The 57,671-nt window shown below is 33.0% G+C and carries 51 protein-coding genes and 1 tRNA gene (2 of these 52 running past the window's edge); 33 read left to right on the forward strand and 19 right to left on the reverse strand.

Annotated elements, in window-relative coordinates:
• Nucleotides 1-734 carry the 5' portion of an XRE family transcriptional regulator gene (locus IEV77_RS07495; RefSeq protein WP_188463422.1) on the reverse strand. Its footprint begins 40 nt before the window's first position, so the window shows 734 of its 774 coding nt (coding positions 1-734); the start codon lies at nucleotides 732-734; the stop codon falls past the left edge of the window.
• Between the two features lie 52 nt (nucleotides 735-786).
• Here IEV77_RS07495 and IEV77_RS07500 point away from each other — a divergent pair, with 52 nt between their 5' ends.
• The 3 genes from IEV77_RS07500 to IEV77_RS07510 are packed head-to-tail and all read left to right on the forward strand — an operon-like array spanning nucleotide 787 to nucleotide 5,730.
• Nucleotides 787-2,001: a DNA polymerase Y family protein gene (locus IEV77_RS07500; RefSeq protein ID WP_188463424.1), complete on the forward strand. Its 1,215-nt coding sequence runs from the start codon at nucleotides 787-789 to the stop codon at nucleotides 1,999-2,001.
• On the forward strand, nucleotides 2,001-4,958 hold the full coding sequence (locus IEV77_RS07505; RefSeq protein WP_188463426.1) for a DNA polymerase III subunit alpha: 2,958 nt from the start codon (nucleotides 2,001-2,003) through the stop codon (nucleotides 4,956-4,958). The genes IEV77_RS07500 and IEV77_RS07505 overlap by 1 nt, the downstream gene beginning before the upstream one ends.
• Nucleotides 4,959-4,992: 34 nt before the next feature.
• Nucleotides 4,993-5,730, forward strand: a complete 738-nt coding sequence (locus tag IEV77_RS07510; RefSeq protein WP_188463428.1) for an SOS response-associated peptidase — start codon at nucleotides 4,993-4,995, stop codon at nucleotides 5,728-5,730.
• Between the two features lie 61 nt (nucleotides 5,731-5,791).
• On the opposite strand, the gene IEV77_RS07515 is transcribed toward IEV77_RS07510, so the two are convergent.
• Entirely contained in the window at nucleotides 5,792-6,199 is a 408-nt protein-coding gene (locus IEV77_RS07515; RefSeq protein ID WP_188463430.1) for a hypothetical protein, read from the reverse strand.
• 208 nt (nucleotides 6,200-6,407) lie between these two features.
• Here IEV77_RS07515 and IEV77_RS07520 point away from each other — a divergent pair, with 208 nt between their 5' ends.
• From IEV77_RS07520 to cysM, 3 genes are all read left to right on the forward strand, one after another.
• On the forward strand, nucleotides 6,408-6,800 hold the full coding sequence (locus IEV77_RS07520; protein WP_188463432.1) for a hypothetical protein: 393 nt from the start codon (nucleotides 6,408-6,410) through the stop codon (nucleotides 6,798-6,800).
• Nucleotides 6,801-7,016: 216 nt separating this feature from the next.
• Complete coding sequence (gene epsC / locus IEV77_RS07525; RefSeq protein WP_188463434.1) at nucleotides 7,017-7,817, forward strand: serine O-acetyltransferase EpsC; 801 nt, start codon at nucleotides 7,017-7,019, stop codon at nucleotides 7,815-7,817.
• Nucleotides 7,807-8,688: a cysteine synthase CysM gene (cysM, locus tag IEV77_RS07530; protein ID WP_188463436.1), complete on the forward strand. Its 882-nt coding sequence runs from the start codon at nucleotides 7,807-7,809 to the stop codon at nucleotides 8,686-8,688. The genes epsC and cysM overlap by 11 nt, the downstream gene beginning before the upstream one ends.
• A gap of 109 nt (nucleotides 8,689-8,797) precedes the next feature.
• Here the strand turns inward: cysM and IEV77_RS07535 are convergent, their stop codons facing one another.
• The 4 genes from IEV77_RS07535 to IEV77_RS07550 all read right to left on the reverse strand — a co-directional run bounded on the left by IEV77_RS07535 (nucleotide 8,798) and on the right by IEV77_RS07550 (nucleotide 11,558).
• On the reverse strand, nucleotides 8,798-9,202 hold the full coding sequence (locus tag IEV77_RS07535) for a hypothetical protein (protein WP_188463438.1): 405 nt from the start codon (nucleotides 9,200-9,202) through the stop codon (nucleotides 8,798-8,800).
• Nucleotides 9,203-9,576: 374 nt separating this feature from the next.
• Nucleotides 9,577-10,191 carry a DUF417 family protein gene (locus tag IEV77_RS07540; RefSeq protein ID WP_188463439.1) on the reverse strand — a complete coding sequence of 205 codons (615 nt, stop codon included), beginning with the start codon at nucleotides 10,189-10,191 and terminating at the stop codon, nucleotides 9,577-9,579.
• A 75-nt stretch (nucleotides 10,192-10,266) separates the two neighbouring features.
• The gene (locus tag IEV77_RS07545) at nucleotides 10,267-11,082 is read right to left on the reverse strand and encodes a helix-turn-helix domain-containing protein (protein WP_188463441.1); all 816 of its coding nucleotides are present in this window, start codon (nucleotides 11,080-11,082) and stop codon (nucleotides 10,267-10,269) included.
• A gap of 391 nt (nucleotides 11,083-11,473) precedes the next feature.
• Nucleotides 11,474-11,558, reverse strand: a tRNA-Ser gene (locus IEV77_RS07550).
• Between the two features lie 413 nt (nucleotides 11,559-11,971).
• On the opposite strand from IEV77_RS07550, the gene IEV77_RS07555 reads away from it, so the two are divergent.
• The 15 genes from IEV77_RS07555 to IEV77_RS07625 all read left to right on the forward strand — a co-directional run bounded on the left by IEV77_RS07555 (nucleotide 11,972) and on the right by IEV77_RS07625 (nucleotide 31,819).
• A complete protein-coding gene (locus IEV77_RS07555) occupies nucleotides 11,972-12,070 on the forward strand; it encodes a helix-turn-helix domain-containing protein (protein WP_229736655.1) in 99 nt (32 codons plus the stop codon).
• Between the two features lie 46 nt (nucleotides 12,071-12,116).
• Nucleotides 12,117-12,746: a nitroreductase family protein gene (locus tag IEV77_RS07560; RefSeq protein ID WP_188463443.1), complete on the forward strand. Its 630-nt coding sequence runs from the start codon at nucleotides 12,117-12,119 to the stop codon at nucleotides 12,744-12,746.
• Between the two features lie 26 nt (nucleotides 12,747-12,772).
• Entirely contained in the window at nucleotides 12,773-13,969 is a 1,197-nt protein-coding gene (locus tag IEV77_RS07565; RefSeq protein WP_188463445.1) for a DegT/DnrJ/EryC1/StrS family aminotransferase, read from the forward strand.
• Between the two features lie 47 nt (nucleotides 13,970-14,016).
• Nucleotides 14,017-17,892 (forward strand): response regulator, encoded by a 3,876-nt coding sequence (locus IEV77_RS07570; RefSeq protein ID WP_188463447.1) that lies wholly within the window; start codon nucleotides 14,017-14,019, stop codon nucleotides 17,890-17,892.
• A 111-nt stretch (nucleotides 17,893-18,003) separates the two neighbouring features.
• The gene (locus tag IEV77_RS07575) at nucleotides 18,004-18,144 is read left to right on the forward strand and encodes a hypothetical protein (protein ID WP_188463449.1); all 141 of its coding nucleotides are present in this window, start codon (nucleotides 18,004-18,006) and stop codon (nucleotides 18,142-18,144) included.
• Nucleotides 18,145-18,263: 119 nt separating this feature from the next.
• On the forward strand, nucleotides 18,264-19,436 hold the full coding sequence (locus tag IEV77_RS07580) for a hypothetical protein (protein WP_188463451.1): 1,173 nt from the start codon (nucleotides 18,264-18,266) through the stop codon (nucleotides 19,434-19,436).
• A 37-nt stretch (nucleotides 19,437-19,473) separates the two neighbouring features.
• On the forward strand, nucleotides 19,474-20,127 hold the full coding sequence (locus IEV77_RS07585) for a putative metal-binding motif-containing protein (protein ID WP_188463453.1): 654 nt from the start codon (nucleotides 19,474-19,476) through the stop codon (nucleotides 20,125-20,127).
• Nucleotides 20,128-20,646: 519 nt separating this feature from the next.
• The gene (locus IEV77_RS07590; RefSeq protein WP_188463455.1) at nucleotides 20,647-21,468 is read left to right on the forward strand and encodes a DUF4412 domain-containing protein; all 822 of its coding nucleotides are present in this window, start codon (nucleotides 20,647-20,649) and stop codon (nucleotides 21,466-21,468) included.
• A gap of 22 nt (nucleotides 21,469-21,490) precedes the next feature.
• Nucleotides 21,491-22,246, forward strand: coding sequence for a hypothetical protein (locus tag IEV77_RS07595; RefSeq protein WP_188463457.1), 756 nt, complete (start codon nucleotides 21,491-21,493; stop codon nucleotides 22,244-22,246).
• A gap of 130 nt (nucleotides 22,247-22,376) precedes the next feature.
• Nucleotides 22,377-23,228, forward strand: a complete 852-nt coding sequence (locus IEV77_RS07600; RefSeq protein ID WP_188463459.1) for a proprotein convertase P-domain-containing protein — start codon at nucleotides 22,377-22,379, stop codon at nucleotides 23,226-23,228.
• Nucleotides 23,229-23,440: 212 nt separating this feature from the next.
• Nucleotides 23,441-24,991 (forward strand): tail fiber domain-containing protein, encoded by a 1,551-nt coding sequence (locus IEV77_RS07605; RefSeq protein ID WP_188463461.1) that lies wholly within the window; start codon nucleotides 23,441-23,443, stop codon nucleotides 24,989-24,991.
• Nucleotides 24,992-25,260: 269 nt separating this feature from the next.
• Nucleotides 25,261-28,014 carry a tail fiber domain-containing protein gene (locus tag IEV77_RS07610; RefSeq protein WP_188463463.1) on the forward strand — a complete coding sequence of 918 codons (2,754 nt, stop codon included), beginning with the start codon at nucleotides 25,261-25,263 and terminating at the stop codon, nucleotides 28,012-28,014.
• Nucleotides 28,015-28,348: 334 nt separating this feature from the next.
• Nucleotides 28,349-30,007: a tail fiber domain-containing protein gene (locus tag IEV77_RS07615; protein WP_188463465.1), complete on the forward strand. Its 1,659-nt coding sequence runs from the start codon at nucleotides 28,349-28,351 to the stop codon at nucleotides 30,005-30,007.
• Between the two features lie 5 nt (nucleotides 30,008-30,012).
• Nucleotides 30,013-30,903, forward strand: coding sequence for a hemagglutinin protein (locus IEV77_RS07620; RefSeq protein WP_188463467.1), 891 nt, complete (start codon nucleotides 30,013-30,015; stop codon nucleotides 30,901-30,903).
• A 22-nt stretch (nucleotides 30,904-30,925) separates the two neighbouring features.
• Nucleotides 30,926-31,819, forward strand: a complete 894-nt coding sequence (locus IEV77_RS07625; protein WP_188463469.1) for a T9SS type A sorting domain-containing protein — start codon at nucleotides 30,926-30,928, stop codon at nucleotides 31,817-31,819.
• A gap of 77 nt (nucleotides 31,820-31,896) precedes the next feature.
• Here the strand turns inward: IEV77_RS07625 and ribB are convergent, their stop codons facing one another.
• The 6 genes from ribB to tpx form a co-directional block, all read right to left on the reverse strand.
• Complete coding sequence (ribB, locus tag IEV77_RS07630; RefSeq protein WP_188463471.1) at nucleotides 31,897-33,054, reverse strand: 3,4-dihydroxy-2-butanone-4-phosphate synthase; 1,158 nt, start codon at nucleotides 33,052-33,054, stop codon at nucleotides 31,897-31,899.
• Nucleotides 33,055-33,088: 34 nt separating this feature from the next.
• Entirely contained in the window at nucleotides 33,089-34,960 is a 1,872-nt protein-coding gene (locus tag IEV77_RS07635; protein WP_188463473.1) for an LptF/LptG family permease, read from the reverse strand.
• Nucleotides 34,961-34,967: 7 nt separating this feature from the next.
• The gene (gene lolA1, locus IEV77_RS07640; protein WP_188463475.1) at nucleotides 34,968-35,606 is read right to left on the reverse strand and encodes an outer membrane lipoprotein periplasmic chaperone LolA1; all 639 of its coding nucleotides are present in this window, start codon (nucleotides 35,604-35,606) and stop codon (nucleotides 34,968-34,970) included.
• A gap of 71 nt (nucleotides 35,607-35,677) precedes the next feature.
• On the reverse strand, nucleotides 35,678-38,050 hold the full coding sequence (locus IEV77_RS07645; protein ID WP_188463477.1) for a DNA translocase FtsK: 2,373 nt from the start codon (nucleotides 38,048-38,050) through the stop codon (nucleotides 35,678-35,680).
• Between the two features lie 108 nt (nucleotides 38,051-38,158).
• Nucleotides 38,159-38,527 (reverse strand): diacylglycerol kinase, encoded by a 369-nt coding sequence (locus tag IEV77_RS07650; RefSeq protein ID WP_188463478.1) that lies wholly within the window; start codon nucleotides 38,525-38,527, stop codon nucleotides 38,159-38,161.
• Nucleotides 38,520-39,026: a thiol peroxidase gene (gene tpx, locus IEV77_RS07655; RefSeq protein ID WP_188463479.1), complete on the reverse strand. Its 507-nt coding sequence runs from the start codon at nucleotides 39,024-39,026 to the stop codon at nucleotides 38,520-38,522. The genes IEV77_RS07650 and tpx overlap by 8 nt, the downstream gene beginning before the upstream one ends.
• A gap of 241 nt (nucleotides 39,027-39,267) precedes the next feature.
• Here tpx and IEV77_RS07660 point away from each other — a divergent pair, with 241 nt between their 5' ends.
• Nucleotides 39,268-39,540: a hypothetical protein gene (locus tag IEV77_RS07660; protein ID WP_188463480.1), complete on the forward strand. Its 273-nt coding sequence runs from the start codon at nucleotides 39,268-39,270 to the stop codon at nucleotides 39,538-39,540.
• A 73-nt stretch (nucleotides 39,541-39,613) separates the two neighbouring features.
• Here IEV77_RS07660 and IEV77_RS07665 read toward each other — a convergent pair whose 3' ends face one another.
• The 4 genes from IEV77_RS07665 to nhaC all read right to left on the reverse strand — a co-directional run bounded on the left by IEV77_RS07665 (nucleotide 39,614) and on the right by nhaC (nucleotide 42,498).
• Entirely contained in the window at nucleotides 39,614-39,871 is a 258-nt protein-coding gene (locus tag IEV77_RS07665; RefSeq protein WP_188463481.1) for a DUF6952 family protein, read from the reverse strand.
• Nucleotides 39,872-39,877: 6 nt separating this feature from the next.
• Nucleotides 39,878-40,186: a thioredoxin family protein gene (locus tag IEV77_RS07670; RefSeq protein ID WP_188463483.1), complete on the reverse strand. Its 309-nt coding sequence runs from the start codon at nucleotides 40,184-40,186 to the stop codon at nucleotides 39,878-39,880.
• A 66-nt stretch (nucleotides 40,187-40,252) separates the two neighbouring features.
• Entirely contained in the window at nucleotides 40,253-40,891 is a 639-nt protein-coding gene (locus tag IEV77_RS07675; RefSeq protein WP_188463485.1) for a peroxiredoxin, read from the reverse strand.
• 140 nt (nucleotides 40,892-41,031) lie between these two features.
• The gene (gene nhaC, locus IEV77_RS07680) at nucleotides 41,032-42,498 is read right to left on the reverse strand and encodes a Na+/H+ antiporter NhaC (protein WP_188463487.1); all 1,467 of its coding nucleotides are present in this window, start codon (nucleotides 42,496-42,498) and stop codon (nucleotides 41,032-41,034) included.
• 378 nt (nucleotides 42,499-42,876) lie between these two features.
• Between nhaC and IEV77_RS07685 the strand changes: the two genes are divergently transcribed.
• Entirely contained in the window at nucleotides 42,877-43,695 is an 819-nt protein-coding gene (locus tag IEV77_RS07685; protein WP_188463488.1) for a phage tail-like protein, read from the forward strand.
• Between the two features lie 101 nt (nucleotides 43,696-43,796).
• Here IEV77_RS07685 and IEV77_RS07690 read toward each other — a convergent pair whose 3' ends face one another.
• Nucleotides 43,797-44,996, reverse strand: a complete 1,200-nt coding sequence (locus tag IEV77_RS07690; protein WP_188463491.1) for an aminotransferase class I/II-fold pyridoxal phosphate-dependent enzyme — start codon at nucleotides 44,994-44,996, stop codon at nucleotides 43,797-43,799.
• Between the two features lie 166 nt (nucleotides 44,997-45,162).
• On the opposite strand from IEV77_RS07690, the gene IEV77_RS07695 reads away from it, so the two are divergent.
• From IEV77_RS07695 to lpdA, 3 genes are all read left to right on the forward strand, one after another.
• On the forward strand, nucleotides 45,163-45,621 hold the full coding sequence (locus IEV77_RS07695; RefSeq protein WP_188463493.1) for an Lrp/AsnC family transcriptional regulator: 459 nt from the start codon (nucleotides 45,163-45,165) through the stop codon (nucleotides 45,619-45,621).
• A gap of 34 nt (nucleotides 45,622-45,655) precedes the next feature.
• Complete coding sequence (locus IEV77_RS07700) at nucleotides 45,656-46,426, forward strand: LuxR C-terminal-related transcriptional regulator (protein ID WP_188463495.1); 771 nt, start codon at nucleotides 45,656-45,658, stop codon at nucleotides 46,424-46,426.
• Between the two features lie 303 nt (nucleotides 46,427-46,729).
• Nucleotides 46,730-48,130 (forward strand): dihydrolipoyl dehydrogenase, encoded by a 1,401-nt coding sequence (lpdA, locus tag IEV77_RS07705; RefSeq protein WP_188463497.1) that lies wholly within the window; start codon nucleotides 46,730-46,732, stop codon nucleotides 48,128-48,130.
• 146 nt (nucleotides 48,131-48,276) lie between these two features.
• Here lpdA and IEV77_RS07710 read toward each other — a convergent pair whose 3' ends face one another.
• Both IEV77_RS07710 and IEV77_RS07715 read right to left on the reverse strand, forming a co-directional pair.
• Nucleotides 48,277-48,477, reverse strand: a complete 201-nt coding sequence (locus IEV77_RS07710) for a hypothetical protein (RefSeq protein ID WP_188463499.1) — start codon at nucleotides 48,475-48,477, stop codon at nucleotides 48,277-48,279.
• 100 nt (nucleotides 48,478-48,577) lie between these two features.
• Complete coding sequence (locus IEV77_RS07715; RefSeq protein ID WP_188463501.1) at nucleotides 48,578-49,552, reverse strand: hypothetical protein; 975 nt, start codon at nucleotides 49,550-49,552, stop codon at nucleotides 48,578-48,580.
• A gap of 312 nt (nucleotides 49,553-49,864) precedes the next feature.
• Between IEV77_RS07715 and IEV77_RS07720 the strand changes: the two genes are divergently transcribed.
• From IEV77_RS07720 to IEV77_RS07750, 7 genes are all read left to right on the forward strand, one after another.
• Nucleotides 49,865-50,428 carry a TetR/AcrR family transcriptional regulator gene (locus tag IEV77_RS07720; protein WP_188463503.1) on the forward strand — a complete coding sequence of 188 codons (564 nt, stop codon included), beginning with the start codon at nucleotides 49,865-49,867 and terminating at the stop codon, nucleotides 50,426-50,428.
• Nucleotides 50,429-50,498: 70 nt separating this feature from the next.
• Nucleotides 50,499-51,062 (forward strand): carboxymuconolactone decarboxylase family protein, encoded by a 564-nt coding sequence (locus tag IEV77_RS07725; protein ID WP_188463505.1) that lies wholly within the window; start codon nucleotides 50,499-50,501, stop codon nucleotides 51,060-51,062.
• Nucleotides 51,063-51,142: 80 nt separating this feature from the next.
• Entirely contained in the window at nucleotides 51,143-51,457 is a 315-nt protein-coding gene (locus tag IEV77_RS07730; RefSeq protein WP_188463507.1) for an EthD family reductase, read from the forward strand.
• A gap of 3 nt (nucleotides 51,458-51,460) precedes the next feature.
• Nucleotides 51,461-52,102 carry a DsbA family oxidoreductase gene (locus IEV77_RS07735; protein ID WP_188463509.1) on the forward strand — a complete coding sequence of 214 codons (642 nt, stop codon included), beginning with the start codon at nucleotides 51,461-51,463 and terminating at the stop codon, nucleotides 52,100-52,102.
• A 17-nt stretch (nucleotides 52,103-52,119) separates the two neighbouring features.
• Nucleotides 52,120-52,773 carry a peroxiredoxin-like family protein gene (locus tag IEV77_RS07740; RefSeq protein WP_188463511.1) on the forward strand — a complete coding sequence of 218 codons (654 nt, stop codon included), beginning with the start codon at nucleotides 52,120-52,122 and terminating at the stop codon, nucleotides 52,771-52,773.
• 521 nt (nucleotides 52,774-53,294) lie between these two features.
• Nucleotides 53,295-54,530: a Pycsar system effector family protein gene (locus IEV77_RS07745; RefSeq protein WP_188463513.1), complete on the forward strand. Its 1,236-nt coding sequence runs from the start codon at nucleotides 53,295-53,297 to the stop codon at nucleotides 54,528-54,530.
• Nucleotides 54,531-54,540: 10 nt separating this feature from the next.
• Nucleotides 54,541-57,671, forward strand: the 5' portion of a protein-coding gene (locus IEV77_RS07750; protein ID WP_188463515.1) for a metallophosphoesterase. It continues 535 nt past the right edge of the window; the window shows 3,131 of its 3,666 coding nt (coding positions 1-3,131); its start codon is at nucleotides 54,541-54,543; its stop codon lies beyond the right edge, outside the window.

The raw sequence follows: 57,671 nt of genomic DNA on the forward strand, positions 1-57,671 counted from the left end.
AGCGTATTAAACATATTCATAATACTACTTAATTTTAGTTCTTCCTCGCTATATTCTTGGGTATTGATACTACAAGTAAACTCCCAAAGCTCTAATATTTCATTCATAGGAACACTGTAATCATGGTATGTTTTGTTGTCGGACATTAACAATAAAGACCCATTAAAGTCTATATTATTCATCACGCGTTTATAAACCAAACCGTCGTTTAAAGTCATTAAAACATAGGTTCTTCCAGTTTTTATATCACTTCTGTTTTCTACAAAACGTCCAATTACAAACGAACCATCTTTCATGGGTAACATAGAATCTCCTTTAATTGGAAACGCACGATGCTTGCCTGTTGGTAAAAAAGGAAGCTTTATTTTTTGAAGCTGTTCTATATATTCTGGATCATCATAACCTGCTAAATAACCAGCTGAAGCTTTTACAGGAACGACTTCTATTAAGTCTTCATTGTCGTTATCGACCGTTATAGGAAACAAAACACGCTGATTGTTTAATTCTATAAATGAAAAGTCTTTGGCTTTTGTTAAATCGTTTCTAAGTAAAATATCAATGGGGATTTTAAAATAATCTGATAGTTTAATCAGAAAATCTATGGTTGGAGCAGACCTGCTTTCTTCATAAGAACCAATGCGAGAGCGACTCACCTTTAGTTCTTCGGAAAGACCTTCTTGAGATAGTTTTTTAAGACTCCTCAAGTGTTTGATGTTTTTAGAGATATAATTCATAATACTACAAATGTAAGCAATAAATACTTAAATATGTAGCTAATTTTGTAGTGTGAAAAAAAATATTTTACATCTGGATTTAGACACCTTTTTTGTCTCTTGTGAACGGTTGATTGATAGCAGGCTTTTAAAGCGTCCGCTATTAGTTGGAGGCACAGGAGATAGAGGCGTGGTTGCGGCTTGTAGTTATGAAACAAGACGATTTGGTGTGCATTCTGGAATGCCCATGAAATTAGCCAGAAGACTCTGTCCAGAAGCAGTTGTAATTAGAGGAAACGCATCTATTTACACCAAACAATCGCATTTAGTTACTGAAATTATTAGAGAGAAAGTTCCTGTATTCGAAAAAGCAAGTGTGGATGAGTTTTATGCCGATTTAACTGGTATGGATACCTTTTTTGGAAGCTATAAATATGCTTCAGAATTACGAGAAACCATTATTCGAGAAACCGGATTGCCTATTTCTTTTGGATTATCGGCTAATAAAATTGTTTCAAAAGTGGCTACAGGCGAAGCAAAACCCAATAATCAATTACAGATAGATCATGGCTTTGAGAAATCGTTTTTAGCTCCTTTATCTATAAGGAAAATACCTTCTGTTGGCGAGAAAACATACCAAATACTTCGAAATTTAGGTGTAGACAAAGTAAGTGTGGTGCAGCAAATGCCAGTAGAAATGATGATAAGCGCTTTGGGTAAAAATGGACGTACCATTTGGGAACGGGCAAATGGCACAGATAATCCGCCATTGATTCCGTTTCACGAGAGAAAATCCATTTCTACAGAACGCACATTTACTAAAGACACGATTGATGTTGTTAAATTAAGAACAACCGTTTTTGCCATGGCAGAAAGTTTGGCGTATCAACTTAGACGAGGCGATAAATTAACGGCTTGTATTAGTGTTAAGATTAGATATTCAGATTTTAATACCTATACCAAACAACTTAAAATTCCTTTTTCGAGTGCAGACCATGTTCTTATTCCTAAAGTTTTAGATCTGTTTGATAGCCTGTTTCAACGTCGCTTATTAATTAGGTTGGTAGGGGTGAAGTTTACAGATTTAGTGAGTGGTAATTACCAAATCAATCTGTTTGATGATACCGAAGAAATGTTAAGTCTATATAACGCTATGGATACTATTAGGAATAAATATGGCGAATTAAGTATTCAAAAAGCAGGTTCTATTGGAGCAAAAACCATCGGACGTTTTAATAACCCGTTTAATGGCGAACCGCCAATAGTTTTGGCACATAGAAAACAATAATGTATTTAAATTGTCATACATATTACTCCTTGCGTTACGGTACATTTTCTGAAGTTGATTTATTAGAATTAGCACAGGAGAATGGAATCTCAACACTCGCATTGACAGATATCAATAATACCTCGGCATGTTTAAATTTCATTCAAAAGGCAAAACAATATCAGATTAAACCTGTTGTTGGCATAGATTTTAGAAATGGCGCAAAACAGCAATTTGTTGGCTTGGCTAAAAACAACCTGGGATTTCAGGAGTTGAATGAATTTCTATCAGAACATGCACCTAAAAAAATGAAAATTCCAGCTAAAGCTCCAGCATTTAACCATGCTTTTGTGATTTATCCTTTTGAGCAAGTTTTGCAACAAGAAAAAGTGATTTTTAATGGGAATGAATTTATTGGTATTTCTGTGGAAGATCTTCGGAAGCTACCATTTTCTATATATAAAGATTTTACTGATAAACTGGTTATTCAGCAACAGGTTACCGTAAGAAGTAAACGTGATTTCAATGCCCATAGATTGTTGCGAGCTATTGATAATAATATCTTGTTAAGCAAGCTTCAAAAAACGGAAGAATGTAGAGAATTGGACCGGATGTTGCCTATAAATAATCTCGAAAAAGCATTTGTGGATTTTCCGTATATTATTAAAAACACCCAATATATTTTAGATTCCTGTGGTATTCATTTTAACTTCGGAAAAGAGAGAGCATCGCAAAATCAGAATCTCTATCTAGATTCAAGAGAAGAAGATTACCAACTCCTTAAAACCTTGTGCGACGATAATTTGCATAAACGCTATTCAGATCCAAATGACAAAGTGAGAACCCGTTTGGCAACCGAATTAAAAACCATTCGAGAAATGGATTTTGTGTCCTACTTTCTAATTAATTATGATATTATATCGTATTCCAAACGTATGGATTATATTCATGTTGGCAGAGGAAGTGGTGCTAATAGTATTGTAGCTTATATTATAGGAATTACCGATGTAGACCCAATTGAATTAGACTTGTATTTTGAACGGTTTATAAACCCGTTTAGAGCCTCTCCACCAGATTTTGATATTGATTTTTCATGGAAAGATCGTGAAGATATTACCCAATATATTTTTAAACGCTTTAAAAACGTGGCATTATTGGCAACCTATAATACTTTTAAATATAGAGCTGTTGTTAGGGAGTTGGGGAAGGTTTTTGGAATGCCAAAAGAAGAAATCGATAAGTTGAGCAGTAAACGATATTCCAATGAGAATTTAGATGAGATTTCATCTTTAGTTTTAAAATATGGTCAATTAATAAAAGGCTTTCCCAACCATTTAAGTGTGCATTCTTGTGGTGTTTTAATCTTAGATAAACCCATTCATTATTATTCAGCGACAGATATGCCTCCAAAAGGCTTTCCTACGGTTCAATTTGATATGATTATTGCCGAAGATGCCGGCATATTTAAATTTGATATCTTAGGACAAAGAGGTTTGGCAAAAATCAAAGATGCCATTGAAATAATTAAAAATAACCGACCAGAATTACCTCCAATAGATATAACCCAAGTTGAGAGTTTTAAAAAAGACCCCAATATTAATAATTTGCTTAAAAGTGGCAAAGCTATTGGCGCTTATTATGTGGAATCTCCAGCTATGCGTGGCTTAATGCAAAAATTGCAAACTCAAGATTATTTGGGATTGGTAGCCGCAAGTTCCATTATTAGACCAGGAGTTGCTGGTTCTGGAATGAAACATGAATTTATAGTCAGACAACGGCATCCCGAAAAACGAAAAGAAGCCAACCCCATGTTGCTGAAAATTATGCCAGAAACCTATGGTATTATGGTATATCAAGAAGATGTTTTAAAAGTAGCCAATCAGTTTGCGGGATTAACTTTAGGTGAAGCAGATGTGTTAAGACGTGGCATGAGCGGAAAGTATCGATCGAAAGCAGAATTTATTAGTGTTGAAAACAAGTTTATTGCTAATTGTAAAGCCAAAGGCTATCCAGACACTTTGACTTTAGAGGTATGGAATCAAATAAAAAGTTTTGCAGGATATGCGTTTGCTAAAGGACATTCGGCATCCTATGCCGTTGAAAGTTACCAAAGTTTGTATTTAAAATGTTACTATCCCTTAGAATTTATGGTGGCCGTTTTAAATAATGGCGGTGGTTTTTATAGCGCAGAGCATTATATTCATGAAACAAAAATGTGTGGAGGCATTATCAATCCGCCGTGTATTAATACCAGCGATCATCCGAATATTATTAAAGGAAAAGATATTTATTTAGGGTTTGGGTATTTAAAAAGTCTGGAAGTTTTAGTGGTTAAAAGAATTTTAACCGAAAGACAACTTTATGGGAAATTTAAAACCTTAGACGATTTTATAGATAGAGTTATTATTAGCATTGAACAATTAACCATTCTTATTAGAATTAATGCCTTTCGGTTTACAAAACTATCAAAGATTGAATTGTTATGGCAGGCTATTTTTAAACTGAATGTTTCTAAAGCAAAAACTACACAATCTAAATTATTTAAAACAGAACATAAGCAGTTTAATCTGCCAACAATCAACACATCTTTTGTTGAAGAAGCTTACGATCAAATGGAATTATTAGGATTTCCGCTTTGTGATTATTTCGATTTAATTGACGAAGCTTTAAATGAAAACATCCTTGTAAAAGATTTGAATTCAAATATTAATAAATCGGTTTTGTTATATGGCGTCTTAGTTAATACTAGGTTTCATAAAGCCTCTAACGGGAAATTATTAAGGTTTTGTACGTTTACGGATAGAGAAGGCAATTATTTTGATACTGTACATTTTACTAAAGTGGTAGACAAATATCCCATCCATGGTTTAGGCGTTTATGCTTGTTTTGGAAAAGTAACAGCCTCTTTCGATTTTTGTAGTTTAGATATTATCTGGTCAAAAAAACTAGCATTAAAATCTGATCCAAGAGGAAATTGATTTTATTTTATAACTTTAATGAAATTTATAATCCATGTGTTTTCATACAAGTACCACTAACAAAACAAAAAAACTTGAAAAACATTTTAAAGTAAAACTAAGTGATGAGAAATTTCGTCCCATTTTCGATACGCCTCAGTATCATTTAAACGGATTTGCTCATCCAAATATGTTAGTGATTCCACAAGAGAAGTCAGGTCTTTTAGCTCCAGCCATTTGGGGAATCGTACCAAACAATAAAAGTAAAGATGACATCAAACCATATTATAAAGAATCGGTTAAATATGGAAGCGGATTAAATGCGCGTTCAGAAAAAGTGTTTGAACATTTTATGTATAGAGACTCTATCATGAAGAGAAGATGCATTATTCCGGTTTCAGGTTTTTTTGAACCACATGACCAAAATGGAAAAAAGTATCCGTTTTATATTAGATCTAAAGACGAAAAACCTTTGGCCTTGGCTGGATTATATACCATTATAGATACCTATATCACTTTTACAATTTTAACAAAAGATGCGTCTCCATTATTTGAGAAAATACACAACAAGAAAAAGAGACAACCCATTATACTTGATGAAGATAGAACACATAATTGGCTTTCTGTAGATTTGGAAGAAGCGGATATAAAGGATATTTTAAACTTCAATTATCCTGAAAATGCTTTAGAAACTTATCCTGTAGGTAAAGATTTATTTAGCCCAAAAATAGATAGTAATGTAGAGCGAATATTAAAACCTGAAGTATATGCAGATTTGGTTTTAAAATTATAATAGCTGTAGTTCATTTTTAATTCTTTCTGATTTTAAAAACCTAAGTGTTCAGCTTGAGGTTCTAAAATTTTAGACCTACTTGAAGATCAAATGGAAATCCTACAGTAAGGTTTCCAGTTGTATTATTGTTAAATTCATATTCCGTGCCAATAGATAGAAAAGCACTGGAAGGTTTCTCTATATTATAATTTTCTGGAAAATAAGAATATACTACTGTTCTCGCTTGCGCCCCCAAAAAAGAGGACCATCTATCCGAGTGCGCGTATTTTATTAAAACAGGAACTTCTAAAGTAACAAATTCAGGATTCCTTCTAATAGAAAGGCCATTTTGAAGCGTTAATTTATTTGATAGTGAGATGTTGTGAAAAAGACTAACATTGAAAAGATTGTCTTTAATTTCAAATGGAGATTCCTCTTGAGCTGAAACCACAGCCGTAAAAAAACATAGACATACTATTAAGGTTTTCATGTTGATACTTTTATTTGTCAATAATTTACAACGGTATATTCAAGGAAAATTACGTGCTTTAAGAATCTAATTTAGCAAATACTAACCAAATATAAAAATCTAGTTTATTTTTCTGAAGCTTGATGATTAAGATTGGTTCAAATTTATTAATTGATTTTTTAATGGTAAATTTGCAGAACCAATATATTTCATCATTAATCTTTAGTTTATGCCTTATCAGGATCTGTTTGTTCTTTTCTGGGAACAAGTAAAATTAAGTTGTCAAGAAGGCACTTTTGCTAAATTAACTATGGCAAAGACCATAGGGAAACCTAACTTGAAAAATATATTTGTCAGACCAATCTATTCTGATAATGACTTTAAGGTGCTAGTGAAATTGCGCTACCAATCTAAAGAAACTGAGGATGAAGAAAACGAGCTTACATTAGAAGATGCTTTCGTGTTTTTGAAACCATACCTTAGAACGTCTTTTTCATCTGTCCTTTTATTTACAACAACAAAGGATGTTACTTTCAAAATTAATAAGAAAGGAGCAGGTAGTATTACCGAGAATTACCCGACATTTCATAATGTTATTCAACCAAAGAGCGATTTAGAGTAACTGCAGCCTGAGTATTGGTTTTTAATTTCTTTCTAAAAACGATATGTTTTAAATCATTTTTTTAATTAGGAGTCGGGCTTTTATAATATAAAAAAACGTCTCATATTTCATCTAAGAATTGTACGGCAAACATTTAGTAGTTGAAAATAAAAAATATATTTTAACGTCTTTTTAATTATTTTTTATTTTAAAAAATCGTCTCTTTGAAAAAAAAAGATGGATCAATCCACATTGGTACAAGCCATAAACAAGCAAAAGCAGGAAATTAAGGTTTCAATAGCCTTAAAAAGGGAGTCTCAGAGATTCACCCAATTGCTTTTTAATACGTTGTTTGATCAAGGAACAGATACAGAAAAAGCTCTTTTAGAACTTGAAAACTTATTTCTTATAATTAGAGATTTGGCCTGTCCCGAAATTAAAGGGGCACCTTGTAAAAGGTGGGAAGACTTTACTCAAGTTATCCCAGAACTATTTTGTAGTTTAAAAAAAGACGCTACTGCTATCTACAATAACGATCCGGCAGCCCAATCTCTAGAGGAAGTGTATTTGGCTTATCCTGGCTTTTTTGCTATTGCTATTTACAGAATGGCGAGAGAGTTTTTTAAATTGGGATTACCACTTATACCACGACTCATGACAGAGTATGCACACCAGCTTACAGGAATCGATATTCATCCTGGTGCCCAGATTGGGAATTCCTTTTTTATTGATCATGGAACAGGAGTTGTTATTGGAGAGACCACAGAAATACATGACAATGTTAAGATTTATCAAGGAGTTACTTTAGGAGCTCTAAAAGTTGAAAAGCAACTTAAAAATAAAAAAAGACATCCTACTATTGGACAAAATGTGGTTATCTATGCCAATGCGTCTATTTTAGGAGGAAATACCATTATAGGAGAAAATAGTATAATAGGAGGGAACACGTGGTTGACAAAATCTCTTCCAAGAAAATCTATGGTATTACATACACCAGAAGTACAAATAATTACAAAATTAAAAAATCATGAAGAATAGAACCATCCTAGATCAGATAGGAAATACGCCCTTGGTAAAATCGATGGTTTTGAATACAAACCCAAATGTGAGTCTGTATTTTAAACTTGAAGGAGATAACCCTGGAGGAAGTGTTAAAGATAGAGCGGCATACAATATGATTAAAAATGCGGTGGATGCTGGAGAAATTGATGCATCAACCAAACTCATTGAGGCTACTAGTGGAAATACAGGAATTGCACTTGCCATGATTGCTGGAATCTTTAAGCTAAATATTGAATTAGTCATGCCTGAAAACTCTACAAAAGAACGTGTTCAAACCATGAAGGCCTACGGAGCAAAAGTAACTTTGCACCCAGACGGCATTGAAGGAGCGCGAGATTATACCACTGCAAAGGTTGAAAACGAAGGTTACTATACCTTTAATCAATTTGCAAATGAAGACAACTGGAAAGCACATTACAAAACTACAGGACCCGAAATATGGAGAGACACCGAAGGAGAAGTAACCCACTTTGTATCTTCTATGGGGACTACAGGAACTATTATGGGAGTTTCAAGCTTTTTAAAAGAGCAGAATAAAAATATTCAGATTGTAGGTGTACAGCCAACAGATGGTTCTAGTATTCCTGGAATTCGTAAATGGCCAACCGCTTATCTGCCTGCCATATTTGATGCAAAAAAAGTAGATAGAACGATAGAGGTAAGTCGTGATGAAGCTATAGAAATGACAAGAAGACTAGCCAAAGAAGAAGGGATTCTGGCAGGAATGAGTAGTGGAGGAGCGACTGTTGCAGCATTAAAGCTAGCAAGCCAATTAGAAAGTGGTATTATAGTAAGTATTATATGCGATCGTGGCGATCGTTATTTATCGTCGGACCTTTTTGAATAAAGAAAAGTCAGTCATATAATCGATTATCTTTTTGTTTTTTCAATGGCTTCATTATGAAGTGCCAAGTTTTATAAACAGAATTTTCGAAAGATGAGTAACTTAATAAAAGTCAAAAGCGGTTGGAACTATCTTTTACTATAAACTCATCATTTTTAGTAATTACTACATCAATGGATTCATCATAGCTAAGGTGCATTAATTCGATGGTGTATTGCTTCCAATGAATAGTGTCATACTCTTTCTCATTCGAAATTCTGTCTGTATTCTCATACATTGAAATCATCAATTCGTATTCTTTTTCTCCTTGAAAAAAAGTTAAATGACCAGATACTACGTAGGCTTGTGCATCGTTTATTGCATTTTTGTGCGAGAACCCAGTTAATTCAATAGAAAGGGAATTGTCTATTTCTGTTTTTGTATTGAGAACTAAATTAGTTATATCATTCATTGCGTTTTTTTGAGCATAGCTTGATAAACTAAAAACGAGTACTAATAAAGTAAATAATCTAGTCATATAAATTGGTTTCTCTTTTACTGCCACTGTGTTTGTATATAAATTTAGAGTTCTGTAAAAAAACAATGGAACTAATGTTATGCGGAAAAGCAAAATATTCCTTAGGAAATATATCTTTTTCGTCAAGAATAGTAAATTCTTGAATATATTTCCTTAAACGCTCAGATTTAGGTTTAAAGGTTTTATACATTTAGTTTCTTTTTAATTTCACATTACAGTTTTGTATAAAAATAGTAAAGGATTTAAAACGTACATACTTTTGAATCTAGTACTTAGTCAAATTTACCTTTTTTTATTTAACAGCAAAATTATAAGTTTGGAGGACTTTGCAAATACGAACTAAATTGGGGTTTGGCACTTAAACCTAATTATTTTTATACGTTTTTGCCAGTAGTTTTTATTTTTTTTGCACAGTCTGATGCAATTATTAATCCAGCGGCCATCATAATAATGTCTTTTAGAACCAATCTTCCTGCCCCAGATAAATATGGAAATCCATAATGTGGAGTAGGAGAATCACCTCCTAAATTTGGAACAAACACCTCTGGTGTGCTAATTAGGAAGGTTAATGTAACAATGGACATTCCAAATGTTAACAATCCACCCCAGAGTCCGATTTTTGGAAACCAAATTCCCGAGAATGTTAAAAATCCTATAATAACAATAACGCTTCCTAATCCATAAGAGAAGATATAGGTATTGTTTAATTTATGCCATTCTATATTTTTATCTACTATTTTGCCTTCTGGGTTTTTGTGTAATACGTATTCTTTAACGACTTTACCCTCTTCGTTGAGGGCTGTTTTGTCAGCGTTTTCATAAAAGAAGCTCATAAAAGGACTATTTGTTACAAAAGGAACAATGCCATCTGCTTCGTATTGATAAGCCTTGAGACCTCCAATCCAAATCATCACTATGAAAATGGCAAAACGAATAAGGTTAATAAAGTTAGTTTGACTGTTTATTAAAAAATTAAGTAAGTTATTCATAATTATAATTGTTTGACTACAAAACTATAAATTAAGAATAAGCCAAAGAATGGATTTTAGGGGATGAACAATGGATTATTTTGCCACTACCGAAATCCCTACTTTCTCACGGAAATGAGTGGGAGATAATCCAACTTCTTTTTTAAAATAACGACTAAAATAAAATTCGTCATCAAAATTTAGTTCTATTGCAACTTCTTTGACGGTTTTGAAAGTTAAGTGTAATAATTTTTTAGCTTCTAAAATAACTCGCTCTTGAATGATTTGCGTTGGTGTTTTTCCAAATTGGATTTTTATTTTTTTGCTAAATGAAGAAAGAGACATCGATAATTTATTAGCATAGAATGAAGAATTTCGCTCTTTATGAAAATGTAGTTCTAATAATTCTTGAAATATAAATAACTCATTGCTATTAGTTTGTTGTGAAAGTCTGTTCCCAAGTTGATCATCTTTTTCACTGCTGCATATTGCTAAAATAAGCTGTAGATAAGACTTTAGAATAGATTTTGAAAACCGTTTATTGGCTTCGACTTCTATTTCCATTTTATCTATTAGTTGGACTATTTCTTGAAATTTAATATTATTAAGTGAAATATAAGGTTGTAAATAAATATTATTAAATAATAATCCATTACATGCAACTTCTTTTTTGTGGTACTCAATACAATAAAAATCTCCGTGAAATTGTAGTAATTTAACTTTCGAAGAAGTAGAACCATGCCATTTTAAATTTTGATAAGGAGAAAGGAATAAAATAGACTTCTGTTTCGTTTTATATTTTACAAAATTGACAGAAAAATGTGATTCATCATCCAATAAAATAATGGAATAAAAGGGAACATTATAATTTTCGAATAAATATTTGGATTCTATGAATTGTATTGAAAACATTTTTTTGAATTATTGGCAAGAAAGGGATGTATTCTCTATATCCAGCTTATATAATGCTAAGATAGTAAATCTTAAGTTTTATGATTGATCTATTGGCTAGCCTAGAGTTTCTACGTAAAGAATTCAAAAAAAAAGCTACTGATTCTAAATCGCTTTTTTGAGAGTTTAAAAAATATTTTAAAATTTGGTTATCCTGAAAGTGGTTTAGATGCATTTTCAGTGAGTAAATATTTGTTTAGTCCTAAAATTGATAGTGATGTGGAGAGGATTTTGGAGTCAGAATTATATGAAGATTTGATTTTAAAACTATAACACCGTACAATAACCGTACAACTAATAGAAATAAAAAACCCTAACTAATTGATTTTCAATTGTTAGGGTTTGTTTAAAGCGGAGAAAGAGGGATTCGAACCCCCGGAGGTGTGACCCTCAACAGTTTTCAAGACTGCCGCATTCGACCGCTCTGCCATTTCTCCTTGAGTGTCTTATCAGGTATTCCCTGAATGCGGTTGCAAATATATAAACTATTCTTTAAAAGAAAATGTTTTTTTTGAAAAAAAAGTATTTATTATTAAAACACTTTTTAAGCTTTTGAAAGACAATATATTATGCTAGGAATTAATAGAGTTTTGGTCTAATTCTACCATTTTCATTGTCCCTTGTGTTTTAAATAGTGTATGTCAACTATTAACTTTATCCAATATATATACTATGTGTTCTCTTGTTTTCTTTCCCTTTCCAATAATTGTATAAAAGTAGCTCTTTACATAGGGGATAGGTCTCAACAAAAATATCACTAAGGGATTCCTAGGCATGTCCTTCATTAAATACGACACACAGTTACGAATATTTAATGAGCTCCGATTATAATGTTTCAGAAATAGCAAATATGGTAGGGTATAACAGCTTACCTACATTTAGTAATACCTTCATGAAAATTATGGGGAGGCGACCTTCTGAGTATAGAAAAACCAATGAGATTTACTGAGAAACTTCTTTCAAACCTATATCTTTGTCAATCTAAATAGATTAAGTTGGATATCATAGAAAAATTGAATTGGCGTTATGCCACTAAATCATTTAACCCTTCAAAATTAATTCCTGAAGATCAAATGAAGGTGCTTTATCAGGCATTTAATCTAACAGCGACTTCTTATGGCTTACAGCCCATTAAATTAGTAGTGCTTAAAAATAAAGAGTTGCAATCTGAAATGGTGAAACACGCCATGAATCAACCTCAAATTGGTCAAGCATCTCATGTATTGGTTTTTTGTATTGAAACGACTATAGATGAAGAATTTGTCTTAGAATATTTTAATAGAGTTCATACTTTAAGAAATACATCAAAGGCCATTTTAAAACCATTCCGAGATTTTTTAATTTCAGATTTTGAAGGAAAACCACAAAACGAAATAGAAAAATGGGCAACCAATCAAGTTTATTTAGCCATGGGTAATTTACTAACTGTTTGCGCAATGGAAGGTATAGATTCTTGTCCTATGGAAGGATTTGATTCTAATGCTTTCGATGAAAAACTGCATTTGGCTGAACAAGGTTTGAAATCTGTTTTGCTTTTACCTATAGGTTATCGCTCCGAAAACGATATGTTTTCAGAATTTAAAAAGATAAGAAAACATATTTCCAATAGTATTATAGAATTGTAATTTTAGAATTTATAAAATAAAAAGACATGCCAGGATTTGAATTATTTGGTGATAAAGAACGAAAAGAATTAAACGATGTTTTAGACAACGGTGTTTTAATGCGATATGGTTTTGATGGCATGAGAAATGGTCATTGGAAAGCCAAAGCATTGGAAACGGCATTAGAGAGTCAGCTTCAAGTAAAACATGCGCAATTAGTTTCTAGTGGCACGGCGGCTGTAACTGTTGCCATGGCTAGTGCCGGAATTGGAGCAGGAGACGAGGTTATTATGCCAACATTTACTTTTGTTGCAAGTTTTGAAGCTATTATGATGCTGGGTGCAATTCCCGTTTTGGTAGATATAGATGATACCTTAACACTATGTCCTAAAGCAGTATCAAATGCCATTACGCCAAAAACAAAAGCCATTATGCCAGTACATATGTGTGGAAGTATGGCAAATATGGATGCTTTACAGGCTATCTGTAAAAAGCATAATTTAATTTTAATTGAAGATTCTTCTCAAGCAACAGGTGCTACTTATAAAGGGAAACCTCTTGGGAGTATTGGAGATTTAGGATGTTTGTCCTTAGATTTTGTAAAAATTATTACAGCTGGAGAAGGTGGAGCAGTTCTAACCAATAACGAGAAGTTTTATACCCATGCCGATCATTATTCAGATCATGGACATGACCATAAAGGCTCTGATAGAGGTGCAGAAACACATCCATTTTTAGGTTATAATTTTAGAATTTCAGAATTGCATGCGGCTGTAGGTTTAGCTCAGTTAAGACGTTTAAACGAATTTGTTGCTATTCAAAAAATAAACTATAACATCCTTCGTGAAGCACTTTCAAGAATTCCTGAAATAACTTTTAGAACAGTTCCTGCTGGAGGAGAAGAGAGTTATTCTTTCTTAAGTTTCTTTTTACCAAATTTAGAAATTACCAGAAATGCGTCGAATGCTTTAAAAGAAGCAGGAATTGATGCTTGTTTTCATTATTTCGATAATAGCTGGCATTATATTAGAGAGTGGAAACATCTTAAAGACTTAAAGTCCTTGTATCCTATTTCATCTGAAGTTAAGGAAGGTTTAGAGTATCTTCAAACAAAAACCTTCGAGCAGTCTGATCATTATATTGCCAGAAATATTTCATGTTTAATAAAACTGTCTTGGACAGAAGAACAGGTTAAAGAGCGTGCTCAATTAATGGTTAAAGCAATTACTTCTGCTTTAAAATAGGTTATATAAAACATTTTTGTAATTTTAAGTGACTAATTCAGCTTAGTATGAGTCACTTAAGATTACTTTTATTGTTTCTGTTTCCAATGGTTGTTCTATCTCAAAGCAATAAACAAATTGCATTTAGAGAATTGACAGTAGAGCAAGGTTTATCTCAAAATAGCGTTGTAAGTATAGCTCAAGATAGCCTAGGTTTTATGTGGTTTGCCACCCAAGACGGTTTGAATAAATATGATGGTAGAAAATTCACCCACTACAATTTTCAATTTGAGGATGTAACAAGAACAACTTTCAGCAAATTAGGGAAGATTTATGTGGATAGATTAGGTGTTCTATGGATAATAAGTAATTCTGGAATTCTTCAAAAGTATCATCAAATTACCGACGATTTTCAGAAACTTCAGAAATTTAAAAATTCCAGTGTTATTTTTCAAAATAAGCAATTGGATTATTTTGTTGGCACTTTTGGAGAAGGTCTGTTTCAGATTGATAACAAAACGAAAGACACCACACAAATTCTACAAGGTTTAGATAAAAGCATTGATATCTATGATCTTATTCAAAGCAAGAATCAAATTGTTGGAGCCACTTCAAAAGGCCTTTTATATCTTGACGGCAAGAATTATAAAATCAACCAACTCGTAAATTTTGAAGATACTAATTTCAGTTCTTTGGCTATCTCTGAAAATGAAACTATTTATCTAGGAAGTTTCGGAAATGGATTGTTTATTAAATCGGCTATTGACGACAGCTTTAAACAGTTCGAAGGGTTTTCTTCGAAACTCTTTCCTACCAATCTAATTATTCAGGATATATTAGTAGATAAACATCAAAATATATGGATTGCTACTTATGACCAAGGTGTCTATATTATTAATTTTAAGCAACGGTCTTATCAGCATTTTCTTGCTAATAAAAACGATCCATATGCATTGCATTATAATGATGTTTTAAACTTGTTTGAGGATTTTACTGGCACTATTTGGTTAGGAACAGATGGCGCAGGTTTAAGTTATTTTGATGAATATCTAGTCAAATTTAATGTCTTGACTAATAAGCAAATGGCCAAGGATGTCCATGTGGATGTGATACGTGCCATAACCGTAAAGGATAATGACATTTGGCTTGGAACTTCAGGCAAAGGACTTACAAAAATTAACACAAAAACGAATGAATTAGTAACATTAACAGCTGAAAATTCGCAACTGAAAGGAGATAGAATTATGAGCCTGATGGTTTTTCAAGACGGTTTGTGGATTGGCCATCAATCTGAAGGCCTTCAAAAGTTAATAAATACAGATGAAATAATCTCATTTCCAGAAACCGAAACATTAACCATTTGGAAAATTTATGAAGCTTCCAAAGATAAATTATGGTTATGTACCAGGAATCAGGGATTAATTTTATATGATATAAATAAAGGGATAGAACAAAAATTCGATTCACAGAATTCAAATTTAACCTCCAATAATATTCGGACCATAGAAAAAGGAGACGCATCAATTTTTTGGATTGGAACAGAAGATGAAGGCTTATTTAAATTAGACATGCGGACTAATTTTATTGAAAAAATAGATTCTATTTCTCATCCCATAAAATCATTAATTTTCAATAATAAAACTCTTTGGATTGGCACCAATGGTAATGGTTTGTTAGAATATCATGTGGAAACAGGCCAAACAACAACCTACACTAAGGAACAAGGTTTACCCAATAATGTTATTTATGGGATTTTACCAGATAATCAAAATAATCTATGGTTGAGTTCTAATAAAGGGATTTCAAAATTTAGTATGTCAAACAGTGAAATTGAAACCTATAGTAATTATGATGGATTGCAGGCTTTTGAGTTTAATACAGGAGCTTATTATAAAGATGATAAGAACATCTTGTACTTTGGGGGTTTGGAAGGTTTAAATTGGTTTAATCCTAGTCAGTTGGTCTTTAACCCAACAAAACCAAAAACGATTATTACAAATTTTGATGTTTTTAATCAACCTAGAGATTTAGAGAATCATCTAGAATTAAAATATAAAGAAAACACTGTCACGTTTACATTTTCCTCCTTACATTTTTCGCAACCAGAGAGGAATGAATATAAGTACAGACTTATAAATAATGATCCCGAATGGATTTCTTCAGGAAATACCAACGTAGCCCATTATACAAATTTACCTTCAAACACCTACAAGTTTGAAGTGATTTCAAGCAATTATGATGGCGTATGGAATACAGTACCAGCAACTTTTTCTTTTACTATTTTAAAACCTTGGTATGCTACCAATTTAGCTAAATTTATATATGTTCTGTTAGGCGTTTTATTTGCTTTGGGCTTTTACAAGTATTTAAAATGGCGTTGGCATATTAAAAATCAATTGCGTTTAGAGCATGAAGAAACCGAGCGTCTAAAAAAAATAGATGAATTTAAAACCAAGTTATACACTAATATTTCACATGAATTTAGGACACCACTCACTTTAATTTCCGGCCCAATAGATAACCAATTAGCAAAACCAGAATTATCGAAAAAAGATAAAAAAGAATTATCTCTGGTTAAACAAAATGCTGATAGACTACTTAAACTAGTTAATCAGATGCTTGAATTATCTATGCTGGATTCCGGGCAGATTAAACTAAAAGTATCTCAAGATAATTTAAGCGTTTTATTAAGGCAGATTGTTAGCGCTTTTCAATATAAAGCAAATAAAAATGCCACTAAAATAAACTCTAAAATTCAGAATTTAAATGATGCTTGGTTTGATAAAGATATTATTGAAAAAGTCATTTCAAATATGTTATCCAATGCTGTAAAATATGCTCCAAAAGAAAGTGTTATTCAGTTTGAAGCCAATCAGCAAGAAGGGATGCTTGTTGTTTCCATTATTAATGAAACGCAACATGTAAGCAAAACAGATTTAAGCAAGTTGTTTCAACGTTTTTATCAGGATAATCAATTGTCTGAAGGTGTAGGTGTAGGTTTAGCCTTGGTGAGAGATTTAGTAACTTTATCTAAGGGCACTATTATTGCTAATAATATAGCTCATAATAAAATTCAGTTTACCATATCGCTTCCTATTAATAAAGCAGCTTTTAATGAAGAAGAATTAATTATTAAAGCTGTTGAAATAAAAAAACAAGATGTATTTGAGGAAAATTTAGTTTTATCTTCAGATACTCCGACACTTTTAATTGTAGAGGATGAAACGGATATTCGATCATTTATTGTATCCATGTTTAAAAATGACTATCACATTATTGAAGCTAGAAACGGGAAAATAGGAGTTGAAAAGGCTCAGAAAAAACTTCCAGATTTAATAATTAGTGATATTATGATGCCAGAATTAAATGGTATTGAATTATGTCAAGCTATTAAAACTAATGAACTTACTAGTCACATTCCTGTTATTTTACTAACAGCAAAAGTAGGCGAGGAGAATGAAATTGAAGGTTTGAAAATTGGAGCAGATGCCTATGTTACAAAACCGTTTAATGGCGAAAAATTAAAAATTAGGGTTGAAAAACTAATTGAAAGCAGACTAAAACTTCAAAAGCATTTTAGTAAATCTTTAAGTATTAATCCCGAATTGGCTATTACCTCAACAGAGACCGAGTTTTTAAAACGTTTACAATCTGTTTTAGACAAACATATTACCGATCCGGAATTTACTAGCGATGCTTTTAGTAAACATATGCATATAAGCAGAACGCAACTTCATAGAAAATTAAAAGCCATTACAGGAATGACTGCAAGCGAGTTTATACGTTCTCAACGATTAAAATTGGCTGTAGAACTTCTTAAAAAATCTGATGCTACCATATCTGAAATAGCCTATCAAGTAGGTTTTAATACACCATCTTATTTTATAAAATGTTTTAAAGAAACTTACGGTAAAACTCCTAACGATCATAATTCTAGGAGTTAGCAAACAAGCCTATCTCATTTTTCTGAAACATATCTTCTAACCTTTGAAACATATCTAGCATTCAAAGGCTGTATTTCCATATACTTTTATCACTCCTTAAAGAATAGATTAATGAAACGTATTTCAAATAGCCAAAAAGAAGATGAAGACGCTAAAATTTATTTGAACATCGATCATCTTAAAAACGGGCAATACGAACTACAGATTTTACTAAACAACAAAGTTGTAAAATCGGTTAAGATTATAAAGTGAAAAATGTCTTCAAGTAATAGATACTAAAGGATGGTACTCTTATTTGTATGATACCCTTTATCAATAGCAAAACAAAATTTGAATAAATTAACAAAAACGGCAATTTAAAAGTATAAAATATGAAAACGAAATTAATTGTAGTGATCACAATTTTTATATTTCAATTCTGTAAAGCACAACAATCACAAACTGCTTTACTTCAAGTTGAAAACTATAACAAAGGCGAATTAGAACTTAAAATAACGTCTTTTGGTGATAATAATCCAATAACCATTGGTAAAGTTCTGGCAGACGGAACAATCTATTTTAACTGGTTAGCTGCAGACCTAAGCAATATTAATGGAAATGACTATATGACGAGGTCAATTAAAAACTTCTATGGAGGTAACTTTTGTCAGGATCCTAACGTTGTTGTCACCAATGAAAATACAACTCTAGTAGAAATTAAATATATCTATTTATTTAAATACGGCCAAGCAGTAGGAGCCATTATACCCTCTACACAAATAGATGTAGAACATAATAATGATCAATTAGGGAGCACCATTAATTGGATTTATAGTGATTCTGATACTAATGTTAAGGCACATTGTACCGAAAATAAAGCATGGGAAGACCTATATGATTTTGATCAAACGATAACTTATGAACTTAAATTGAAAAAAGGTTTTAATCTGGTATCAAATACTTTAACAGCCATTGAGGAATGGGATACGGAGGAAGAAAAAGGGAGTTTGCCAAGATCCAGAATCATTCAATCGTTAGATCAAATTCCTGGCAACCTGCATTGGCAATTAAAATATTGGGCAAATGACGAGGCATTAGAAATTGAACAACAACTTGTTAAGTTAAAACCAATAACAAAACAACAGTATGAAAGTTGGTTGCCAAAAAAGTTAGGAAAGTTAAAACGAACTAACTATGAAATTGGTAAAGCAATAGAGCGGATACCAAACAAAAATAATGTAAATCTCCTTTTTGAAAAAGACGCACAAACAATAGATCTCACTATTATAGATTGTGCTGGTAATAAAGATGCAGTAGGTGCATATACAATGATTATGAATATGCTAAGTCGAGATTGGAAGGATAAAACCAAAACAGGTTACAATAGCGCTACAGAAATGGATGGTAAACGTGTAATGACAGAGTATAATGAAAAAGAAGCTAAAACAACACTTAACTATAATGCAAATAAACGATTTATAATTAAAGCAGAAGCAACAAACATGAATCCAGAAGAAATTTGGGAGCATTTAAAAACCTTAAACCTTAAAACACTTAAACCTTAAAACACTAAAACACTAAAACCTTAAAACTATGAAAAAAATGAAAACAATTTATTTAACACTAGTATGTACCATTGGAATGGTTGGATTTAATTCCTGTAGTAGTGATGATGATAATAAAAATGATGATGATTATGATGTTGGCTGTACAGAATTAACCTGGTATCAAGATGGAGATCAAGATGGATTTGGTGACCCAAATAATTCTCAACTATCCTGCACGCAACCCACAGGCTATATTTCGGATAATACCGATTTTGATGACGCAAATGCAACAGCCTATCCTGGCGCAGATGAACTATGTGATGATGGCATAGATAATAACGGAAATGGAGTGGTTGATGAGTGTGGTGTCCTTAGTCAAATATCAGGAACTTGGACAACAAACTTTGGCGTCTCATACACAATTACTAATTCAACTATAATAGAAACAACAAATAACTATACATATCACATCTTAGTTTCTGAGAGTAACTATGTTATCTGTTTAAATGATGCCAGCAATCCTTTTAATGCTGATTTATATAGCAAGTTCGTCTTTACCAATATAGAAACGAACACGTTTAACCTCTGTCAACCCTTTTATGACAGTGAATCTCAAGAGTTTATAGAAAATGCAACAGATCCCACAAATCCTGATGATTTGGATGCAGGTTGTGGCGGTTTCGCGTGGAGTCTAGTTACTAGAGATTAAAATTTTCTGTCATTACTAGGAAAAAGGAACTAGCAATGTGGTAATCTGTTCATTGAGAATGCTATTAAATAGATTGCTACACTGCTAAATGAAAATTTAAATAAGTGTCAATTCCGCTAAATATAAGTACCACAATACTACTTATAAAAGTTTTACTCCACATTAAATTCGGAACGAACCATGAAGCAGATTCTATAAATCCAGTTTGCCAAATCTAAAAGATCTCCACTTCCTTATAGAATTTGGAACTGCAAGCGCAGTTGAATCAACTAGAAATATAATGGATCTCGAATTAGAATCCAAGTCATATTTATAAAACCATTTAAAAGAATAATAACTTTTGGTAAGCCAACAAAATACCAAAACGACATGTTTAAAATTTATGTAAAGATGATTTGAGCGAAAAGAAATCACCAAAACATTTAAACACACGAAGACAAATAATTAAAAATAATTTTTAAAAATGTTAACCTTTTATCAAAAAAACTATTAATAATAAAACATAAAAATATTAAAGAGATGAAACTATTATTTACAACAATCCTATTTGTTTTTAGTGCATTTGCAAGCCAAGCACAAATTTTTGATAGACTAGCTGATAAGGCAGCAAATTCGGCTGAAAGAGCCCTTGATAGAAAAGTGGAGCAAAAAGCTCAGAAAGAAACAGATAAAGCTTTCGATTCGGTTTTTGAAAGTGATGGTACTAAAAAATCGAAATCTTCAAAAGAAGATACCACAACAACAAACAGTAAAACTCCAGAGGCTGTTTATAATTTTTCTCATAAATATGTCATGCAAATTGAAAGTGGTAAAAACATTAGCACCTTAACGTATTTTCTAGCAAAGAACCAGAATTATTTTGGCAATATCATTGAAAGTACAACAATCATGATGAGTGTATTGGATCTAACTAAAAAAACCATGTTTATGTTTACAGAAGCTGGAGGCCAAAAAATGCTCATGTCAACTTCTTTGGATATTAACGATTTGGTAGATGATGAGGATACAACAAATAAAGATATCAAAGTAGAAAAAACCAACAACACCAAAGTCATTTTAAACTATACCTGTAGAGAGTTTATAGTAACAAGCGACGATTTTAATGGAAGTTTTTGGGTAACTCAAGAAGCAGATATCACTTTTCCAAGTGGCTTTTATAACATGGACAATAAGAAAAGCAAAACCAACCAGAAATGGATGAATAATGTTGAGGGATTAATGCTTGAAATGGACATGACTACAACTAGCGGAAAGAAAACAGAATCGATAAAAATGACCTGTGTAGCTTTAGAAAAATCAGACTTTTCTATAAATACTAAAGAGTATAAAAAATTCATGTAAAACCAATTAAATATAAAGCATTATGAAAACATTACAAAAAATAAGTCTTGGAGTTTTTTTTATGATAACTCTATCTTTCTTAATTACATCTTGTAGTATAGATTCTTTAGACAGCAATGATGATCAACAGCAACAACAAACATATCCATTGGACGATTTGCAAGGCAATTGGATTCGAATAGGTGGTAATAACCCAACCAATAATGGCATGAAACTAAATGTCCTTGACAATATAGGTGAAATTACATTTGCTGCTCAATCTGAATTCAATATTGGAGATATTAAATGGAAAGATATTGAAGGGCAAAGCTCAGGAAACTATACACATAGAGAACTTGGAAGTGATTACAGTTACTATGCAGCATCTATAGATTTTGGAGTGGATGATACCTTGCGTGTCAATGTAAATAATTCTGGAGCCGGTAATATTCAAAAATGGGTCCGTGAGTCAAATTATACACCACAATCTGTTTTTCTTGCCGGATTACAAGGCGAATGGATTCGTGTAGGCGGAAATAACCCAGTAAATAATGGGATTGTAATTGATGTGGAAGAAACTACGGGAACTATAACAGATCCTCATTTATCCGAATTTGATTTAGGAGACCGCAAATGGAAAGACATTTATGCTATAGATGGTAATAGTTTTATTTATGAAGAACTGGGAAGCGATAATAATTATTATACCTCCACCATGGAACTTGGGGTTGCAGATACCTTAAGAATTGATGTAAATAACAGTGGTGCAGGAAATATCCAGAAATGGGTTAGACATTAAACTAACTAACTAACTAACTAACTAAAAAAATCATTTTTAGTGATTACAAAATGATTGAACGCATGCATTCATTAACTAAATATATAATCAAAGAAGTCTTGAATTAAAGATTTTTTTAAAAAACATCAAAATGAAACGTAAAATAATATTCGCAACCCTACTTACAGGTATCCTTTTTTTTACAACTTCTTGTAGTAATGATGATGATTCCGTTGAATTCATTCCTGAAGCTAATCGTATAGAGACGGTTTCTGGAGCTAATCAGGCTGGGATTATAGAAACCGAATTATCGAACCCAATTGAGGTCATGATAAAAGATCAAAACGGCAACGCATTTACTGGCGCAAATGTTGATTTTTCAGTAACAGACGGAAATTTGTCCTCAATAACGGCCACAAGTGATGGCAGTGGAATGGCAATAACCTACTGGACACTTGGATCTATAATTGGAGTACAACAATTAACAGCTACTGTGTTTCAGGAAGATGGCGTAACCCCTTTAAGTGGTTCTCCTTTAATTATTTCAGCCACAGCGACAGATATTCCTTGTCAAACATTATTAAATTCTACAGTACTCCCAGTTGGACCTAGTGCTGGAACTTTGACAACATCTGTTATTAGTATTTCAGATTCGTTTACGGTAAGCGATGTCAATGTCACTTTGAATATTAATCATACTTGGGTGGCTGATATGGATATTTTTCTAATAGCACCAGATGGCACAATGGTGGAATTAACCACAGACAACGGAGGTCCTGGAGATAATTTTGTAAATACCGTTTTTGATGATGAAGCGACACTCTTAATTATTGATGTATTAATTGCAGATGCTCCTTTTACAAATACATATCAACCAGAAGGTAGCCTTGCTGATTTTAATGGTTTACAAGCTAATGGAGATTGGACACTTAGTATAACTGATGATCAAGGTAGTGATGGAGGCTCGCTCATCAATTGGTTTATTGATATATGTGGTTATTAATAGATATGTTGCCAAACTTCCAATAATTTGGAATCTCGACCAATGAGTGGTCCCCAACATCTACCATAAACCTTTTAGGATGAAATTCTATAAATATTTGAAAGTAGGACTCCAAAACCTAGTTTATTCAGATCAGGGAATGTTGATTACAGGTTATGATGGCTGTAGACACAACGTATCAGAAAATTAAAAAACAAAAATAACTAATAATTATGAAAAAACTTAAACAAATTGTTTTAGGGTTAGCTTTATTAATCGGCTATACAGCAAATGCCCAACAAGGTATCAATTATAAAGCCCTTATTAAAGACGATTTGGGCAATGTGGTTGTTAATCAAAATGTAAGACTACAATTTACCATATTGGCGATATTTTCAAATGGAAGTCCTGTCTTTCAAGAAACTCATGATCCAATTATGTCTGATGCCAATGGTATTATTATTACCAACATTGGTGATGGTGCACAATCTTTAAGCTATGGTGCTTTTGACGACATAGATTGGGGAAGCCATAAGCATTATCTAAGAGTAGGAATAGACATTACTGGCGGAACTAATTTTGTAAACATGACAACAACTGAGTTTAATGCAGTGCCTTATGCAAAACATGCTGAAATTGCGACTAACGTTAGTGGCTTAGAGAAAATTTCAGAAGTAAACCCTGAAACAGGATTCTCGCAAACTGGATGGAGATTAATAGGTATGTCTCCGGCCAATTACGGTACAATTGGACAAAATGCTATTGATTTAAGTTATTCTAGTAATAACGAAGAATTAAGAGGAGCAACAGGAAGGGAAGCAATTGCAATGGGATATAATGTTGGGGCTTATGGGTATCGATCTACAGCCATTGGGAATTCTTCCAAAGCAAGAGGCGATTATTCATTAGCTGCAGGTTCTAGAGCACAAGCTAATGGAACATCTTCCACAGCCATGGGAAGTGACACATTTGCTACTGGAACTTCTTCAATGGCAATGGGCGATAACACATTTGCATCAGGAAGAATTTCAACAGCAATGGGAATTAAAACAACTGCTCAATCCTATGCCGAAATAGCCATTGGCTCCTACAATACAAGTTATGTGCCTTCAAATACTACTGATTGGGATGTCAACGATCGTCTTTTTGTTATTGGTAACGGACAAAGTACAGCAACTGCAAATAATGCTGTTACAGTTTTAAAAAATGGAAACTTCGGTGTAAATACTTCTAACCCTGAAAGTTTATTTGAAATAGCACATCAAAATGGTCGTCCTACTCCAACAAACTCTAACAGCAACGGGTTAAGTATAAGAAATTTAAGTAATAATGAGTCATGGCAATTTTACTCCCATCAAGATGGTTATTTAGAGTTGTTAAGAAACAAATCTCACAAAGGTTCTTTTAACCCAAATACTGGAGTTTATGCAACTGTTTCGGACAGACGCACAAAAAAAGATATTACTCCATTAGAAAATGGTACCCTAAACAAAGTGATGCAGCTCAATCCTGTAAGCTATATAATGAAAGACCAAACAGATTCTAAACGAAATCTAGGTTTGATATCTCAAGAAGCACAAGAACTATTCCCTAGTATCACCCATTATATAGAGGAATCAGACCTGCTTACCTTGTCTTACACAGAGCTGATTCCTGTACTTATTAAAGCCATCCAAGAGCAGCAAACAATTATTGATAGTCAAAAGACAAAAACTGAAAGTTTGGAAAATCAACTGGCTAAAGTATTCATGCGTTTAGAAACATTCGAAGCCACTAACAATTAAAAGTTTTCCTCCATATTGATTTCTGAACGAACGATGAAGCAGATTCCATAAATCCAGTTTGTCAGATCCAAAAGATCTTCATTGAATTAAAGTAATTGGAACTGCAAGCGCAGCAACAAATTATTGATGAACAAAACAAACAAATAGAATTATTGTAACAGACAATTCATTTCTAAATGAAAAAGATAATGTACAAGATAAATCTATTGAAGCATTAGTAGAACGCTTAAATTTTATAGAAGCAAAACCAATTAAATAAAAAAACGAACATGAAAAACACTATAATCACATTACTTTTCTCACTACTGATAACTGTTTCAAGCTTCTCGCAACAAGGTATTAACTACAAAGCTTTAATAAAAGATGCTAATGGCAATGTCCTTCTAAATACACACAATATAAGTGTACAATTTACAATTTATGAAGGAGCTACATTAACCAATCAAGTTTATCAAGAAACGCATACTAATGTTTCAACAGATGTTAATGGCATTTTAATTAGTACAATGGGTGATGGTAATACATCAGATGTTTTTTCAGACATAAGCTGGGGAAATGATGAACATTGGCTAAATGTACAAATTGATATTGGTGACGGATTATTAGATGTTTCAACTACGCAATTTATGGCTGTGCCTTATGCTATAAATGCCAAAACTGCAGCTAACGTAACTGGTTTAGAAAAAATTACTGAAGGAAGCAATGCAGGTTGGCGATTAATAGGACAAGACCCAAATAACTATGGTAATATTGGTGGAAATGCTGTAGATTTAAGTTTTAACGGTAGTGATAATGTAACTAATGGTGCTACTGGAAGTTATTCCACAGCCATGGGACAAAGTACAACGGCATCTGGAATTTATTCTACAGTCATGGGGCGATTTGCTACAGCATCCGGATATGCTTCTATTGCCACGGGGTCTAGCACAGAAGCATCTGGTGAAAATTCTACAGCTCTGGGAGAGTTTACAACGGCCTCGGGACGTACTTCCACTTCTTTTGGAATAAATACAATAGCATCTGAGCAAAGTTCTACAGCCATGGGGCAAAATACAACAGCATCGGGATATTATTCCACAGTCATGGGATTTGGAACTAATGCAATAAGTTTAGGGTCTTTAGCCATTGGTAGATATAATATTGGTACTGGTAACGCTACTGCATGGGTTGCAACAGATCCTTTATTCGAAATAGGAAATGGTACTGATGATACATCAAGAACGAACGCATTAACCGTTTTAAAAAACGGTACTATTACAGCTCCAAGTTTTGATTTAGTCGAAATAATTAACCCCAAAGCGCTAATAACCAAGGAATATGCTGATGCTAATTTAGTAGCCTCTGGTTTAGATAAATTAACAGAAGGTAGCAATACAGGTTGGAGATTAAAAGGACGAGATCCAAATAACTATGGCAATATTGGTTTAGATGCAATCGACTTAAGTTATAGTGGTAGTGCTAGTGTAACCAATGGTGCTAATGGAAGTTATTCCACAGCCATGGGAGAAAGTACAACAGCATCTGGAGTTTTTTCTACAGTCATGGGGCGATTTGCTACAGCATCTGGATATGCTTCTATAGCCACGGGGTCCAGCACAGAAGCATCTGGTGAAAATTCTACAGCTATGGGAGAATTTACAGCGGCCTCCGGACGTACTTCCACGTCTTTTGGAATAAATACTACAGCATCTGAGCAAAGTTCTACAGCTATGGGACAAAATACAACAGCATCTGGATATTATTCCACAGCCATGGGATTTGGAACTAATGCAACAAGTTTAGGGTCTTTAGCCATTGGTAGATATAATATTGGTACTGGTAATGCTACAGCATGGGTTGCAACAGACCCTTTATTCGAAATAGGAAATGGTACAAATTCTAATGCGAAAACGAACGCATTAACCGTTTTAAAAAACGGTACTATTACAGCTCCAAGTTTTGATTTAGCCGAAATAATTAGCCCCAAAGCTCTAATTACGAAAGAATATGCAGATGCCAATTTAGGTTCTACAGGTTTAGAAGGATTAGGATCAGGTTGGAGATTAAAAGGTCAAAACCCAAATAACTATGGCAATACTGGTTTTAAAGCTGTAGACTTAAGTAATAGTGATACTGCTAGTACAACTCATGGAGCTACAGGATGGTCTTCCACTGCCATGGGATGGAATACAATAGCATCTGGGTCTTATTCGGCAGCTAATGGAAGCAATACATCAGCATCAGGCCATAATTCCACAACTATGGGAATTTTAACCATTGCCTCTGGAGAACGTTCAACAGCCATAGGTTATGGAACAACCGCTTCTGGACATACTTCCACAGCAATGGGATGGAACACAATAGCATCAAGTCACACATCATTAGCTATTGGAAGATTCAATGTTGGTGGAGGTAGTGCTACTTCATGGGGTGCTACAGACCCTTTGTTCGAAATAGGAAATGGCATTAGCAATGGATCAAGAACGAATGCTTTAACAGTTTTAAAAAATGGAAAAGTAGGAATTGGTACAGCTTCCCCATCTTCTAGATTTCAAATAACTAACGGTTCTGATGCGAGTTACAATAGCGATTCTGGTTATTTGGTTTTGGGCAATACAACAGGATCTAACTTGGTTTTTGATGAAAATGAAATTATGGCAAGAGATAATGGTGTCGCTTCAACGCTTTTTTTACAACAAGATGGTGGCGATGTTAGAGTAGGAGGTGTTTTGGTACATAGTAGCGATAGACGTCTTAAAAAAGACATCACGCCGTTGTCTTACGGTTTAGATACCGTTTTGCAACTAAACCCTGTTCAATACAATTGGATAAACAGAACACAAGATTATAAATCTATTGGTTTAATTGCTCAAGAAGTACAACCGGTTATTAGCGAGATTGTACATGAAGATGATGATGAAGCAAAAACCTTAAGTGTAAGTTATACAGAGCTTATTCCTGTGCTAATTAACGCAGTTAAAGAGCTAAAAGCTGAAAACGATGCTTTAAGATCTAGAGTTAAAATTTTAGAAAATAACAAATAATATTTAAGAATGATGATCATTGTTTATATCTGTTCCACAATTACCTTTTTAATTGCAATAAACTTATTGTTATTAATATGTAGTTGTAATAAATATCATGAAGACATAGAAGGAGAAATAACCTTAAAAGAATAAGTAACGTAATCATAAAACTTGGAATAGGCCTTAATCAACAACAAAAACAACAGGTTGTTACATATGTTATATAGAATGTTACAATGGTAGTATACAATATGATAGGTCATTTTTAAATTTGTATTGAAGATTTAATACATTTTTTTAAACGGATGTTAACCTTTTAAGAATAGAGTTATTAAATAGAAAACAGATACTTATGAAAACAACACTCACAATTATTATTTGCATGTTCTTAAGTCTTTTGACTCAGGCTCAAAATGGAATTAACTACAAAGCCGTAATTAAAGACGATTTAGGAAATGTGATTGCTAACGATCTTATTCAAATTCAGTTTACCATATTAGCAGGAGCTTCTAATGTGTATCGTGAAACACATTCGCCAACTACTGATAGCAATGGAATTGTTATGGTAAATATTGGAGAAGGCACCTTAATTTCTGGTAATTTTACTTCTATTGATTGGGGGAGTGATGACCATTTTTTAAATGTCCAATTAAATACAGGCACTGGATTGACAGATATGGGTACTACACAATTTAAGACAGTGCCTTATGCCATAACAGCAGGCAATATCGAATTGCCTTATTATGATGAAACAAGTGAAGTAGGGGCTGCGTTTCAGGTACATAACGATTTTGGGAGCAGTCGTTATGGTCTTGCTGGTTCGGTAGGAACTGATGGAGAGATTTTGCCTGCTAATAACGCTGGAGTCTTAGGTCAAGGAGTAGAGGCGCATGGGGTTTATGGCGTTTCCAAAACAAGCTTTTTTGCTGGAGTACAAGGAGTTTCTGAATCCGTAGAAGGGGTAGGTGTACAAGGTTATGGTTATGGAGGTGGAGTAGGAGGTCATTTTTATACAACTTCTACAGGTGTGGCAGCATTGACTACTGGAAGAGGAAATGTTGGGATTGGTATAAACGAACCAGAAATGAAGCTTCATGTTGGAGGAGACTTGTTCATACAAACCAATTTAGGAGAATTGGTTATGGGTTTTCCTGATAACGGAAACCAATGGCAATTTAGTACTCAAGGAAACGGAGCTAACTTACAAATTCGATCTAAAGTAGATGGTAGTGACACTTTTACTACTCGCTTTAGAATGACACAAGAAGGGAATTTTGGTATTGGTACAATAGCACCCAGCACAAAATTGCATATTGTTGGCGGATTAGATGCTAGTTTAACTGATGGTAGTGGTTACATGGTGTTAGGTAATGAAACTGGTCTAAACGTAGTAATCGATGAAAATGAAATTATAGCACGCAGCAATGGTTCTGCATCAACACTTTATCTTCAAAAAGAAGGAGGCAACATATCGGTAGGAGATAATGGTGCTAACGTTGGAATTAATGGCATACCAACTGCAAGACTTGAGGTTTTTCAAGATGGTCAGTCAGTCGGTACTGGTTTACGCTTTGATGATGGTACTGCTAATAGTGATTGGAATATTACACATGGATACTCACTTCGCTTTCATTATGGAGGCACCTTAAAAGCCGCTATAAGTGCATCAACAGGAGCTTATGTAGCTTCTTCAGATATAAATTTAAAGTCAGACATTCAAGGCATGCCAACAGTTTTAGATCGTGTTGAAAAATTAAGACCTTCAACTTATTATTACAAAGATGATGAAAGTAGAAAGCAAGCTTTAGGTTTTATTGCTCAAGAGGTTAATTCTATATTTCCAGAAGTGGTTCATTTTTCAGAAGCTGATGGTTTATATGGAATTGATTATGCTGCTTTTGGTGTTATATCTATAAAAGCCATCCAAGAACTACAAGCTATTGTTGAAGACCAACAAAAACAAATAGATGAACTGAAAGCCTTAGTTCAATCACAGTTAAATAAAAACTAATCCTTATGAAAACAATATTAAGCATACTAGTTATTTTTTGCTTCACTAAGTGGAGTAATGCACAAACCATTGAAAAATTCAGTATCGATTCTGGAGGCGCTTCGGTAACTGCAGGAGGCATAGAAATTCTCTACACTATCGGCGAAGTCAATGTGCAAGAACTAAGTTCTGGGAATATTCAGGTTTCCGAAGGGTTTATAAACCCTATTACCTTAATGATCAAGCTTGATCCAAAAATATTTTTAGAAGGACCTTATGCTACTAGCTTAATGAATGACGATTTACGTATTGCAGGCATTATTCCTACTTCAAGTCCTTATATCGATAATGTAACATGTAATGCCTCTGTATTTAATACTACTGGAACCAACGCAGTTATAGATTGGGTTTGGATTGAAATACGCGATAGTGCTGACGGTATCACGGTAATTACTGAAAAGTCTGCACTATTATTAGCTAATGGAAGCGTAGTGGCAACAGATGGTGTTTCAACAGTTCCTATTGATGTCCCAATTGGGAATTACTACGTTATGGTAAGTCATCGAAACCATTTAGGAATTCTTACTGCAAACACGGTGAATTTATCGGGAGGGACAACAGTTCTTGATCTTACATCAAATAGTAATCTGATTATGGGTGGCTCTAATGGGATCGCTAATATGGGCGATGGCAAATTTGCTTTATATGCTGGAGATTTCAATGGAGACGGAAATATACAAAATACAGATAGAAATGCCGTAGAACCTCTACGAGGGTTGACAGGATATAACAATGCAGATATGAATTTGGACGGAGAAGTACAAAACGTAGATATCAATAATTTTCTTAATCCAAATTTAGGGAAAGGCGAACAGTTTACAAGTAACCGACTTTATGCTAAAAGAAAAACAAATTAATAATAATAAAAACTTTAATCTTATGAAAACTCAATACTCAATAATTTTAACTAGTATCATCATAGGTATTGCCTTGCTTTTTACTGTTAAAACGTACGCGCAACCGGATATCCATTTTACCTTTGCAAATGCAGAAATCACCAATGATGGTGTGAATGATTTTTACGAAGTAGATGTGCTAATTCAAACCATTAATAATACAGGGACTTTTAAATTAAGTTCTGGACAGTTATATTTTACTTATAACACCTTAGCATTTGGTGAAAATGTTAGAGCAAATGATAATATCGAATTTCTTTATCCAGAAAATCAAGGTTATATTTTAGCTCAAGGGGTTGATGCTACTGCGGCCGCAAAAATTTATGGCGTATTTACTGTTAACGACAATACGGATTCAAGGGTTTCTTGGGCTTGTTCTCAAGTATTTGCAGCAGCTACTTTTGCAGATGATAATATTACTGAAACACCTCAAAGACTGTTGCGCATAAAAATAGAATTTACAGATAATAGTCAATTGCCAATGGTGATGTTCGAGGATGGCGAGGCATATATCCATCAGTTTTATACGGTTTGTGGACCATTTGCTGCAGGACCATTTGAGTCTGCTGATTGTGGCGCATTTCCGGGAACTCAGATTGTAGTTGATACCTATGATAGTAGTGCAGCGACATTATCTATTCCTCAGGAAGAACAGATAAACCAAATATCTATTTATCCAAATCCAGCTTCAGATTACATCCATATTTCGACCAGTTATATAATTCAACAAGTAGAAATATTTGATATTCTGGGTAAGAAAGTGAAGGTTGTTTTAAACAGTAATCAAATAGCTGTCAGTAATTTGCAAGCAGGGATCTATATTGTAAAAGTCTTTACAGATAAAGGCGAAATCACAAAAAAGATAGTTATCGAGTAATATAAAAATATAAAGACGCTATTAATCAGTGTGAAAGGGGGTTGAGATTATTTAAAAATAACTTGATTCCCTTTTTTTTAATAGTTTACGTACTCAATAATCTCCAAACCATAACCAATCATTCCAACACGTTTGGTTTGTTCGCTATTTGAAATTAAACGAAGTTTATGAATATTCAAATCGTGAAGTATTTGTGCACCAATACCAAAATCTTTAGAGTCCATTTCAATAGCCGGCGCTTTAATAACTTCTCCATCACTCTGTGCTTCTTTTAAAACAGCTAAACGTTTTAGAAGGTTCATAGATTGACTTTGCTGATTAATAAATACAATAGCTCCTTTTCCTGCATCGGTTACCACTTGAAACATGCCATCTAATTTCTGATCTGCATTATTAGTTAAGGTTCCTAAAATATCATTGTTAACTAAAGTTGAGTTAATTCTGGTAAGCACATGTTCATTCGAATCCCAAACTCCTTTTGTTAAAGCTATATGGATTTGATTATTGGTTGTTTGCTGGTATGCTCTTAAACGAAAATTCCCAAAACGGGTTTCGATTTGAAAGTCTTCTTTTTTCTCAATTAAAGAGTCATGTTCCATTCTATAGGCAACTAAATCTTCAATGGAGATAATTTTTAAATCAAATTTCTTTGCTACAATTAACAGTTGAGGTAACCGCGCCATGGTACCATCTTCATTTAAAATTTCAACTAAAATTCCAGCAGGCTTAAAGCCAGCTAATCGTGCTAAATCTACAGCAGCTTCTGTGTGACCAGTTCTTCGTAAAACACCGCCATTTCTAGCTCGTAAAGGGAAAATATGACCTGGACGACCTAAATCGGAAGGTTTTGTGTCTCCATTCACTAAAGCTTCTATGGTTTTAGAGCGATCGTGAACTGAAATTCCAGTGGTACAACCATTCCCAATTAAATCTACAGAAACAGTAAAGGGAGTATGATGTAAAACTGTATTATTTTGAACCATTAAGTTTAAATCCAACTCTTCACAACGATCTTCTGTTAAAGGTGCACAAATAAGCCCGCGTCCATGGGTAGCCATGAAATTAATCATTTCTGGGGTTACCTTTTCGGAAGCAGCAATAAAATCGCCTTCATTTTCCCTGTTTTCATCATCAACAACAATAATTACTTTGCCGTTTTTGATAGCATTAATGGCATCTTCAATACTGTCTAATTGAATGTTGGCAGTTTTATTTGCCATTTTAAGAGTGGACATAATCTAATTTTTAAATAGGTTGCAAAGGTATGGCTTATTTTAAACTAACAGAGAGGTCTTCATTAATTTTGTTTCTCCTTAAATAATGAGTTAAAGGATAAAAAATAAAACTCAATAATATATTAATGGGGTTTTTAGAAGGACCTTTTATTTCTAATAATTTATAAACAGAATTTAGTTTTATATAAGACAATATAAAATAAACAAGACATACAAAAAATGAAATAATACTTAATTGAACACCAACTAATGCGATTTCTTCTAATTTATTATTTTTCAAAATAAAATAGAGAGGTAATAAGACTGCTCCTATAACATAGAAAATAAAGGTAAATTGAGCGTAATCAGTATAGTCTTTATGTCTTTCTCTAATTTTAGAATAATCCTCAACACGAGCTAATGGGTCTTGGGTATTATCTAAGTTGTCTTCTATAACTTCTCTAATGGCTTCTGGTAATTTTGAAGCGGATCTAGAGTCTTCCTTTTCCTTAATTTTAAAGAGTTTCTTTATTGGTTCTATAATATGGTCAAATTCAAAAAGGCCTCTATCTTCCGTTGCTCGCTTGGTTAAATAAAAACCTAAAGGAAGCATGATGATAGTTGAAAACCAAGAAGCAATTATTGGGCTAAAGCTTCCGTCTTTAGCACTGTTTTTTGCGAATATTCCAATAAAATGATAGGTTAAAAACAAAAATATAGCAATTACCATTGGCAACCCAATACCTCCTTTTCTAATTAAAGCTCCTAAGGGTGCTCCAACAAAAAACAGGATGATACAGGCAAATCCTAAAGCTAATTTTTCATGTAAGGCTATAACATGTCGGTTAAGCCAAACAGTTTTGGTTTTTAATCCTTGTTCTTTAACATCAATAATTTGTATCGTACTTTTAAATGTATTTGAAGCTAAATCTATAAGTTGTACTTTGTCCTTATTGCTAAATAATTCCAAAATTTCTCCCTCATAGGTCATATCTTTTTTTAAAGAAACGCCAGTATTGATTATGGGTAAGTTGCTTCTGTTATAAAGGTTGGCCGCAAGTTCTTTTATATCCTTTTCTTGATCAATTTTTAAGGTGTCAATGGTATAGCTTAAATCTCTAATGTTTAACATGTTGTATTTGTCGCTAATGTCTTTTGACTCTAAATCAATATTGTTGAGGTCGGATAAATCTACATTAATAGTATACTTTTTAAAGTAACTTTTTGTCATAGGCTTTTTCTGCCTTTCTATATTATCCTTTGGAGGCGTATCATCATAAAAATAGCCATCATGTAAAATAAGTTGTAGGATATCAGAGTCCTCTTCCCCAATAAGCTCGCCAGTCTTGGAGTAAATAGTTGTAAAGTTTCCAGCTTTTCCGCCGGTTTTTTTATGGATAAGAACTTCTTTTAAAAATTGACCTCTATCACCACTTTTGTCGGCAACTTTAATATTGTATTCGTTCCCAACTTCGTTAAACTGTCCTTTGGCAATAACCATGGCAGGTTTTAACTTGGCAATATTTTTTCTCAGGTTATAGGAATTGTATTCTGCCCAAGGAATGACATTATTTGTAAAGAAAAATGTGGTTATACCTAGTAACACTATAAAAATGCTAAGCCCTTTCATGGCGCGTTGCAATGAAATTCCTGTAGATTTCATGGCCGCAAACTCATAGTTTTCGGCAAAATTACCAAATACCATAATGGATGCTAATAGAATAGTTAAGGGTAGAACTAGCGGTATTAATTTAGGTGCAAAATATACTAGGAATTTAGCAACCACAACCATATCTAGATCCTTTCCAGCTAATTCCTTAATATATAGCCAAATGGTTTGTAAAACAAAAATCAGCATGAGTATCACAAACACGCTGATAAAAGTTTTAAGATATGAGGTTAGTATGTATCTATCTAAAATCTTCAAAAGTCACCTAATCCAATTTGTTAATGTAGTAATCCTTATACTTATTCTTGTCAAATGTAAATAAGGATTTCGAAATAGGTTCGTTTGTTTTAAAAGAATTAACAGTTAAAGTTGTTTTTGTTCCATTCTCTCCAATCTCTATTAAATTGTAAATATGTTTGGTTTGCGCATCGATACCCAACAAAATGTTTTTTATTTCAGAATTAGAATCAATAGGCGTTAGTTTTACATATTGAATTTTTCTTCCTTTAACATCCTGAATGATATCCATTTTATATGTATAACCATCTTCATAGAATGACAGAAGTTTACTTGGCGAAAAGTTACTTTCATCGTTAGGGTTTTCAGTTGAAATAGTAACTTCTTCGTCATCTGGACTAATACTATAAAGTGTTTTTCCATCAAAAATACGTGTGGCTCCTAAAATGTTTAAACGGTATTTGTTGCCTTGTAAAACCACATCACCACGGGTTTCTTGTTTGATGTTTTCTGCCGAATTATCTAACACATATTTAAAGTCTATAGAAATGTTTTCATAGCTTTTTGCTTTCTTAGAAACTTCATCTAAAAGCGATTTTGCTTTAGCATCTTGTCCAAAAGATATCGCGCAAATGAATAAAGTGAAAATTAAAAGTATTTTTTTCATTGAGTTTAATTTTAGTATTTTCTTATTTTCCTTTTTGACATTTGATAGGAATTAGAAAATCATCTTTTTAATTAATTTGTTTCATTTTTTAAAAGTTGGTCAAGTGCTACTAAATCTGGGACTAATACTTGTCTGGCTTTACTGCCTTCAAAGCCTCCAACTATGCCCGCGGCTTCTAATTGATCGATTAAGCGACCAGCTCGATTATAACCTAATTTTAATTTACGTTGTAATAAAGAAGCTGAACCTTGTTGCGCAGTAATAATAACTTCTGCGGCATCACGAAACAGGATATCTCTATCGTTAATATCTACATCAAGACTTGTGCCACTTTCTTCCCCAACATACTCAGGTAATAAATAAGCATCCGGATAAGCTTTTTGTGAGCCAATAAAATCAGTAATGGCTTCTACTTCTGGGGTGTCAACAAAAGCACATTGAATACGAATCATTTCATTTCCTTGCGTAAAAAGTAAATCTCCACGACCTATTAATTGATCTGCTCCAGAACCATCCAAAATAGTTCTAGAATCTATTTTACTAGTTACTCTAAAAGCAATTCTAGCAGGGAAATTCGCTTTAATAATTCCTGTAATAACATTTACAGATGGACGTTGTGTGGCAATAATTAAGTGAATTCCAATGGCACGAGCTAGCTGTGCTAATCGAGCAATAGGTGTTTCTACTTCTTTTCCAGCTGTCATTATTAAATCGGCAAATTCATCTACTACCAAAACAATGTAAGGTAAGAACATGTGCCCATCATTCGGGTTTAACTTACGTGCTTTAAATTTCACATTATATTCAGCAATGTTTCTACAAAGTGCATTTTTAAGCATTTCGTAACGGTTATCCATTTCTATACAGAGCGAATTTAACGTATTAATTACCTTTGCATTGTCGGTTATAATTGCTTCTTCACTATCTGGAAGTTTCGCTAAATAATGACGTTCAATTTTGTTGAATAAGGTTAATTCTACTTTTTTAGGATCGACCAAAACAAACTTGACTTCTGCTGGATGCTTTTTATAAAGTAAAGAGGTCAATACGGCATTTAATCCTACAGATTTTCCTTGTCCAGTAGCTCCAGCCATCAATAAGTGAGGCATTTTGGCTAAATCGACAACAAAGGTTTCGTTGCTAATAGTTTTACCCAAAGCAATAGGCAAATACATTTCTGATTTCTGGAATTTTTGCGAGGCAATAACAGAACGCATGGAAACAATGGTAGAATTTTTATTTGGCACCTCTATTCCAATGGTTCCTTTTCCTGGAATAGGAGCAATAATTCTAATTCCTAAAGCTGAAAGTGACAAAGCGATATCATCTTCTAAGTTTTTAATTTTTGAAATCCTAATCCCAGCATCTGGAACAATTTCATAAAGTGTTACTGTAGGTCCAATGGTTGCTTTAATACTAGCAATTCCAATTTTATAATTGTTTAATGTATCTACAATTCGATTTTTATTTTCTTCAAGTTCTTCTTGGTTGATGGTAATACTTTCAGACTCGTATTTTTTTAATAAATTTAAGGAAGGAAATTTATAATTGCTCAATTCTAGTGTGGGGTCAAATTGGCCATAATCCTCAACCAATTTATTCGATAAATTATCGGTTTCCGAAAGTTCCTCAGCAACTTCTTCAACTTCAATTGTCATTTCAGGTTCCTCTATAATAACTTCAGGTCTCGGTTTTGGTTTTTCTTCCTGAACAACAACCTCTTTCTTTTTAGGAGGTATTTCTACATTTAGGTCGAAAGCAGATTTGATATCTTCGGCTTCAGAAGATAAATCGTTATCAATAGGAATAGAGATGTCTTCATCTGAAGGTTTAAACTCTTGTTTAAAATCTTTTGAAGCTCTGTGAAAGATGTTTTTAAAGGTTTCTGCTGTTACTTTAAAACGAATGGCTAAATAAGTTATAAGGAAGAAGACAAGTAGGAGAGACGTTCCAATTTTGCCCAAATAATCCTGTAAATAGCTATTCATTTCAAACCCAATAGTGCCACCAAGGATGTCCAGATTTTCGGCAAAAAAACCAAACAAAATGGAAAACCAGATAACAATTAGTGTTCCCCAAAACCAGTGTTTTCTTAATTTTATTAAACTAGAATTTGTTAAAACATAAACTCCTGAAAGAAAAACAAGTCCAGAAAATATAAAAGAAGCCACCCCAAAACCACGCTGAATAAAGAAGTCGCTTATCCAAGCTCCTGTTTTATTAAGCCAATTTTCTGGTTTTGCATCGCGAGACATAAATTCAGAAAGTGTGCTTTGGTCTGCTTTTCCAGTAAAAATAAAAGATACAAATGCTATAAAAAGTAAAAGTCCTAAAATAACCAAAAAGCTACCAAGAACAAGTTTTTGTTGATTAGACAACTTAAAACTAGGGGCTTTTAATTTAGGTTTACTAGAGGCGCTTGTTTTTGTTTTCTTTTTTGCCATATTTACTTTCTGAGAAACAGAAATGAGTTCAGTTTAATTAGTTTTATATTATTTGTTCAACGCAACAAAAATACAAATTACTAACGTTTATCCTAATGGTAAAAGTATTTAAAAAATCTTAGGAAAATATATGATGCAACCAACTATTATTGCAATCATGGCAAATATAAAAACGGCTCCAGCAGCAAGGTCTTTTATTAACCCAATTTTAGGATGAAACTCTGGATGTATAAAGTCTGCTACTTCTTCAATAGCCGTATTTAAGCCCTCAAGAGCAATTATTAAACCAATGGTTATAGTTTGAATAATCCATTCTGTAGGGCTTAAACCAACTAGAAAGCCAATAATGGTCATAATTATTCCAATACAAACCTGAATTTTAATACTCGATTCGGTTAATATCAATAATCGTGCACCACGAAAGGCAAATCCAATGCTTTTTAACCTGTTTACAAAAAACGACTCTTTTTTAGTCATCTAATAAAGCTTCAAGAGCGGCTTTATAATTAGGCTCATCTGCAATTTCTTGAACTTGTTCTGTATATTTAATGTTGCCTTTTTCGTCTAAAACAATCACGCATCTAGAATGCAATGCATCTAACGGGCCATTTGTGAAATTTAGACCATAATTTTTTCCAAAACTTCCATCTTTATAATCGGATAAAGAAACCACGTTCTCTAAGCCTTCTGCACCACAAAATCTATTTAAAGCAAACGGAAGATCTCTAGAAATACATAATACCTTGGTGTTTTCTAATTCTGCTGCTTCTTGGTTAAATAGCCTTACAGATTGTGCACAAGTGCCTGTGTCAACACTTGGAAATATGTTTAAAACTACTTTTTGTCCTAAAAAGTCGCTTAAAGATTTTGTATTTAAATCTGTGGTAGTTAGTTTAAAATCTGGAGCTTTTGTTCCGACTTTTGGTAGTGTTCCAGAAGTTTGTATAGCGTCTCCATGTAATGTTACTGTTGCCATGATATGTTGTATTTTAGTTTCCATAAAAATACTAATAAATTAAGAGTATTGCTAAAATCTGTTTTTCACTTTTAATAATTCGAAAATAAAAATTTCAACATATTGTTTTTCATAGAGTTAAGTGTCTTTTGTTTGTTTATAATGTGTTAGTTTTTTGTTAAACAAGTTTTTAGAACATCCAACTTGAGGTTTTGAAGCGTAGATATACTAAGAAATCAATTATTATAAAAACCTATTTATTATGAAATTATCAAAAAATTTATTCGGAGCTTTATTACTAACTTGCTTTTTAGGGTTTTCTCAAATGACTTCAGCCCAAATAGAAGAAGATAATACAGTTGAAAAATCAGAGACACATAATAAAGTCCAGGAAAAATCTGAAGTTCAAAATGATTCTGAAATGAAAAAAGAACAAGCAGACGTAAAGGCTAAAAAAGAAAATAAAGCTAGAGAAGAAAAAGCGATTGATCCTAAAGCAACCAAAAAAGAAAAAATGGATAGCGATAAAGAATAAAATTCGTATTCATAAAAAAAAAGCCTCTTAAATCAGTGATTTAAGAGGCTTTTTAATTTTTGTACTAGGTCAATTATTTGTCTATAGATCCAAGCACACGTTTCATAAAGCTATTTAATGCTTCTTTTTGTGGTGTGCCATCTTTAATCATTTTAGTTACTTCTAATGCGCCATACATATTGGATATTAATTCTCCAATAACATCTAATTCTTCATCTTTTAAAGAAGGAACTTCTGAGAGTGCTTCTAACGTTTCAATGGTTTCAACAACAAAATCTTCGTCGTTTTCTTCAATGAATTGGGTAAGGTGTTTTATTACTGGTAATTTCATATTTAATTAGTTTAAGTTATCAACCAATTCTTTTAAAACGTCCATCTTATTGGTTTGCGTCTGACTTACAAATGCACCATTTTTATACGTAGCAAAAGTTGGTAAATTATCAACTGTTGCCAGTTTTCTAGATTCCGGGAATTTCTCAGCATCTACAATTACAAACTTTTTATTTTCATTTTCTGAAGCTAATTTTTTGAATTTTGGCTTCATAATTCTACAATTTCCACACCAAGTTGCTGAAAATTGAACAACAACTGTATCGTTATTGTTTATTATCTCTTGTAAATTATCTTGATCTAATTCTTGTGTCATATTCGTTGGTTTTATAAAATTCCAAATTCCAAAAAATAATGATTTGGAATTTGGAACTAAATTGTTTTAGTGAGTTGCTAAATATGCTGCAGTTCCTTTAGCATTTGCTTGCATTGCATCTTTACCTTCTTCCCAGTTTGCTGGACATACTTCACCTTTTTCTTGTACGTGAGTTAAAGCATCTATGATTCTTAAATACTCATTAACATTTCTACCTAAAGGCATGTTGTTTATGCTTTCGTGTTGTACCGTACCTTCTTCATCAATAATGTAAGTAGCTCTGTACGTTACATTGTCTCCTTCAACAGTTACAACTCCAGTTTCTTCATTATATTCCTCATTCATGATATCTAAAATACCTAAAGTAGAGGCCAGGTTTCTGTTAGAATCTGCTAAAATTGGGTAAGTAACACCTTCAATTCCTCCGTTATCTTTTGCAGTACTTAACCATGCAAAATGTACTTCGGCAGTATCGCAAGATGCACCAATTACTATCGTATTTCTTTTTTCAAATTCAGACATAGCTGCTTGGAATGCATGCAATTCTGTTGGACAAACAAATGTGAAGTCCTTTGGGTACCAAAATAAAACTACTTTTTTCTTATTATTAACTGCTTCTTCAAGAACGTTTACTTTAAAGGTATCACCCATATCGTTCATTGCGTTAACGTTTAAATCTGGGAATTTTTTTCCTACAAATGCCATGTGTTTATGTTTTAAATATTAATAAATTTCTTTATTGCAAAGATAAGCCACATAGACGATTTTAGAGAAGAATAAAATCTTATTTCCTTATTGAGTTATAAATTTTGTTTATAGTCACGTTTTATTTCTATAATAAAAATCTATTTAGAGGTGAGTTGTTTAATTTTGATGTTAAGAGCCGCGAATAATAAGGTTGTAAATGGACTCAACCAGTTAAAGATAGCGTAGACAAAATACTCTCCAACGCTTACACCTAATACGCCAGATTGATAGGCTCCACAAGTATTCCAAGGAATTAATACTGAAGTAACAGTTCCAGAGTCTTCAAGAGTTCTACTTAAATTTTCTGGTGCTAAGCCTTTATCGTGATAAGCTTGTTTGAACATTTTACCAGGAATTACAATCGCTAAATATTGATCACTAGCAATAGCATTTAATCCTAAACAGCTAATAACTGTACTTGCAAAAAGCCCGAATACAGATGTAGCAACAGAAAGTAACACTTTGGTTATTCTGGATAAGGCTCCAATGGCGTCCATTGTACCACCAAAAACCATGGCACAACATATTAATAAGATAGTCCAAATCATTCCTTTCATCCCACCTGCAGAAAACAGGTCGTTTAGTTTTTCATTATCAGTAGTAATTTGTGTATCTGTAAGAACGGCATTGATAATCGATTCAAATTTCGACGTTGCTAATTGGTCTAAAATAGCCGGTTGGAAAACAAAGGCAAAAATAGCGGCAAGTAAAATACCAGCTCCTAAGGCAATTAATGGTTTTGTTTTAAATAGAATAAGTACAATAACCACAAATGGCACGATAAATAAAAGAGGCGTTATATTAAAGGTGTTGCTTATACTAGTCAATAAACTGCTTAAATCTGTGCTACCAGTAGTATCTAAAGACATGCTAATAACGCTAAAAGCTATTAGGGTAACAATAAGAGTTGGTACCGTTGTGATTGTCATATACCTGATATGTGTAAATAAATCTGTTCCAGCCATGGCAGGAGCAAGGTTTGTAGTGTCGCTTAATGGAGACATTTTATCACCAAAGTAAGCTCCAGAAATTACAGCCCCAGCAATCATTCCTGCTGGAATTCCTAATGCTGAACCAATACCGATAAGAGCAATACCCACAGTTGCCGAGGTGGTCCAGGAACTTCCTGTTGCAATGGAAATAACCGCACAGATAATTACAGAAGCTGGTAAAAATATAGCGGGACTCAGTACCTGTAAACCATAATAAACCATGGCAGGAATAACGCCACTAACTAACCAAGTTCCAGCTAAAGCACCCACTAAAAATAGAATTATGATTGGTACAGAGACACTTTTTAAATTTTCCCAAATTTCTTTTAGCATCAATTTAAATTGAACCTTGTTGAAAAATCCAACAATTGCGGCAACCGCTCCCCCGATTAATAAAATAAACTGATTCGAGTATTCACCTAAAGCTTCACCATCTGCTACAAAAATGTTATAAGCTAACATCATCATCAATAGAACCACAGGAATTAAGGCTTCCCAAATGCTAAGTTCCTTATTATCAATTATTGTTTGGTCTTCAATTTCAATTTCGGAAAGGTTTTTATCGTCCTGCATCGTGGTTGTTGGTTTATTTTAGGATTGTAATGTTACGATTTTCGCTTTAAGTATGCAAATAGTTTAAGTTGTAGGTTTTTGATTTTTTATAATTATAATTAATTGGGCCTCATTTAAAAGTATTTTTTTTATAGCGTATATCAGTATCATTGGAAAGGTTTAAAATGAAACAAGAAATCGAAAGAGAAATTAACTTATTTTAATTAAGGCAGTTACGTTCAATTTCTTATTAAAAATCCCTTTTTGTTTTAATTAAAATTATTAATTGAATATCCATGGTATTATGGCTTAAAAATTACTTAGTTTATCGAAATATCCGTTGTTTATCATAGAATTAATCTTTTGTGTTATATCTTTGATTGTCTAATTTTTACAAATATGGGCTCCAAAAAAAACATCATTCTTTTAAGTTTGTTTTGTTTCTTCTTTCTTGAGGTTTCTGCTCAAGTGGGTATTGGTACCACATCTCCAAGTGCATCTTCTGCTTTAGATATAGAAAGTGATGACTCAGGGGTTTTGATTCCTCGAGTAGTTTTAACTGATACTTCATTATTTGCACCTATTTCTTCTGCTCCCGAAGAAAGTTTATTAGTTTATAACACAAATACTATTAATGATGTTTCTCCGGGATATTACTATTGGAAAAATTCAAGTTGGAATCGTATAAATGATAATTCAGACAAAGTGTATGGTGAAATTTATAATGACGAAATTCCTAGTTTACTATATTATCCAGATATGCAAGATATGGATGTCACTGAGCCAATAAGATTTGGGAATACGGGAGCAGTGAAAGGTGTAACGCCTATTCCTCATTCTCCTTCTTCGTTTGAAGGGTTTGAAATTGTTAGGTCAGGGGTTTACAGAGTATCTTATTCTATTTCTGTTATAATGTACAAACAGTTAATAGTAGTACCTCCAGAAGATCCACCATCGGCAGTAAGAGTCGGTTTTTATTTGACAACAGGAGACGTAGTTATTTCTGGAGATAATTCTGACCTTCTTAACAACAGAATACCAGGTTCTTTTTCTCGTGGTCGAATAACTTATTTAGGGCACACTTCATATAGTATGAGTAAAATCGTCCATCTAGACGAAGGTGATAATATTCGTTTGTTTAATACTCAAACTTTAGCTATTATTTATGTAATTCCCGATACAGGAACAATGAACGTTGAATTAATTCAAGCGGATTAATGCACAAAAGTTTTGCCCTGTAATAATGCATTTAAATTGGTACAAAATATAAAAAGAGAGCATGTTACATGCTCTCTTTTAAGTTAAATATTTTTTTAAGTTTAAAGAATGTTCAATTCTTTCATGCATTTGTGCATCGTGTTATAAGTACGTTCAATGTCTGCATCCAATCCAATAGAAAAACGAATCAATCCATCGCTTAAGCCCATTTCTTTTTGTTCCTGTTCAGGAATTTCAGAAGAGGTAGAACTTCCGGGAGCCGAGAATAAAGTTTTATAAAACCCTAAACTCACAGCTAAATATCCTAAGTTTTTTTCTTGCATTAATTCCATTAATGCATTGGCTTTATCTATGGAACCAACGTCAATAGTTAACATACCTCCAAACCCATATTTTTCATTCATCATGGATTTAAATAAATCATGTGAAGGATGCGATGCCAATCCTGGATAAACCGTTTTTAAACCTAACTTTTCAAATTTTTCAGCTAAATACGTGGCGTTTAAACTGTGTTGTTGCATTCTAATATGAAGCGTTCTTAAGTTCTTTAAAACTGAAGCAGCTCTTAAACTGTCCATTGTGGCACCTAATAGCATACAAGCTCCATCATTTACATTACGTAAATCGTTTATAAATTCCTGTGTTCCACAAACAACACCTCCAACCGTATCGCTAGAGCCGTTGATGAATTTTGTTAAACTATGTATCACAATATCAGCACCTAATTGGATAGGCGAAATAGATAAAGGTGAAAATGTATTATCAACGATTAGTTTCAAATTATGTTTCTTAGCTAATTTTGCTAGACCTTCAATATCTGCTACTTCTAATAGCGGGTTACTAACAGATTCGCAATAAAGAACTTTAGTGTCTTTGGTAATAGCTGCTTCAACAACATCCAATTTGGTGATGTCCACAAAAGAGGTTTTAATAAGGAATCTAGGAGCAAAATTCTTTAGAAAAGCATAAGTTCCGCCATAAATAGTTCTACTAGAAACAACATGATCGCCAGCACCACAAAGTTGCATGATAACTGGAGTAATAGCTCCCATTCCAGAAGCAGTTACATTAGCAGTTTCGGTGCCTTCCATAGCTGCAAGGGCTTCACCTAAATATAGGTTAGAAGGTGTAGAATGACGAGAATATAAATAACACCCGTCAGCATTACCTTCAAAGGTATCGAACATGGTTTTCGCCGATAAAAAAGTGTAGGTTGAAGAATCCGAAATAGACGGATTCACACCTCCAAATTCTCCAAAATATTGTAAGTCCTGTATGTTGTTTGCTGGTTTAAATGCCATATGTAATTTGTTTTAAAGTTTAATGTGAAGTAAATATCTGTATTAATAGACAAATTATCAACTGTATATAAAAATATTAGATTTTAAATCTATCAATTGTTATTTTTGTAGATTATTAATAAGTTTAAAATGAATTTTATTCCTTTAAACTGAAAATTTTTCAAAAATGACTTTTGACGCCATCGACAAAAAACTATTGCTCTTATTGCAAGCCGATAGTAAACAAACCAATAAAGAACTTTCAAATAAATTAAATCTTTCCGTTACAGCGGTGTATGAACGGATTAAGAAGCTGGAAAATAATGGCGTTATTTCAAAATATGTCGCTTTGGTTAAAAAGGAAAGGGTTGAAAAGAGTTTTGTGGCTTTTTGTCATATCAAACTCATTCAGCATACTCAAGATTATGTGGTAAAATTTGAAAAAGAAGTTGCCAATTTATCGGAAGTTTTGGAATGTTATCATATTAGTGGCGATTATGATTACCTTCTAAAAGTAATAGTTAAGGACATGGAAGCTTTTAGAGAGTTTATGGTAAATAAACTTACAACCATCCATCATATTGGGAGTACCCACAGCATGTTTGTGATAAATGAAGTGAAACATACTACAGCTATAAACATATAATTTATATCTTGTAAAAGATTTCTAAACTAAATCCATGCTTCTAAAACAAATTAAAAGTATTTATCACGATATATTTAAATCGTACGATAGTCCTACTTTAACACACCATATAAAGAAGATTATTGAATTGGATGCCTATTTACCTTATAGTTCGACGTTTTTCTGTATCACAAATACACAAAATTTAACCTTCGAATTTATAAGTAAAAACATGACTTCCTGTATTGGTTTAGAAAAGGATGAATTATTGAAGGAAGGCATGCGCAATTTTTGGAATCGGATTCATCCTGAAGATATTGAATTGTGGTTAAAAGCATTAAATGATTTGATGGTTTTCACCTTAGCCGAAATCCCACTTGATAAAAGAAGTCATATGAATTACACTTGGAATTATAGGCTTAAAAACGCTAAAGGTGTTTATGTTAACATTGTGCAAAATACAACACCATTAGAGTTTGATGCAGGTATGAAACCCATTATTGGATTGGCTCATTATACGGTTTTAGATTCTAAAATTAAAATGCCTATAACCGCAACTGCCAAACTTCTAAATGAGAAGAATGAATACGAAACTAAATATTTTAATAATTTCTCACATAAGCTTTTAACTAATGGATTGAGCAATCGAGAACGAGATGTTATTAGGTTATTGACCATTAATAAATCGAGTAAAGAAATTGCAGAAAGCCTTAATATTAGTCCGAATACAGTAGATACACATAGAAGGAATATTTTAAAGAAGTTAAACATTTCTTCCACAGGAGAATTAGTTGGAATGCTTAAAATAAACAAGAATTTAGTGTAATTTCTTAAAATTACTCAAATTGAGTATTGTGAGAACCTTAAAAGAGCCTCAAATTTGTATAGCTATTAATTAGTTCGTAGGGAGAATTAAGTATAAGCTAGAGCAACCTAACTTTATTGTTGGTGTTGCTCTTGTTTTTTTTAATATAATAGGAAATATAGGCTAATTTAGGATTTACTTTTTATTGCCTTCCCATAAAACATTTGTACTTTTGTATTCGATTTAAAAACTTTGTCATGCTAAATAAGCCTGCACAAAATGCAGTCGAAGTGAAGCATCTTTATAAATAATAAATACTTTTATATGAATTCATACGATGTAGCCATTATTGGTTCTGGTCCTGGAGGTTATGTTGCAGCCATTCGTTGCGCACAATTAGGAATGAAAACCGCCATAATAGAAAAATACTCAGTTCTTGGGGGAACTTGCTTAAATGTAGGTTGTATTCCAAGTAAAGCTCTTTTAGATTCTTCTCATCATTACGAAGATGCTATTAAGCATTTTGAAGAGCATGGTATTGATATTCCAGGCGACATCAAAGTAAATTTAAAACAAATGATTGCCAGAAAGCAATCGGTTGTCGACCAAACTACTGGTGGTATTGATTTCTTGATGAAGAAAAACAAGATTGATGTCTATCAAGGTTTAGGAAGCTTTAAAGACGCCACTCATATTACTATTAAAGGTGAAGAAGAAACTGAAATTGAAGCAAAAAACATCATTATTGCTACAGGTTCAAAACCTTCAAGTCTACCTTTTATCACTATTGATAAAGAAAGAATTATTACTTCAACCGAAGCTTTAAAACTTACCGAAATCCCTAAACATTTAATCGTAATTGGTGGAGGTGTTATTGGTTTAGAGCTTGGACAAGTTTATAAACGTTTGGGATCTGAAGTGTCTGTTGTTGAATATATGGACAGAATTATACCAACTATGGATTCTGGTTTGTCTAAAGAATTAAACAAAGTTCTTAAAAAGCAAAAATTCTCTATCAACACGTCGCATAAAGTGAAATCTGTTGAAAGAGTAGGAGATGAAGTGATTGTAAAAGCCGATAATAAGAAAGGTGAAGAAGTTGAGTTTAAAGGGGATTATTGCTTAGTTTCTGTTGGACGTCGTCCGTATACAGATGGTTTAAATGCTGAAGCTGCTGGTGTGAAGTTAAACGACAAAGGTCAAATAGAAGTTAATGAGCATTTACAGTCAAATGTTTCAAATATATACGCCATTGGAGATGTTGTAAAAGGAGCTATGTTAGCACATAAAGCTTCAGAAGAAGGATCTTTAGTTGCTGAAATTATTGCAGGACAAAAACCACATATCGACTACAATTTAATTCCAGGTGTTGTTTATACATGGCCTGAAGTTGCATCTGTTGGAAAAACAGAGGAGCAATTAAAGGAAGCTGGAGTAGACTATAAAACAGGACAATTTCCAATGCGCGCTTTAGGTAGAAGTAGAGCAAGTATGGATTTAGACGGATTTGTAAAAATTCTTGCAGATAAAAATACAGATGAAATTTTAGGAGTTCATATGATTGGTGCTCGTGCAGCAGATATGATTGCTGAAGCTGTTGTAGCTATGGAATATAAAGCTTCGGCTGAAGATATAGCTAGAATGTCTCATGCACATCCTACATTTGCAGAAGCAACTAAAGAAGCCGCGTTAGCAGCTACAGAAAATAGAGCTTTGCATATATAATAAATTCTTGCAGCTTTGTTTAACGAAGCTTTAGCGGAGTTGAAAAGCAAGAATTCGGAAATTCAGCGAAGCTAATCTGGTAATAGGATTTTCAAAACAAAAAAAGCAACCAATTTTGGTTGCTTTTTTTGTTTTATTACATGTCCCTATTTTTTATCACCAACAAAACCTAATCCCAATGCTGCTAAGCCTAATCCTATAGTAACATAAGAATCTGTATTGTCTTGAGCTACGAATCTTAAATCACCAATACTTACAGAGGCTTCTGGAGCAATTAACGTATAGATCCCATATCCTAATAGTAGAACACCAACTATTAATAGAATTTTTTTTACTAACTGCCTCATAATCTTACTGTTTAATATCCCTTTAAATGTAAGACATTTATTTTGAATCTAAAATTTCAAATTAAAAGTACTTTCAACAACTATTTTGCTCATGAAACTATTAAAAAGGTAATTTTATGGATTCCGGATTAATAAAATCTTTAGAATATGGATTTTCAAGAAAGCTTAATGGGGGCTTTTGAAATTTAAGAATATCGTCTCTTTCAATTCCGTAAACCTGCCAATAATTGGAAAGTAACTGGGCAAATATATTTTCATCCCATAATCCGAAGACAGGTTGCTTCCCATTAGTTTCAACTTCTATTACAACGCCATGTTCTTGGTTTTCAATTTTGTATTCTGGTTTATACTGCAAGATATAATCCGAATAATGAAATCTAGCGTACAACTCTTCAAACTGAACCGGATGCAAAACATGACCTTCCATTTTTTCGAGAATCTCATTTTGATTTTCTCTAATAACACCATTATCTTGTAGGCATGCAATAAAACCAAAACCATTAACTCCAAACTGGAACATTAAATTAACTGCATCATCGCGATAACTAAAAATATCGGAGGAATATTTGAGAGGAAAAACCACAATACTCCATGGTTTTTTTCCAATAAAAGAAACTGGTTCTATTATAGATTGCAACATTAAATGGAAATAACCAAAGCGTTCCTTAAGAGCCCCTGCAAGTTCAAATTCTTCACCTTGCTTTAATAATCTGTCTCTTTCATAAAGCATTTCGTAGTATAACAAACCATAAACCATGCGGCCAGTCCATTGAAAAAGCAATTCTTGATCTAGAGATGCCATGCCTTCAAATCCATTTTTGTAAGCTTCTTGAACTTTGAGGTCTAAGGCATCAAAAGCTGCCTTTACTTCCACGGAACAAGGTACTTTTAGATCTGCATAAGTATAAGATTTGGTTTTATCCATCATCTCAATTCTTTCTTCTCCAAATTTAAAATGATTTAACAGCCATTCCGGAAAGACGGTCATTTTTTCATTTGTTAAAGCTCCGGTAAGGAAGCAAAAATGTTCATCGAAAATCAAATCCTTAAATGGATTAAAAAGTGCTTGGGACATAAATAGTTTAAAAAATTAAGTTTTGAAATTTTTACAAATATAGCCATAAACGATTGTTTACCCCACCCAATTTTTATAGAAATTATCTTAGAATTTAATGGGAACTAGTTCACTGTTTTCTAATTATGATAATGGGAGGAAAGCTACAAGTTAACACTCAATTGCTTTTATTCTTATTTCATTTAGATTATAGAGTACCTAACTAAATTCATCAAATTTTATAATTATATGTTAAAATGTTTTATATTTCTAACCGTTTGTTTAGTTTTGTCCTGTAATTAAAAAATGCATTCGTTTTCACGAAAAGTAAACATGGCAAGAAAGAAAGAATATTTAGAAGCAGACGTTATTGATAAGGCCATGAATTTATTCTGGCGTAATGGCTATGAAAATACCTCTATGAAAATGCTCGAGAAAGAAATGGGCATCAATAAGTTTTCGATATATTCTAGTTTTGGTAGTAAGTATGGTGTTTTTACAGAAAGTATCAAATCTTATAAGGAGAAGACGCATTATATGTTTGAAAAGTTTGAAAAGGCCTCGAATGGGGTTGAAGACATCAAACAGTTTTTTTACGACTCTGTAGATGTATGCAATCAAAATGGGAATGAAAAAGGTTGCTTTCTTACCAATACTTATAATGAGTTCTCAGAAAGTGAAGATGAGGAATTAAAAGATCAGCTTAATTCTTTTATGGTTCATCTTAAAAAGCTTTTTATTGAAAAACTAAGAATGGACGGATCTAAAGATGAAGATACCATATTGAAACAAGCTAATTTTTTGGTACTAGCAAAACATGGTCTGGCTGCGGCAACTAGAGTTAACAATCAAAAGGAAATTGAAGATTACATTGAAATGACCTTCAAAAATATATAAACATTTTTTTTACATTTTAACTAAACAATTGTTTAGTTATTTAATAACAATACAAATAAAAACAGAAATTATGACAACATTAAAAATTCAAACAATCGAATCAGCACCAGAAGGTAGCAAAGCATTATTAGAAAAATCTCAAAAAGCTTATGGAATGGTCCCTGGATTACATGGTGTTCTAGCTGGATCTCCAGAAACACTTGAAGCGTACCAAACCTTACATGAGTTATTTACAAATACGTCTTTTAACAATGAAGAACTAACAGTGGTATGGCAAACCATTAATGTAGAACACGCGTGTCATTATTGCGTGCCAGCTCATACTGGGATTGCAAAAATGATGAAAGTTGATGATGCTATCACTGAAGCTTTACGTAACGAAACTCCTCTTGAAAATTCTAAATTAGAAGCTTTACGTACCATGACCTTAACTATTGTTCGTAATCGCGGACATGTTTCTTCTGAAGATTTAAACTCGTTTTACGCTGCGGGTTATGGAGAGGAACAAGTATTAGAAATTATTTTAGGACTGTCTCAAAAAGTAATTAGTAATTATACCAATCATATTGCAAATACGCCTGTAGATGCAGGTTTTAAAAAGTTTGCTTGGTCTAAAGAGAATGTGGAATCTTAATCACCACATAATTTGATTAATAGCTTTAAACCTTCCGTTATATTTGCGGAAGGTTTATTAATTTTAAAAAACATATAATTATGATAAAAGTATCGGTAATGTATCCAAACAGTCAAGGTGTACAGTTTGATGTGGATTATTATAAAAATAATCATTTACCTATGATTTCTAAAGCAGTAGGAAGTGCCTTAAAAGGGTTAGAGTTAGATTTAGGAATTGGAAGTAGAGTTCCCGGAGAACCTGCTCCTTATGTTGCTATCGCTCATTTATTATTTGATGATGTAGCCTCTTTTAAAGCATCTTTCGGTCCACACGCCGAAACCTTTGCTGCTGATATAAAAAATTACAGTAATGTAAAAGGAGAACTTCAAATTAGTGAACTTATAATATTCTAAAAGATGAAAGAAAAATTAAAAATTGATATCGTTTCAGACGTTGTGTGTCCTTGGTGTACTATTGGATATAAACGTTTAGAAAAAGCCATTTCTGAACTTGGTATTCAAGATCAAGTAGAAATAGAATGGCAACCTTTCGAATTAAACCCGAATATGCCTGCAGAAGGTCAGAATGTCAATGAACATATTTCAGAAAAATATGGTTCAACCTTAGAGCAACAAAAAGAATCAAAACAGCACATGACTGAAGTTGGAAAAGAACTTGGTTTTACATTCGATTATTTTGACGACATGCGCATGGTAAATACCTTCGATGCACATGTATTATTAGAATATGCCAAAGAATTTGGGAAACAAACCGAATTAAAAATGCGCTTAACAACTTCTTTTTTTAGCGAACGTAAAGATGTGTCTCAAAGAGAGATATTAAAACAAGCTTTATTGGATGTTGGTTTAAATGCAGAAGAAGGCTTAGCAAGATTGGATAATGATGAAGCGAGAAAGGAAGTTCGTTCTAAAGAAGATTATTGGAAAAATTTAGGTGTTAATTCTGTACCAACTATTGTTTTTAATAGAAAAAGCGCAGTAACAGGTGCACAACCTGTGGATACTTTTAAACAAGTACTTAAAGAATTAATTGCATAATAATAGCACGTATAAATATGAATAAAGGCGAATTAGATGCTTTACTAGAAACAAAACGTAAAGAAGCTGCAGGTAAATTTACCGAAGAAAAAAGTCGCATTTATGCCGATGGTATTCAAAGTGTCGCAGATTCTGGGATACTAGATAACGCTTTGAATGTAGGAGATAAAGCGCTAAATTTTACTTTAAAAAATGCTTTAAATAAGTCTGTTTCTTTATTCACAGAATTAGAAAACGGACCGGTCATTTTAACGTGGTATCGTGGTGGATGGTGTCCTTATTGCAATATCACCTTACACTATTTACAGGAAAAATTACCTGAATTTCAAAAAGCAGGAGCAACCCTTATGGCTTTAACTCCTGAGTTACCTGATAACTCTTTAAGCACTTCGGAAAAAAACAAATTAGAATTTACAGTTTTAAGTGATGTGGGAAATAAAATAGGAAAAGAATATGGCGTTGTCTTTCAATTAACAAAGGACGTTGCATCCATTTACCAAGCTGGATTTGGTTTACATGAAAAGAATGGGGACGATAGCGACCAATTACCTCTGGCCGCAACTTATGTAATTGATACTAATGGAATTATTCAATATGCATTTTTAGACGCAGATTATAGAGAAAGAGCAGAAGCTACAGAAATACTTTCTGCCATAAGAAATTTGAAATAAGTCATCTAGAAACTATGTAATTGACAGCAAAACTGGCTTATTCCATAATAATAGTTTCATTAATTATAAAGTAAGAACAAAGTGTGAATTTTCAACTTAAATGAAACACACTTTGTTCTTCATATGGTATCAAAGAAATGGGGATACTTTTATTCGCTTCCAGTGAAAACTACTGTTTCAGTATAAATGTGTTAAATTAGTTATTTTCAAAACTCCATGAAAACTAGCTTCCTAATTGGAATTCTTTTTGGTAAGACTTTATTTTCCTGTACACCGAAAAATGAAAATCTATATATTTTTCCTTGTATTTTTATATTTCTAGATTCTAAATTTAAAGATGTTTAGACCTTACCCATAATTTTAATAGCAAGCAAATTGGTTGTATTTTTGTAAGTTCTAAGTATAAATTAAGACTTTTAAGACATACTTAGAACTTCGGAAGTAATTAAAATTAGTAACTTCGGAATAATTAGAGAGATACTTAATCCTAACTTAGTCTATCTAATCGCTTAAAAAAACATATGGAACAAAACTACACCTTGTCAAATACACTAAAAGAAGTTAGAGAATATACCTTTCAAATTTTAGATAAATACTCCAATCTTAATGTATACACTAACATTAACCTGTTATATCGTATTGAAAAAAATATAAAAACTATTTTATTGGAAGTAGACTATCAAAACATCGATTTTGATGCTTTGTTTTTAGCAAATTACATTCAAGTCATAGAACAGGTTGAAAATAAATCCAAACAATTAGAATTCGGACAGAAATCTCAGTATTTAGATGTTGTAGCAGAACAATTACACGCGAAATTTAATTTTAGTAAAGAGCTTATTGAAAGAGCTAAAAATATAGCTGTTGAATCCTATCCCAAGCATGAAGCAGAACTTGTTGAATCGAAAATATTAAGCGATGCATTTGTTATGGATTTTGCATGTAATCAAGGTCGAAGTAGATTAAAATCTCTTTACGAGCAAATGATTCTTAATGATTATAACTTATCAAAAACTAATTGGTATGACATTTTAATTCCATTTCTTGAAACGCATAAAACTTATACTAATTATGGGCAAAGAGAAGTGCAGCCATTAATTGATAAGTTAATTACAGACCTTAAAAAAGAAAGAAAAGAAATTGAAAAAAATAAAGTCCTTTTAGTCCAAAAAGAATTAAAAATTAGTGACGAGGAGATCAAAAAGTTAAAAAAGGGCTTGTCTAAGATTAAAGATCGGGACGATAGGGGTATTCAAACACTTTTTAGAAACACCTCCAAAAACCATTATAAATTAAATCAAATGGTTGATGGAAAAGCCCGAATTATGATTACAGTCAATGCCATCATTCTATCCTTAGTTATTGGTAATGTTATCGGGAAATTTGCCGAAGGTTTTCCAAATAATATTCCAGCTATTATTATTTCTATTGCTAATATCGTTTCAATCACCTTCGCCATTATATCTATTACTCCAAATAGAACCCAAGGTAATTTTACTGAAGAAGAAATTAGAGGTAAAAAAGGAAACTTGTTATATTTTGGAAACTTTTATAACATGCATTATCGCGATTTTGAATGGGCTTTTTTACAAATGCTTCAAGACAAGGATTATTTGTACTCTTCCATGATCAAAGATTTTTACTATCAAGGTCAAGTACTTCATAAAAAAAACCGAGCGATAAGAGTGTCCCTATATGCCTTTCTATTCGGACTTGCAGCAACTATTTTTGCTCATTTAATGATAACTTGTTTTTAATATTTGGCAAATGTCTTATAAAAATTTCTACTTCATATTTGTATGTTTCTTTGCCTTGTTTTCTTGTGCCACATTCGAAAAACAAACCAAAGGAACTCCAACTATCATAGATGTTCAGACTAAAGAAATTGAACATCGGTTTTATTTAGTAGGAGACGCGGGAAATGCTATGTTAGATAGTACAACGCTTACATTAGCTCGTTTAAAAAATGTTTTAAGTAAAGAGAATAAAAATACTACCCTTCTATTTTTAGGAGATAATATTTATCCAAAAGGATTACCCGCTGAAGACGATAAAGCTAGCGTTTTAGCAAATTATCGTTTAAAAACACAAATTGAAAGTGTAAAGAATTTTAAAGGAGAAACCATATTTATTCCTGGAAATCACGATTGGTACAGCGATGGCGTAAAGGGTTTAAAAAGACAACAGGAATTTGTAGAAGACTATTTGGGTAAAAATAGTTTTTTGCCGAAAGATGGTTGTGCTATCAAACGCATTAATGTTTCTGAAGACCTGGTGTTGATTATTGTCGATTCTCAATGGTATATTACCAACTGGGACAAGCATCCTACTATTAATGACGATTGCGAGCTAAATACAAGAGATTTATTTTTAGAAGAGTTTAGAAGTGAAATTAAAAAAGCAAGAGGCAAAACAACCATAGTCGCCGTGCATCATCCCATGTTTACAAATGGGCCACATGGAGGTCAGTTTTCTGTAAAAGATCATCTAACTCCAGTACCTGTTTTAGGCACTTTAAAAAATGTTATTAGACAGACAAGCGGTATTGTAAATGCCGATCTTTCTAATGAGTTTTATAACGATTTTAAAAAAAACCTGGTAGCCGCGTCCCAACAAAATGATAAAGTTATTTTCGTTTCTGGACATGAACACAGCTTGCAATATCTTGTAGAAAACAATATTCCTCAAATAATTAGCGGTTCTGGATCCAAAACTACAGCTACTAGGACAGTAGATGGAGGACAATTTTCTTATGCTAAAAACGGATATGCTATTTTAGATGTGTTTACAGATGGTTCTTCGAGTGTTCAATTTATTTCGGCAGCCGAAAATAAAATAGAATTCCAAACCCAGATTCTAGAACCAGATGAAAATACCTTAGATCTTGAGTTTCCTATAATAACGCAAGATTCCATTCAATCTTCTATATTAACTGTTGAAGAAACCACTAAAAGCAAGACTTATAAATTTCTTTTTGGAGAGCGTTTTAGAGAAGATTATAGTACTAAAGTAACCGTAAGAGTGGCTTATTTAGATACCCTTAAAGGTGGTTTAACACCCACTAGAAAAGGAGGAGGGACTCAGTCTAAAACCTTGCAATTTACAGCTCCAGATGGCAAACGTTATGTTATGAGAGCCATGAAAAAACAAGCAGTTCAATTTATTCAGGCGGCTATGTTTCAAGATCAATATGTTGAAAATCAGTTTGAAGATACCTTTTCAGAAAGTTTCATTCAAGATATCTTTACAGGCTCTTTTCCTTACAGCCCTTTTGTAACTGGAACCTTATCTGATGCTATTGACCTGGCACATTTAAATACCAAGTTATATTATATCCCGAAACAAGAAGCGTTGGGCGATTTTAATGACGAATTTGGAGACGAATTATATATGTTTGAAGAACATGCCTCAGATGGTCATACCGAACTAGCTTCTGGGAATTTTACTGGAAATATTTTAAGCACCATGGATATGATGCAGGAAATTAGTAAAAACGATACTAAAATTATAGATGAAGACGCCTACATTAAAGCGAGGCTATTCGATATGTTAATTGGCGATTTTGATAGACATCAAGACCAATGGCGCTGGTTGGAGTTTGAAGAAAATGATATGACTGTTTACAAACCATTACCTAGAGATAGAGACCAACCATTTTCTAAAATGTCCGATGGTTTTATTGGAGGTACCATCGTTACGTTAATGCCAACAGCACGTTCTTTTAGAAAATACGCTTCAGATTTAAAAGATGTTAAAGGACATACGCGTAATTCGTACCCCTTGGATATGGCATTTATTACAAAATCTAATAAGGAGGTCTGGGATGCCCAAGTAAAGTTTATACAAGAACATCTAACAGATAGTGTTATTGATCAGGCTTTTAATGAAATTCCAAATGAAGTCAACCCGGTTACCATTGCAGAAATTAAAGACATGCTTAAAGCGAGACGCCAAAATCTACAAAAGATCTCCGATCGCTATGTCAAATTAATTACTAAATACGCAGTTATTACAGCAACTAATAAAGACGACTATATTAAAGTGGAAGGCTTTGAAAATGGCGATGTTTTAGTGAGTATGTCAAGAAAGAGAAATCACACTAAAGAAGAATTTTTTAATAGAACATACCATCCAAAGCAAACCAAAGAAATTTGGATTTATGGACTAGATGATGAGGATACCTTTGAAGTTATAAATAAAAGTAAGCGAATTAAAATTCGTTTAATTGGAGGGCAGAATAATGACGATTACATTGTTAACCAAGGCAAGAACATAGTTATTTACGATTATAAATCGAAGAAAAACGACCTAGAACAGGCTCAAAAAGCTCATATTAGACTGCAAGATAAGTACGATTTAAATGTTTACGATTACAAGAAATTAAGAAATAACACCAATCAACTTACTCCATTAGTGGGTATGAATCCAGACGATGGTGTTAAAATAGGGGTTACAAATACCTATACCGTTTATGGTTTTGAACGCAACCCATTTACCAGTCAGCATAAAGTGCAAGCTGCTTATTTTTTTGCTACCAATGGTTATGTCCTAAATTATAAAGGGGAATTTGCAAATGTTATAGGAAGCACCAATTTATTGATAGAAGCCCAATTTAACAGTCCTAATTTTAGTTTAAACTTTTTTGGCTATGGTAACCAAACTCAAAATAATGAGAATGAGCTTGGTTTAAACTACAACCGTGTAAAAGTTAGGGGCTTGAGTATTGCGCCTTCATTAGTTTGGAAAGCTTACGGTGGAAGTGAAGTGGTTTTGGGTGTTATGTATCAGTCTATTGAAGTAGATGATACGAACGGACGTTATGTTGAAAATAATACCGAATTACCTAATTATATTTATGATGAAAACGATTTTGGAAGTATTAATGCCAAATTTCAGTT

Source organism: Xanthomarina arctica, assembly GCF_014638915.1.
In the GTDB taxonomy this organism is placed as follows: Bacteria; Bacteroidota; Bacteroidia; order Flavobacteriales; family Flavobacteriaceae; genus Xanthomarina; species Xanthomarina arctica.

Excerpts from the sequence above, each read along its gene's own strand:
- IEV77_RS07580 (WP_188463451.1), top strand. The coding sequence starts at position 18,264 with ATGAAAACGAAATTAATTGTAGTGATCACAATTTTTATATTTCAATTC.
- nhaC (WP_188463487.1), bottom strand. The coding sequence starts at position 42,498 with ATGCAGGACGATAAAAACCTTTCCGAAATTGAAATTGAAGACCAAACA.
- IEV77_RS07710 (WP_188463499.1), bottom strand. The coding sequence starts at position 48,477 with ATGAGGCAGTTAGTAAAAAAAATTCTATTAATAGTTGGTGTTCTACTA.
- IEV77_RS07595 (WP_188463457.1), top strand. The coding sequence starts at position 21,491 with ATGAAAACATTACAAAAAATAAGTCTTGGAGTTTTTTTTATGATAACT.
- IEV77_RS07620 (WP_188463467.1), top strand. The coding sequence starts at position 30,013 with ATGAAAACAATATTAAGCATACTAGTTATTTTTTGCTTCACTAAGTGG.
- IEV77_RS07670 (WP_188463483.1), bottom strand. The coding sequence starts at position 40,186 with ATGACACAAGAATTAGATCAAGATAATTTACAAGAGATAATAAACAAT.
- IEV77_RS07625 (WP_188463469.1), top strand. The coding sequence starts at position 30,926 with ATGAAAACTCAATACTCAATAATTTTAACTAGTATCATCATAGGTATT.
- IEV77_RS07575 (WP_188463449.1), top strand. The coding sequence starts at position 18,004 with ATGAAACGTATTTCAAATAGCCAAAAAGAAGATGAAGACGCTAAAATT.
- IEV77_RS07700 (WP_188463495.1), top strand. The coding sequence starts at position 45,656 with ATGCTTCTAAAACAAATTAAAAGTATTTATCACGATATATTTAAATCG.
- IEV77_RS07675 (WP_188463485.1), bottom strand. The coding sequence starts at position 40,891 with ATGGCATTTGTAGGAAAAAAATTCCCAGATTTAAACGTTAACGCAATG.
- IEV77_RS07715 (WP_188463501.1), bottom strand. The coding sequence starts at position 49,552 with ATGTCCCAAGCACTTTTTAATCCATTTAAGGATTTGATTTTCGATGAA.
- cysM (WP_188463436.1), top strand. The coding sequence starts at position 7,807 with ATGAAGAATAGAACCATCCTAGATCAGATAGGAAATACGCCCTTGGTA.
- IEV77_RS07545 (WP_188463441.1), bottom strand. The coding sequence starts at position 11,082 with ATGTTTTCAATACAATTCATAGAATCCAAATATTTATTCGAAAATTAT.
- lolA1 (WP_188463475.1), bottom strand. The coding sequence starts at position 35,606 with ATGAAAAAAATACTTTTAATTTTCACTTTATTCATTTGCGCGATATCT.
- IEV77_RS07660 (WP_188463480.1), top strand. The coding sequence starts at position 39,268 with ATGAAATTATCAAAAAATTTATTCGGAGCTTTATTACTAACTTGCTTT.
- IEV77_RS07650 (WP_188463478.1), bottom strand. The coding sequence starts at position 38,527 with ATGACTAAAAAAGAGTCGTTTTTTGTAAACAGGTTAAAAAGCATTGGA.
- IEV77_RS07515 (WP_188463430.1), bottom strand. The coding sequence starts at position 6,199 with ATGAAAACCTTAATAGTATGTCTATGTTTTTTTACGGCTGTGGTTTCA.
- epsC (WP_188463434.1), top strand. The coding sequence starts at position 7,017 with ATGGATCAATCCACATTGGTACAAGCCATAAACAAGCAAAAGCAGGAA.
- tpx (WP_188463479.1), bottom strand. The coding sequence starts at position 39,026 with ATGGCAACAGTAACATTACATGGAGACGCTATACAAACTTCTGGAACA.
- IEV77_RS07590 (WP_188463455.1), top strand. The coding sequence starts at position 20,647 with ATGAAACTATTATTTACAACAATCCTATTTGTTTTTAGTGCATTTGCA.
- IEV77_RS07610 (WP_188463463.1), top strand. The coding sequence starts at position 25,261 with ATGAAAAACACTATAATCACATTACTTTTCTCACTACTGATAACTGTT.
- IEV77_RS07740 (WP_188463511.1), top strand. The coding sequence starts at position 52,120 with ATGAATAAAGGCGAATTAGATGCTTTACTAGAAACAAAACGTAAAGAA.
- IEV77_RS07540 (WP_188463439.1), bottom strand. The coding sequence starts at position 10,191 with ATGAATAACTTACTTAATTTTTTAATAAACAGTCAAACTAACTTTATT.
- IEV77_RS07720 (WP_188463503.1), top strand. The coding sequence starts at position 49,865 with ATGGCAAGAAAGAAAGAATATTTAGAAGCAGACGTTATTGATAAGGCC.
- IEV77_RS07535 (WP_188463438.1), bottom strand. The coding sequence starts at position 9,202 with ATGACTAGATTATTTACTTTATTAGTACTCGTTTTTAGTTTATCAAGC.
- IEV77_RS07555 (WP_229736655.1), top strand. The coding sequence starts at position 11,972 with ATGGTAGGGTATAACAGCTTACCTACATTTAGTAATACCTTCATGAAA.
- IEV77_RS07565 (WP_188463445.1), top strand. The coding sequence starts at position 12,773 with ATGCCAGGATTTGAATTATTTGGTGATAAAGAACGAAAAGAATTAAAC.
- IEV77_RS07690 (WP_188463491.1), bottom strand. The coding sequence starts at position 44,996 with ATGGCATTTAAACCAGCAAACAACATACAGGACTTACAATATTTTGGA.
- IEV77_RS07665 (WP_188463481.1), bottom strand. The coding sequence starts at position 39,871 with ATGAAATTACCAGTAATAAAACACCTTACCCAATTCATTGAAGAAAAC.
- IEV77_RS07745 (WP_188463513.1), top strand. The coding sequence starts at position 53,295 with ATGGAACAAAACTACACCTTGTCAAATACACTAAAAGAAGTTAGAGAA.
- IEV77_RS07615 (WP_188463465.1), top strand. The coding sequence starts at position 28,349 with ATGAAAACAACACTCACAATTATTATTTGCATGTTCTTAAGTCTTTTG.
- IEV77_RS07735 (WP_188463509.1), top strand. The coding sequence starts at position 51,461 with ATGAAAGAAAAATTAAAAATTGATATCGTTTCAGACGTTGTGTGTCCT.
- IEV77_RS07570 (WP_188463447.1), top strand. The coding sequence starts at position 14,017 with ATGAGTCACTTAAGATTACTTTTATTGTTTCTGTTTCCAATGGTTGTT.
- IEV77_RS07600 (WP_188463459.1), top strand. The coding sequence starts at position 22,377 with ATGAAACGTAAAATAATATTCGCAACCCTACTTACAGGTATCCTTTTT.
- IEV77_RS07685 (WP_188463488.1), top strand. The coding sequence starts at position 42,877 with ATGGGCTCCAAAAAAAACATCATTCTTTTAAGTTTGTTTTGTTTCTTC.
- lpdA (WP_188463497.1), top strand. The coding sequence starts at position 46,730 with ATGAATTCATACGATGTAGCCATTATTGGTTCTGGTCCTGGAGGTTAT.
- IEV77_RS07695 (WP_188463493.1), top strand. The coding sequence starts at position 45,163 with ATGACTTTTGACGCCATCGACAAAAAACTATTGCTCTTATTGCAAGCC.
- IEV77_RS07505 (WP_188463426.1), top strand. The coding sequence starts at position 2,001 with ATGTATTTAAATTGTCATACATATTACTCCTTGCGTTACGGTACATTT.
- ribB (WP_188463471.1), bottom strand. The coding sequence starts at position 33,054 with ATGTCCACTCTTAAAATGGCAAATAAAACTGCCAACATTCAATTAGAC.
- IEV77_RS07645 (WP_188463477.1), bottom strand. The coding sequence starts at position 38,050 with ATGGCAAAAAAGAAAACAAAAACAAGCGCCTCTAGTAAACCTAAATTA.
- IEV77_RS07730 (WP_188463507.1), top strand. The coding sequence starts at position 51,143 with ATGATAAAAGTATCGGTAATGTATCCAAACAGTCAAGGTGTACAGTTT.
- IEV77_RS07725 (WP_188463505.1), top strand. The coding sequence starts at position 50,499 with ATGACAACATTAAAAATTCAAACAATCGAATCAGCACCAGAAGGTAGC.
- IEV77_RS07520 (WP_188463432.1), top strand. The coding sequence starts at position 6,408 with ATGCCTTATCAGGATCTGTTTGTTCTTTTCTGGGAACAAGTAAAATTA.
- IEV77_RS07585 (WP_188463453.1), top strand. The coding sequence starts at position 19,474 with ATGAAAACAATTTATTTAACACTAGTATGTACCATTGGAATGGTTGGA.
- IEV77_RS07510 (WP_188463428.1), top strand. The coding sequence starts at position 4,993 with ATGTGTTTTCATACAAGTACCACTAACAAAACAAAAAAACTTGAAAAA.
- IEV77_RS07605 (WP_188463461.1), top strand. The coding sequence starts at position 23,441 with ATGAAAAAACTTAAACAAATTGTTTTAGGGTTAGCTTTATTAATCGGC.